Annotated in this window: 59 protein-coding genes and 1 pseudogene (2 of these 60 only partly in view); 34 read left to right on the top strand and 26 right to left on the bottom strand. The window is 68.9% G+C overall.

The window, feature by feature from the left end; translation table 11 throughout:
- From AC5Y4H_RS14555 to AC5Y4H_RS14525, 7 genes are all read left to right on the top strand, one after another.
- Positions 1-747, top strand: partial view of a sugar phosphate isomerase/epimerase family protein gene (locus AC5Y4H_RS14555; protein ID WP_499982794.1) — the 3' portion only. It extends 96 nt beyond the left edge of the window; only the last 747 of its 843 coding nucleotides appear in the window; its start codon lies beyond the left edge, outside the window; the stop codon is at positions 745-747.
- Positions 748-772: 25 nt separating this feature from the next.
- Positions 773-1,624 (top strand): thioesterase family protein, encoded by an 852-nt coding sequence (locus AC5Y4H_RS14550; protein ID WP_499982793.1) that lies wholly within the window; start codon positions 773-775, stop codon positions 1,622-1,624.
- A gap of 27 nt (positions 1,625-1,651) precedes the next feature.
- Positions 1,652-2,524, top strand: a complete 873-nt coding sequence (gene proC, locus AC5Y4H_RS14545; RefSeq protein ID WP_499982792.1) for a pyrroline-5-carboxylate reductase — start codon at positions 1,652-1,654, stop codon at positions 2,522-2,524.
- 138 nt (positions 2,525-2,662) lie between these two features.
- Entirely contained in the window at positions 2,663-2,920 is a 258-nt protein-coding gene (locus AC5Y4H_RS14540) for a cell division/environmental response transcriptional regulator (RefSeq protein ID WP_499982791.1), read from the top strand.
- Between the two features lie 148 nt (positions 2,921-3,068).
- Positions 3,069-3,170: a 30S ribosomal protein bS22 gene (locus tag AC5Y4H_RS14535; RefSeq protein ID WP_003402602.1), complete on the top strand. Its 102-nt coding sequence runs from the start codon at positions 3,069-3,071 to the stop codon at positions 3,168-3,170.
- A gap of 50 nt (positions 3,171-3,220) precedes the next feature.
- Positions 3,221-4,348 carry an SDR family oxidoreductase gene (locus AC5Y4H_RS14530; protein ID WP_499982790.1) on the top strand — a complete coding sequence of 376 codons (1,128 nt, stop codon included), beginning with the start codon at positions 3,221-3,223 and terminating at the stop codon, positions 4,346-4,348.
- Complete coding sequence (locus AC5Y4H_RS14525) at positions 4,330-5,418, top strand: lysophospholipid acyltransferase family protein (protein WP_499982789.1); 1,089 nt, start codon at positions 4,330-4,332, stop codon at positions 5,416-5,418. The genes AC5Y4H_RS14530 and AC5Y4H_RS14525 overlap by 19 nt, the downstream gene beginning before the upstream one ends.
- A 60-nt stretch (positions 5,419-5,478) precedes the next feature.
- Here the strand turns inward: AC5Y4H_RS14525 and AC5Y4H_RS14520 are convergent, their stop codons facing one another.
- The 5 genes from AC5Y4H_RS14520 to AC5Y4H_RS14500 form a co-directional block, all read right to left on the bottom strand.
- Positions 5,479-6,408 carry a cyclopropane mycolic acid synthase family methyltransferase gene (locus AC5Y4H_RS14520; RefSeq protein ID WP_499982787.1) on the bottom strand — a complete coding sequence of 310 codons (930 nt, stop codon included), beginning with the start codon at positions 6,406-6,408 and terminating at the stop codon, positions 5,479-5,481.
- Positions 6,409-6,930 (bottom strand): FAS1-like dehydratase domain-containing protein, encoded by a 522-nt coding sequence (locus AC5Y4H_RS14515; protein ID WP_499982786.1) that lies wholly within the window; start codon positions 6,928-6,930, stop codon positions 6,409-6,411.
- A gap of 43 nt (positions 6,931-6,973) precedes the next feature.
- Positions 6,974-7,882 carry an HAD family hydrolase gene (locus AC5Y4H_RS14510; protein WP_499982783.1) on the bottom strand — a complete coding sequence of 303 codons (909 nt, stop codon included), beginning with the start codon at positions 7,880-7,882 and terminating at the stop codon, positions 6,974-6,976.
- Between the two features lie 146 nt (positions 7,883-8,028).
- Positions 8,029-8,319, bottom strand: a complete 291-nt coding sequence (locus AC5Y4H_RS14505; RefSeq protein WP_499982780.1) for a WXG100 family type VII secretion target — start codon at positions 8,317-8,319, stop codon at positions 8,029-8,031.
- Positions 8,312-8,620 (bottom strand): WXG100 family type VII secretion target, encoded by a 309-nt coding sequence (locus AC5Y4H_RS14500; protein WP_499982779.1) that lies wholly within the window; start codon positions 8,618-8,620, stop codon positions 8,312-8,314. The genes AC5Y4H_RS14505 and AC5Y4H_RS14500 overlap by 8 nt, the downstream gene beginning before the upstream one ends.
- Positions 8,621-8,680: 60 nt before the next feature.
- On the opposite strand from AC5Y4H_RS14500, the gene AC5Y4H_RS14495 reads away from it, so the two are divergent.
- The 7 genes from AC5Y4H_RS14495 (at position 8,681) to AC5Y4H_RS14465 (ending at position 14,938) form a co-directional block, all read left to right on the top strand.
- Entirely contained in the window at positions 8,681-8,950 is a 270-nt protein-coding gene (locus AC5Y4H_RS14495) for a glutaredoxin family protein (RefSeq protein WP_499982778.1), read from the top strand.
- A 125-nt stretch (positions 8,951-9,075) separates the two neighbouring features.
- Positions 9,076-10,446, top strand: a complete 1,371-nt coding sequence (locus AC5Y4H_RS14490) for a glutamyl-tRNA reductase (RefSeq protein WP_499982776.1) — start codon at positions 9,076-9,078, stop codon at positions 10,444-10,446.
- Between the two features lie 13 nt (positions 10,447-10,459).
- A complete protein-coding gene (gene hemC / locus AC5Y4H_RS14485) occupies positions 10,460-11,407 on the top strand; it encodes a hydroxymethylbilane synthase (protein WP_499982855.1) in 948 nt (315 codons plus the stop codon).
- Positions 11,408-11,430: 23 nt separating this feature from the next.
- Positions 11,431-13,089, top strand: coding sequence for a bifunctional uroporphyrinogen-III C-methyltransferase/uroporphyrinogen-III synthase (locus AC5Y4H_RS14480; protein WP_499982774.1), 1,659 nt, complete (start codon positions 11,431-11,433; stop codon positions 13,087-13,089).
- A 49-nt stretch (positions 13,090-13,138) separates the two neighbouring features.
- On the top strand, positions 13,139-14,122 hold the full coding sequence (gene hemB / locus AC5Y4H_RS14475; protein ID WP_499982770.1) for a porphobilinogen synthase: 984 nt from the start codon (positions 13,139-13,141) through the stop codon (positions 14,120-14,122).
- 13 nt (positions 14,123-14,135) lie between these two features.
- Complete coding sequence (gene mce1N, locus AC5Y4H_RS14470) at positions 14,136-14,681, top strand: transport-regulating membrane protein Mce1N (RefSeq protein WP_499982768.1); 546 nt, start codon at positions 14,136-14,138, stop codon at positions 14,679-14,681.
- Complete coding sequence (locus AC5Y4H_RS14465) at positions 14,678-14,938, top strand: hypothetical protein (RefSeq protein ID WP_499982764.1); 261 nt, start codon at positions 14,678-14,680, stop codon at positions 14,936-14,938. The genes mce1N and AC5Y4H_RS14465 overlap by 4 nt, the downstream gene beginning before the upstream one ends.
- Here AC5Y4H_RS14465 and AC5Y4H_RS14460 read toward each other — a convergent pair.
- Positions 14,922-15,362, bottom strand: a complete 441-nt coding sequence (locus AC5Y4H_RS14460; RefSeq protein ID WP_499982762.1) for an STAS domain-containing protein — start codon at positions 15,360-15,362, stop codon at positions 14,922-14,924. The genes AC5Y4H_RS14465 and AC5Y4H_RS14460 overlap by 17 nt on opposite strands.
- A gap of 359 nt (positions 15,363-15,721) precedes the next feature.
- Between AC5Y4H_RS14460 and AC5Y4H_RS14455 the strand changes: the two genes are divergently transcribed.
- Together AC5Y4H_RS14455 and AC5Y4H_RS14450 are read left to right on the top strand one after the other, a co-directional pair.
- Positions 15,722-16,957, top strand: coding sequence for an acyltransferase family protein (locus AC5Y4H_RS14455; RefSeq protein ID WP_499982760.1), 1,236 nt, complete (start codon positions 15,722-15,724; stop codon positions 16,955-16,957).
- A 90-nt stretch (positions 16,958-17,047) separates the two neighbouring features.
- Positions 17,048-17,734, top strand: coding sequence for an Rv0518 family GDSL lipase (locus AC5Y4H_RS14450; RefSeq protein WP_499982755.1), 687 nt, complete (start codon positions 17,048-17,050; stop codon positions 17,732-17,734).
- Positions 17,735-17,990: 256 nt separating this feature from the next.
- Here the strand turns inward: AC5Y4H_RS14450 and AC5Y4H_RS14445 are convergent, their stop codons facing one another.
- Both AC5Y4H_RS14445 and AC5Y4H_RS14440 read right to left on the bottom strand, forming a co-directional pair.
- A complete protein-coding gene (locus tag AC5Y4H_RS14445) occupies positions 17,991-20,156 on the bottom strand; it encodes an acyltransferase family protein (RefSeq protein WP_499982753.1) in 2,166 nt (721 codons plus the stop codon).
- 9 nt (positions 20,157-20,165) lie between these two features.
- Positions 20,166-21,041 carry an alpha/beta hydrolase gene (locus AC5Y4H_RS14440; RefSeq protein ID WP_499982854.1) on the bottom strand — a complete coding sequence of 292 codons (876 nt, stop codon included), beginning with the start codon at positions 21,039-21,041 and terminating at the stop codon, positions 20,166-20,168.
- A gap of 424 nt (positions 21,042-21,465) precedes the next feature.
- Between AC5Y4H_RS14440 and AC5Y4H_RS14435 the strand changes: the two genes are divergently transcribed.
- The 3 genes from AC5Y4H_RS14435 to AC5Y4H_RS14425 are packed head-to-tail and all read left to right on the top strand — an operon-like array spanning position 21,466 to position 25,448.
- Positions 21,466-22,611, top strand: a complete 1,146-nt coding sequence (locus tag AC5Y4H_RS14435) for an LLM class flavin-dependent oxidoreductase (protein WP_499982751.1) — start codon at positions 21,466-21,468, stop codon at positions 22,609-22,611.
- Positions 22,612-22,616: 5 nt separating this feature from the next.
- Positions 22,617-23,975, top strand: coding sequence for an MFS transporter (locus tag AC5Y4H_RS14430; RefSeq protein WP_499982749.1), 1,359 nt, complete (start codon positions 22,617-22,619; stop codon positions 23,973-23,975).
- A 42-nt stretch (positions 23,976-24,017) separates the two neighbouring features.
- Entirely contained in the window at positions 24,018-25,448 is a 1,431-nt protein-coding gene (locus AC5Y4H_RS14425) for an amino acid permease (protein WP_499982747.1), read from the top strand.
- An 84-nt stretch (positions 25,449-25,532) separates the two neighbouring features.
- Here AC5Y4H_RS14425 and AC5Y4H_RS14420 read toward each other — a convergent pair whose 3' ends face one another.
- Genes AC5Y4H_RS14420 through AC5Y4H_RS14410 form a run of 3 tightly spaced genes read right to left on the bottom strand, consistent with a single transcriptional unit; the run spans position 25,533 to position 28,034 of the window.
- Complete coding sequence (locus tag AC5Y4H_RS14420) at positions 25,533-26,564, bottom strand: ketopantoate reductase family protein (RefSeq protein ID WP_499982745.1); 1,032 nt, start codon at positions 26,562-26,564, stop codon at positions 25,533-25,535.
- Positions 26,447-27,634, bottom strand: a complete 1,188-nt coding sequence (locus AC5Y4H_RS14415; protein ID WP_499982743.1) for an enolase C-terminal domain-like protein — start codon at positions 27,632-27,634, stop codon at positions 26,447-26,449. Before AC5Y4H_RS14415 ends, AC5Y4H_RS14420 begins: the two co-directional genes overlap by 118 nt.
- A 4-nt stretch (positions 27,635-27,638) precedes the next feature.
- Complete coding sequence (locus AC5Y4H_RS14410) at positions 27,639-28,034, bottom strand: nitroreductase family deazaflavin-dependent oxidoreductase (RefSeq protein WP_499982738.1); 396 nt, start codon at positions 28,032-28,034, stop codon at positions 27,639-27,641.
- A 73-nt stretch (positions 28,035-28,107) separates the two neighbouring features.
- Between AC5Y4H_RS14410 and AC5Y4H_RS14405 the strand changes: the two genes are divergently transcribed.
- The 8 genes from AC5Y4H_RS14405 to AC5Y4H_RS14370 all read left to right on the top strand — a co-directional run bounded on the left by AC5Y4H_RS14405 (position 28,108) and on the right by AC5Y4H_RS14370 (position 35,962).
- A complete protein-coding gene (locus tag AC5Y4H_RS14405) occupies positions 28,108-28,452 on the top strand; it encodes a hypothetical protein (protein WP_499982736.1) in 345 nt (114 codons plus the stop codon).
- A 72-nt stretch (positions 28,453-28,524) separates the two neighbouring features.
- Complete coding sequence (gene hemL / locus AC5Y4H_RS14400) at positions 28,525-29,874, top strand: glutamate-1-semialdehyde 2,1-aminomutase (protein ID WP_499982735.1); 1,350 nt, start codon at positions 28,525-28,527, stop codon at positions 29,872-29,874.
- Positions 29,874-30,482, top strand: coding sequence for a histidine phosphatase family protein (locus AC5Y4H_RS14395; RefSeq protein WP_499982733.1), 609 nt, complete (start codon positions 29,874-29,876; stop codon positions 30,480-30,482). Before hemL ends, AC5Y4H_RS14395 begins: the two co-directional genes overlap by 1 nt.
- 20 nt (positions 30,483-30,502) lie before the next feature.
- The gene (locus tag AC5Y4H_RS14390; protein ID WP_499982732.1) at positions 30,503-31,120 is read left to right on the top strand and encodes a TlpA disulfide reductase family protein; all 618 of its coding nucleotides are present in this window, start codon (positions 30,503-30,505) and stop codon (positions 31,118-31,120) included.
- A gap of 16 nt (positions 31,121-31,136) precedes the next feature.
- Positions 31,137-31,916: a cytochrome c biogenesis CcdA family protein gene (locus AC5Y4H_RS14385; RefSeq protein ID WP_499982730.1), complete on the top strand. Its 780-nt coding sequence runs from the start codon at positions 31,137-31,139 to the stop codon at positions 31,914-31,916.
- A gap of 62 nt (positions 31,917-31,978) precedes the next feature.
- Entirely contained in the window at positions 31,979-33,601 is a 1,623-nt protein-coding gene (locus AC5Y4H_RS14380) for a cytochrome c biogenesis protein ResB (protein WP_499982851.1), read from the top strand.
- Complete coding sequence (ccsB, locus tag AC5Y4H_RS14375; protein WP_499982728.1) at positions 33,598-34,581, top strand: c-type cytochrome biogenesis protein CcsB; 984 nt, start codon at positions 33,598-33,600, stop codon at positions 34,579-34,581. The genes AC5Y4H_RS14380 and ccsB overlap by 4 nt, the downstream gene beginning before the upstream one ends.
- Positions 34,582-34,645: 64 nt before the next feature.
- Positions 34,646-35,962: a MinD/ParA family ATP-binding protein gene (locus AC5Y4H_RS14370; RefSeq protein WP_499982726.1), complete on the top strand. Its 1,317-nt coding sequence runs from the start codon at positions 34,646-34,648 to the stop codon at positions 35,960-35,962.
- A 34-nt stretch (positions 35,963-35,996) separates the two neighbouring features.
- Here AC5Y4H_RS14370 and AC5Y4H_RS14365 read toward each other — a convergent pair whose 3' ends face one another.
- Complete coding sequence (locus AC5Y4H_RS14365) at positions 35,997-36,149, bottom strand: hypothetical protein (RefSeq protein WP_499982724.1); 153 nt, start codon at positions 36,147-36,149, stop codon at positions 35,997-35,999.
- Positions 36,150-36,195: 46 nt separating this feature from the next.
- On the opposite strand from AC5Y4H_RS14365, the gene AC5Y4H_RS14360 reads away from it, so the two are divergent.
- The gene (locus AC5Y4H_RS14360; RefSeq protein ID WP_499982722.1) at positions 36,196-36,567 is read left to right on the top strand and encodes a DUF4229 domain-containing protein; all 372 of its coding nucleotides are present in this window, start codon (positions 36,196-36,198) and stop codon (positions 36,565-36,567) included.
- Here AC5Y4H_RS14360 and AC5Y4H_RS14355 read toward each other — a convergent pair.
- Positions 36,564-37,571, bottom strand: coding sequence for a beta-ketoacyl-ACP synthase III (locus AC5Y4H_RS14355; RefSeq protein WP_499982718.1), 1,008 nt, complete (start codon positions 37,569-37,571; stop codon positions 36,564-36,566). The two genes, AC5Y4H_RS14360 and AC5Y4H_RS14355, sit on opposite strands and share 4 nt — an antisense overlap.
- Positions 37,572-37,646: 75 nt before the next feature.
- The gene (locus AC5Y4H_RS14350; protein ID WP_499982715.1) at positions 37,647-38,519 is read right to left on the bottom strand and encodes a 1,4-dihydroxy-2-naphthoate polyprenyltransferase; all 873 of its coding nucleotides are present in this window, start codon (positions 38,517-38,519) and stop codon (positions 37,647-37,649) included.
- Positions 38,520-38,602: 83 nt separating this feature from the next.
- Here AC5Y4H_RS14350 and AC5Y4H_RS14345 point away from each other — a divergent pair, with 83 nt between their 5' ends.
- Both AC5Y4H_RS14345 and AC5Y4H_RS14340 read left to right on the top strand, forming a co-directional pair.
- Positions 38,603-39,379 (top strand): S-methyl-5'-thioadenosine phosphorylase, encoded by a 777-nt coding sequence (locus AC5Y4H_RS14345; protein WP_499982713.1) that lies wholly within the window; start codon positions 38,603-38,605, stop codon positions 39,377-39,379.
- Entirely contained in the window at positions 39,376-40,404 is a 1,029-nt protein-coding gene (locus AC5Y4H_RS14340; protein WP_499982710.1) for an NAD-dependent epimerase/dehydratase family protein, read from the top strand. Before AC5Y4H_RS14345 ends, AC5Y4H_RS14340 begins: the two co-directional genes overlap by 4 nt.
- 3 nt (positions 40,405-40,407) lie before the next feature.
- Here AC5Y4H_RS14340 and AC5Y4H_RS14335 read toward each other — a convergent pair whose 3' ends face one another.
- Entirely contained in the window at positions 40,408-42,126 is a 1,719-nt protein-coding gene (locus tag AC5Y4H_RS14335; protein ID WP_499982708.1) for a DUF7937 domain-containing protein, read from the bottom strand.
- A 308-nt stretch (positions 42,127-42,434) separates the two neighbouring features.
- On the opposite strand from AC5Y4H_RS14335, the gene AC5Y4H_RS14330 reads away from it, so the two are divergent.
- The 3 genes from AC5Y4H_RS14330 to AC5Y4H_RS14320 are packed head-to-tail and all read left to right on the top strand — an operon-like array spanning position 42,435 to position 45,519.
- Positions 42,435-44,195: a DUF7159 family protein gene (locus AC5Y4H_RS14330; protein WP_499982706.1), complete on the top strand. Its 1,761-nt coding sequence runs from the start codon at positions 42,435-42,437 to the stop codon at positions 44,193-44,195.
- A 2-nt stretch (positions 44,196-44,197) separates the two neighbouring features.
- Entirely contained in the window at positions 44,198-44,860 is a 663-nt protein-coding gene (locus AC5Y4H_RS14325; RefSeq protein ID WP_499982702.1) for a glycosyltransferase family 2 protein, read from the top strand.
- The gene (locus tag AC5Y4H_RS14320; RefSeq protein WP_499982701.1) at positions 44,857-45,519 is read left to right on the top strand and encodes a TIGR04282 family arsenosugar biosynthesis glycosyltransferase; all 663 of its coding nucleotides are present in this window, start codon (positions 44,857-44,859) and stop codon (positions 45,517-45,519) included. Before AC5Y4H_RS14325 ends, AC5Y4H_RS14320 begins: the two co-directional genes overlap by 4 nt.
- Before the next feature lie 10 nt (positions 45,520-45,529).
- On the opposite strand, the gene AC5Y4H_RS14315 is transcribed toward AC5Y4H_RS14320, so the two are convergent.
- The 10 genes from AC5Y4H_RS14315 to AC5Y4H_RS14270 all read right to left on the bottom strand — a co-directional run bounded on the left by AC5Y4H_RS14315 (position 45,530) and on the right by AC5Y4H_RS14270 (position 53,772).
- Positions 45,530-46,918 carry a hypothetical protein gene (locus AC5Y4H_RS14315; RefSeq protein WP_499982699.1) on the bottom strand — a complete coding sequence of 463 codons (1,389 nt, stop codon included), beginning with the start codon at positions 46,916-46,918 and terminating at the stop codon, positions 45,530-45,532.
- An 11-nt stretch (positions 46,919-46,929) separates the two neighbouring features.
- Positions 46,930-48,021: an o-succinylbenzoate--CoA ligase gene (gene menE, locus AC5Y4H_RS14310; protein WP_499982696.1), complete on the bottom strand. Its 1,092-nt coding sequence runs from the start codon at positions 48,019-48,021 to the stop codon at positions 46,930-46,932.
- 68 nt (positions 48,022-48,089) lie between these two features.
- A complete protein-coding gene (locus AC5Y4H_RS14305; protein WP_499982694.1) occupies positions 48,090-48,383 on the bottom strand; it encodes a DUF3349 domain-containing protein in 294 nt (97 codons plus the stop codon).
- A 53-nt stretch (positions 48,384-48,436) separates the two neighbouring features.
- The gene (locus tag AC5Y4H_RS14300; protein WP_499982691.1) at positions 48,437-48,736 is read right to left on the bottom strand and encodes a hypothetical protein; all 300 of its coding nucleotides are present in this window, start codon (positions 48,734-48,736) and stop codon (positions 48,437-48,439) included.
- Positions 48,736-49,977 carry an inorganic phosphate transporter gene (locus AC5Y4H_RS14295; protein ID WP_499982690.1) on the bottom strand — a complete coding sequence of 414 codons (1,242 nt, stop codon included), beginning with the start codon at positions 49,975-49,977 and terminating at the stop codon, positions 48,736-48,738. Before AC5Y4H_RS14295 ends, AC5Y4H_RS14300 begins: the two co-directional genes overlap by 1 nt.
- 97 nt (positions 49,978-50,074) lie before the next feature.
- Entirely contained in the window at positions 50,075-50,482 is a 408-nt protein-coding gene (locus AC5Y4H_RS14290; protein ID WP_499982688.1) for a VOC family protein, read from the bottom strand.
- 26 nt (positions 50,483-50,508) lie between these two features.
- Positions 50,509-51,405, bottom strand: coding sequence for an SDR family oxidoreductase (locus AC5Y4H_RS14285; RefSeq protein WP_499982687.1), 897 nt, complete (start codon positions 51,403-51,405; stop codon positions 50,509-50,511).
- Positions 51,406-51,444: 39 nt separating this feature from the next.
- Positions 51,445-52,347, bottom strand: a complete 903-nt coding sequence (locus AC5Y4H_RS14280) for a 1,4-dihydroxy-2-naphthoyl-CoA synthase (protein WP_499982686.1) — start codon at positions 52,345-52,347, stop codon at positions 51,445-51,447.
- Positions 52,348-52,360: 13 nt separating this feature from the next.
- Positions 52,361-52,816 carry a nitroreductase family deazaflavin-dependent oxidoreductase gene (locus tag AC5Y4H_RS14275; RefSeq protein WP_499982684.1) on the bottom strand — a complete coding sequence of 152 codons (456 nt, stop codon included), beginning with the start codon at positions 52,814-52,816 and terminating at the stop codon, positions 52,361-52,363.
- 14 nt (positions 52,817-52,830) lie between these two features.
- Positions 52,831-53,772: an aldo/keto reductase gene (locus tag AC5Y4H_RS14270; RefSeq protein ID WP_499982682.1), complete on the bottom strand. Its 942-nt coding sequence runs from the start codon at positions 53,770-53,772 to the stop codon at positions 52,831-52,833.
- Positions 53,773-53,855: 83 nt separating this feature from the next.
- Here AC5Y4H_RS14270 and AC5Y4H_RS14265 point away from each other — a divergent pair, with 83 nt between their 5' ends.
- Positions 53,856-54,395 carry a TetR/AcrR family transcriptional regulator gene (locus AC5Y4H_RS14265; protein ID WP_499982680.1) on the top strand — a complete coding sequence of 180 codons (540 nt, stop codon included), beginning with the start codon at positions 53,856-53,858 and terminating at the stop codon, positions 54,393-54,395.
- A 72-nt stretch (positions 54,396-54,467) separates the two neighbouring features.
- On the opposite strand, the pseudogene fadD8 reads toward AC5Y4H_RS14265, so the two are convergent.
- Positions 54,468-55,009: pseudogene (gene fadD8, locus AC5Y4H_RS14260) on the bottom strand (fatty-acid--CoA ligase FadD8) (it continues 1,142 nt past the right edge of the window).

Genomic DNA, 55,009 nt, shown 5'->3' with positions numbered 1-55,009 from the left:
GGCGTCGAGCTGATGGTGTGGGCCGAGTCGGTCAGCCAGGATGTCGCCGCCGTCAAGAAGCTGTCGCGGCGCTACCGCGTCCCGGTGTTGTCCGTTCACGCGCCCTGCCTGCTCATCTCGCAGCGGGTGTGGGGCGCCAACCCGATACCCAAGCTGGACCGCAGCGTGCGCGCCGCCGAGCAGCTGGGCGCGCAGACCGTGGTTGTGCACCCGCCGTTTCGCTGGCAGCGCCGCTACGCCGAGGGCTTCAGTGAGCAGGTGGCGGAGCTGGAAGCGTCGACTGACGTGATGGTCGCCGTGGAGAACATGTTCCCGTTCCGCGCGGACCGGTTGTTCGGGGCCGGCCAGTCGCTGGAACGGATGCGCAAACGCGGTGGCGGTCCCGGACCCGCGATTTCGGCGTTCGCGCCCTCCTACGACCCGCTCGACGGCGACCACGCGCACTACACGCTGGACCTGTCCCACACCGCGACCGCGGGCACCGACTCGCTGGACATGGCCCAGCGGATGGGGGCGGGGCTGGTGCATCTGCACCTGTGCGACGGCAACGGTCTGCCCGCCGACGAGCATCTGGTGCCCGGGCGCGGCACCCAACCCACCGCCGAGGTGTGCCAGATGCTGTCCGGCAGCCACTTCGCCGGGCACGTCATCCTGGAGGTGTCGACATCCAGCGCCCGTTCCGCCAACGAGCGCGAGGCCATGCTCGCCGAGTCGCTGCAGTTTGCCCGCACGCACCTGCTGCGCTGACCAAGCCAGGAGAAATCCAAAAAACATGAGTGCGCTGTTCACCACCGCAATGACGCTGCGGGAGGTCGGTTCGGGCGTCTTCGAGGGCGAGCTCGACAAGCGCTGGACCATCGGTCCCAAGGTGCACGGCGGTGCGATGCTGGCGCTGTGCGCCAACGCCGCCCGCACCGCCTGCGGTGGGCAGTCCGACGGGCTCGAGCCGGTCCAGCAGCCCGTCGCGGTGTCGGCGAGCTTCCTGTGGGCGCCCGACCCCGGTCCGGTGCAGCTGGTGACCTCGCTGCGCAAGCGGGGCCGCCGGATCAGTGTCGTCGACGTCGAGCTCAACCAGGGCGACCGTACGGCGGTGCACGCCGTGGTCAACCTCGGCGAACCCGAGCACTGGCATCGGGACGGTTCGGAAGGGGTAGCCAGGCCGCTGTTGTCGGCCAACCCGGTGCTGGACCTGATGGCGCCCGAGCCCCCCGCCGACATCGAGCCGATCGGACCGGGGCATCCGCTGGCCGGCCTCGTGCACCTGGGGGAGGGCTGCGACGTGCGGCCGGTGTTGTCGACGATGGCGCCCCGCAGCGACGGGCGCCCGCCGGTGATCCAGATGTGGGCGCGCCCCCGCGGGGTGGCTCCAGACGCGCTGTTCGCGTTGATGTGCGGCGATCTGTCGGCGCCGGTGACCTTCGCCGTGGACCGCACGGGCTGGGCCCCCACAATTCAGCTCACGGCGTTTCTGCGGGGCCTGCCGGCCGATGGCTGGCTGCGCATCGTCGCGACGTGCACCGAGATCGGGCAGGACTGGTTCGACGAAGACCACACCGTCGTCGACAGCCTGGGCCGCCTGGTGGTGCAGGCCCGCCAGTTGGCACTGGTCCCTGCCGCTCGCTAGGGCCCGGTGTCTGCGATGCTGTCCGGCATGGCAAGAATCGCGATCATCGGTGGCGGCAGCATCGGGGAGGCGCTGCTGTCGGGTCTGCTGCGGGCGGGCCGGCAGGTCAAGGACCTGGTGGTGGTCGAGCGGGTTCCCGAGCGTGCCAAGTACCTGGCCGACACCTATTCCGTGTTGATCGGTTCGCTCTCCGAAGCGGTGGAGAACGCGTCATTCGTCGTGGTCGCGGTCAAGCCCGCCGATGTCGAGTCGGTGATGGCGCAGATCGCCCGCGCGGCCGCGGCCGCCGAGAGCGATACCGCCGAGCAGGTCTTCGTCACGGTCGCGGCCGGCGTCACCACCACCTACTTCGAGTCGAAGCTCCCGGCCGGGACGCCGGTGGTGCGGGCGATGCCGAACGCGGCGGCCCTGGTCGGTGCGGGGGTCACGGCCCTGGCCAAGGGGAGGTTCGTCACCGCGGAGCAGCTCGAAGGCGTCTCGGCCCTGTTCGACTCCGTCGGGGGCGTCCTGAGCGTTCCGGAGGGCCAGATGGACGCCGTCACCGCGCTGTCCGGCTCCGGCCCGGCGTATTTCTTCCTGCTGGTCGAGGCCCTGATCGACGCCGGCGTCGCCGCGGGCCTGAGCCGCGAGGTGGCCGCCGACCTGACCGCGCAGACCATGGCCGGCTCGGCCGCCATGTTGCTCGAGCGCATGGACGCCGATCGGCAGGGTGTGGCCGAGGCGCCCGGGCTGCGGGTGGATGCCACGGCCACGCAGTTGCGGGCGACGGTGACCTCGCCCGGCGGCACCACCGCGGCCGGGCTGCGCGAGCTGGAACGAGGGGGCCTGCGAGCGGCCGTCGACGCGGCCGTTCAAGCCGCCAAAATGCGCTCTGAGCAGCTAAGAATTACATCAGAGTAATCCAAGTTTTTTGAATTGATTGTCCCCCACCAGTACCAGTAACCCCATTAGTCCCGCTATTCTCCTCTTGTAAGCACGTGTGGGTGCCAGCGGAGGGGAAGCCGCTGGCATGCGCGTGCCTGACACGATTGGGTTGCGATGACGTCTAGTAACGGGCCATCAGCGCGAGATGCTGCAGGTAAGCCACGGGACGCCGGTCCCGTAGACAGCCAGCAGGGTAGGACGCAGTTTCTCACCGTCGCGGAGGTAGCGGCGTTGATGCGGGTCTCAAAGATGACGGTGTACCGGTTGGTGCACAACGGCGAGCTGCCCGCGGTCCGGGTGGGCCGGTCCTTCCGGGTGCACGCCAAGGCCGTCCACGACATGCTGGAGACGTCCTACTTCGACGCCGGCTGACCTGAAACGGTGCCGTTTGCGGGCGGCCCCCAGGCTTCGCGGGTGCGCGGCGATCGGGCCGATGCCAGTTTGGTGTCAGGTGCGTTCTGCCGGGTAAAGTGTCCGGGTCCAATCTTTTGAAGCAGGTCACGGTCAGATAGCGGAGTTCATGGGTTCAGTAATCAAGAAGCGGCGCAAGCGTATGTCGAAGAAGAAGCACCGCAAGCTGCTGCGTCGCACCCGGGTGCAGCGCAGAAAACTCGGTAAGTAACCCGCTCGCGGCGTAGTGCCGCAGTCTTGCCTGGCCGCTAGGCTGTTCGAGTGGATCCGACGAACGGGGAGAACGCCGGGCCGGGCGACACCGCAGCCAACACCGTGCATTATCCCAAAGTCGTGCTGGTCACCGGCGCGTGCCGGTTTCTGGGCGGCTACCTGACGGCTCGGCTCGCGCAGAACCCGATGATCAACGCGGTCATCGCGGTGGATGCGATAGCGCCGAGCAAGGACATGCTGCGCCGGATGGGGCGCGCCGAGTTCGTCCGAGCCGACATTCGGAATCCGTTCATAGCCAAGGTGATTCGCAACGGCGACGTCGACACGGTGGTGCACGCGGCGGCCGCCTCGTATGCGCCGCGATCCGGCGGCACCGCCGCGTTGAAAGAGATCAACGTGATGGGCGCGATGCAACTGTTCGCGGCCTGCCAGAAGGCGCCCTCGGTGCGCCGGGTCGTGCTCAAGTCGACGTCCGAGGTGTACGGCTCGAGCGCTCACGACCCGGTGATGTTCACCGAGGACAGCACCAGCCGTCGACCGTTCCGCGACGGTTTCGCCAAAGACAGCCTGGACATCGAGGCGTACGCACGTGGATTGGGACGGCGCCGCCCCGACATCGCCGTGACGATCCTGCGGCTGGCCAACATGATCGGCCCGGCGATGGACACCACGCTATCGCGTTATCTAGCTGGGCCTTTGGTGCCGACCATGTTCGGCCGCGACGCACGCCTGCAATTGCTGCACGAGCAGGATGCACTGGGTGCGCTGGAGCGTGCGGCGATGGCCGGCAAGGCCGGCACATTCAACATCGGCGCCGACGGCATCATCATGCTGTCGCAGGCGATCCGGCGGGCCGGCCGGATTCCGTTGCCAGTACCGAGTTTCGGTGTCTGGGCCCTGGATTCGTTACGCCGCGCCAACCGCTACAACGAGATCAGCCGTGATCAGTTCGATTATTTGAGTTACGGCCGAGTCATGGACACCAGCCGGATGCGTTCGGAACTCGGCTACCAGCCGAAATGGTCGACAGCGGAGGCATTCGACGACTACGTTCGCGGCCGCAGCTTAACTCCCATTATCGACCCACTTCGGGTACGCTCCTTGGAAGATCGCGCGATAGCCCTAGCGCAGCGTTGGGGTAGCCGAAATCCAATTCCGTGGGGTGGGGTCAGGTAGGTATCGTGGCGGGCGAAAACAGAGCGAATGTCATTCCGCTGCACACGAATCGGGGTCGGGTGGCAGCGCGTCGGAGAGCCGACCAGCGCGCGGAGTCTTCTCGCCAACATCCCTCCTTACTTTCCGATCCGAACGGTCGGGCATCTGCGGAGCAAATCGCCGCGGTGGTCCGCGAAATCGACGAGCACCGCCGTGCCGCGGGGTCATCGTCGGCCGACGCGCCGCTGAACGACCTGGCACAGCGCGTCGCGGCGGTCGCCGGATTCATTCGCCAGCGGCTCACCGGCGATTACAGCGTCGACGAGTTCGGCTTCGACCCGCACTTCAACAGCGCGATCGTCCGGCCATTGCTGCGGCCGTTCTTCCGATCCTGGTTCCGGGTCGAGGTGAGCGGAATCGAGAACCTGCCGGACGACGGCGCCGCGCTGGTGGTCGCCAACCACGCCGGCGTGTTGCCGTTCGACGGGCTGATGCTGTCGGTGGCGGTGCACGATGAGCACCCCGCGCAGCGCGACATGCGGCTGCTGGCCGCGGACATGGTGTTCGATCTGCCGGTGGTGGGGGAGGCGGCCCGCAAGGCCGGCCACACCATGGCCTGCACGACGGACGCGCACCGGTTGCTCGCCGCCGGCGAGCTCACCGCCGTCTTCCCGGAGGGCTACAAGGGGCTGGGCAAGCGCTTCGAGGACCGTTACCGGCTGCAGCGGTTCGGCCGCGGCGGATTCGTCACGGCGGCGCTGCGGACGAAGGCGCCGATCATTCCCTGCTCGATCATCGGGTCCGAAGAGATCTACCCGATGCTGACCGACGTCAAGCTGTTGGCGCGGCTGTTCGGGCTGCCGTACTTCCCGGTCACGCCGCTGTTCCCGCTGGCCGGGCCCATGGGCTTGGTGCCGCTCCCGTCGAAATGGCACATCGCGTTCGGCGAGCCGATCCACACCGGCGACTACGCAGCCTCCGACGCCGAGGACCCGATGGTCACCTTCGAGCTGACCGACCAGGTGCGCGAGACCATCCAGCAGACTCTGTACCGGTTGCTGGCCGGCCGCCGCAACATCTTCTTCGGCTGAGCCCCGAAAAAGTAAACGCCACCGCGGAAGCCGCGGTGGCGTTTCCTTTCGGGGGCGTGGCTACTTGACCATCGTGAACTGGCAGACGTTCGTGTAGCCATCGCGGAACAAGTCCGAGCAGCCCCGCAGATACTTCAAGTAGATGTCGTAGGTCTCCTGCCCCTTAAGGGCAATCGCCTCTTCCTTGTGCGCCTCGAGGGCATCGCCCCAGGCGGTCAACGTCGGGACGTAATTTTTGCCGATGAAGTGGTGGCGCTCGATCTTGAAACCCGCGTCAGTCGAGTACTTGTCGACCAGGTTCACCTGGGGCAATTTTCCGCCCGGGTAGATCTCCTTCAGGATGAAGCTGATGAACCGCAGCAGGGTCATGTTCACCTGCAGACCCATCGCCTTGCCCTCTTCGGCAGTGGGCACCACGATCGAGTGCAGCAGCATGCGGCCTTCGTCGGGCAGCAAGTCGTAGTACTTCTTGAAAAAGGTGGCGTAGCGCTCGTAGCCGGCGTCACCGGCGCCGTCGGCGAAGTGCTCGAAAGCGCCCAGCGACACGATGCGGTCGATCTGGACGTCGCCGGGGAATTCCTCCCAGCCCTGGATCCGCACCTCCTTGCGGCGCGGGCTGTCCATCTTGTCGAACTCCGCCACACAGTGGGCGTACTGGTTCTCGCTGAGCGTCAGGCCGATGACGTTGACGTCGTACTCGGCCACCGCGTGCCGCATCGTCGAGCCCCAGCCGCTGCCGATGTCCAGCAGTGTCATGCCGGGCTCGAGGTTCAGCTTGTCCAGGGCGAGCTTGCGCTTGGCGTACTGCGCCTCTTCCAGCGTCTTGGTCAGGTTCTGCGGGTCCGGGTTTTCGTCGAAGTAACCGCAGCTGTAGGTCATCGAGGGGTCGAGCCAGAGTTTGAAGAACTCGTTCGATTTGTCGTAGTGCGACCGGACTTTCTCGACCGGCGGCTTCAGTTGCGTGCTTCCCGTGTCCCCCTGTGCGGACATTTACGACGCCCCTAACTTCCCTGCGGATATCGATGCAACTGCTGCGGCGGTCGCCGCAACGTCGGCTTCGTTTGTGGATTCGCCCAACATCGTGACGACACTGGTGACAATCGGGTTGCCCTTGGCGTCGGTCACTTCGCTGCGGATCTCAGCGAGCACTGTGCCATGGGACTCGATCACCGAGTCGAGATACGTGTCGAAGTACAGCCTATCGTGCGCCAGGATCGGCCGGTGGAACTTGAACTTCTGATCGCGGTGGATCACCCTGGCGATGTTGATCGGGATGCTGAACTTGGTGAAGATCTCCAGCTGAACACGGCGCCCGGCGATCGCGAGGAACGTCAGGGGCGCCACCATGTCGGTGTACCCCGCTTTCTCGGATTCGCTCTCGTCGAAGTGCGCCGGGTGGTCGTCTTTGATCGCCGCCGCGAACTCGCGGATCTTCTCGCGGCCGACCTCGAAGTAGTCGGGTGCGCGGTAATGGCTGCCGATGAGCCCTTCGGCTTCCTTGGGGACTGTCATGGCGCTATGCCTCCGCTCGATTTTGTCTGCGCGGCGCAGCCTATCAGCGCGATTGCCGCCGGGAGGCCAGCGCGGCCAACGCACCGCCGGCCGCGCCGAGCGCCAACGCCGACGGCACCCCGATCCGGGCCGCCTTGCGAGCGGTGCGGAAATCGCGGATCTCCCAGTTGCGCTCCCGGGCCAGGGCGCGCAGCCGAGCGTCGGGATTGATCGCGACCGCGGTGCCCACCAGCGACAGCATCGGCACGTCGTTGAAGCTGTCCGAGTAGGCCGTGCAGCGTTTCAGATTGAGGCCCTCGCGGATAGCCAGCGATCGCACGGCGTGCGCCTTGCCGGTGCCGTGCAGGATGTCGCCGACCAGCCTGCCGGTGAAGACGCCGTCGACGGATTCCGCGACCGTGCCCAGCGCGCCGGTCAGGCCGAGGCGTCGCGCGATGGTTGCGGCGAGTTCGTACGGTGTGGCGGTGATCAGCCACACCTGCTGGCCGGCGTCCAGATGCATCTGCGTGAGCTCGCGGGTGCCGGGCCAGATCTTGTCGGCGATGATCTCGTCGTAGATCTCCTCGCCCAGCGCGACCAGCTGTTCGACCGATCGGCCCTCGATGAAGGCGAGCGCCTTGCGCCGGCCGGCGGCGACGTCGTTGCTGTTTTCCGTCCCGAGGATCTGGAACTTGGCCTGCGCGTAGATGAATCCGACCACATCGCGATAGGTGAAGTAGTTGCGCGTGGCCAGCCCGCGGCCGAAATGCACCGCCGACGAGCCCTGCACGAGCGTGTTGTCCACGTCGAAGAACGCTGCGGCGGTCAGGTCGATCGGGGGCTGCGGGCGGTCTTCCGAGGCGGCGGCTTCCCGCATGCCCTCGATCGCGCGCGCGGCGCTGGCGTCCGCGGCCAGCGACTCCGGGTCAACGTAACCGGGTTGGTCCGCGTTGACCGGGTCAAAGGAAGTCATCGTCAAACCTCCTAGATCGCTGTGTTGCCTGGCGACCCAGCGGGTGCCCGATCTGTAACCCTATCGGGCAGATGGCGTGGGGGCGTTGACGTGTCCGGGGCTCGCCGATGAGTTCAGCGGGGTCACCCGCCGGCGGGGTCCTTCGCTCACGACCACATGCCGAGATTCGTCGATATAGCGCCCGTGTAGTTGCCGTGCGCGGTCGTGGCCACCTTCTCCAGTTGCGCGAGCGCTTCGCGCATCATCGCCTCGCCGCGAACCCAGTGCTGATGCGCTTCGGCATGGGCCGACGCGGCGGCGCCCCTCCACGATGCGTTCAAACGGGTTACGCGAGAGTTGATCTCGGCGATCATGTCTTCGGCGTAGCGCTGAAACGTCGCCATCCGCTGCACCGTGTCGGCCAATGCCTGCGGATCGACCCGAAACGCCTCAGCCACCGCGCACCGCCCGTTCCGCCTGCGCGAACCCGACCTCGTTGCCCCGATACGCCGCGTCGGCCCGACCCACCAGGTGCGCCAGCATCGACAACCCCAGTTCCACCTCGCGGGCGCCCTTATGCCACAGCTCCCAGGCGGATCCGTACCCGGTGCCCGCCGCACCCTGCCAGCCACCCAGCAGCTGACCCACCTCCTCGTCGAGCTGGGACAGCTGAGCCGAAAGTTGCTCGGCCGCACCGCTGAGCGAGACGGCGGCGCCCTGCATCGCGACGGGATCGACGCGCAGCGTTTCGTCGGCCATCGTCGGAACATAATGCCTGGTAAATCGCCTGCACAAGTCACCGATGCCACACTGGTGCCCATGACCGAGGACCCCGGCCGGCCGCAGGTGGAGTTGTTGACCCGCGACGGGTGCACCATCTGCCAGCGCGTGCATGCGCGGTTGGTCGAACTGGCCGGCGAGTTGGGCTTCGCGTTGTCGACGACCGACGTCGACGCCGCCGCCGCCGCGGGCAACACCGCGCTGCGGGCCGAGTTCGGCGATCGGCTGCCAGTCATCCTGCTCGAGGGCCGCGAACACAGCTACTGGGAGATCGATGAGCCCCGGCTGCGGGCCGATCTGGGCCGCTGACCCGCTGGGCGCCCGGCTACCGGCCGGCGCGGGGCGATTATTTGGTAGCCCAGCTGATAAACGATTACCTTGGACAGCAGTTCAGGTACTGGAGGAAGCAAGGGAGCTGGCCAGGTGATGCTGCCGTGAGCGTCTTGCTCTTCGGGGTTTCGCACCGCAGTGCGCCGGTCTCCGTCTTGGAACAACTCAGCATCGACGAGTCCGACCAGGGCAAGATCGTCGATCGGGTGCTGCAGTCGCCACTGGTGACCGAGGCGATGGTGCTGTCGACATGCAACCGGGTCGAGGTCTACGCGGTGGTGGACGCGTTCCACGGCGGGTTGGCGGTGATCGGGCAGGTGCTGTCGGAGCAGTCGGGCATGTCGATGGCCGACCTGACCAAATATGCGTACGTCCGGTACAGCGAGGCCGCCGTCGAGCACCTGTTCGCGGTCGCGAGCGGCCTGGATTCCGCGGTGATCGGCGAGCAGCAGGTGCTTGGCCAGGTCCGCCGCGCGTACGCCGACGCCGAGACCAACCGCACCGTCGGGCGGATATTGCACGAGCTGGCGCAGCGGGCGTTGTCGGTGGGCAAGCGGGTGCATTCCGAGACCGCCATCGACGCCGCCGGCGCCTCGGTGGTGTCCGTCGCCCTCAACATGGCCGAGCGCCGCCTGGGCGGACTGTCGGGCAAGACCGCGGTGCTGGTCGGCGCCGGAGCGATGGGTGCGCTGGCCGCAGGACACCTCTCCCGCGCGGGCATCGGGCATGTGCACGTGGTCAACCGTTCGTTGTCCCGGGGACAGCGTCTGGTCCGCAAGATCCGCAACGCCGGTGTGCCGGCCGACGCCGTGGGCTTGGAGCGCCTTGCCGACACCTTGGCGGGTGCCGACGTCGTCGTCAGCTGTACTGGCGCGGTGACGCCGGTAATCTCGCTGGCCGACGTGCACCACGCGCTGGCCGCCGCCCACCGCGACGAGGAGGCGCGCCCTCTGGTGATCTGCGACCTGGGCATGCCGCGCGACGTCGCCCCGGCGGTGGCCGGGCTGCCCGGCGTCTGGGTCGTCGACGTGGACCGCGTGCAGCACGAGCCTTCTGCCCACGCCGCGGCCGCGGACGTGGACGCCGCCCGCACCATCGTCGCCACCGAAGTTGCTGCCTATCTGGCCGGACAACGGATGGCCGAGGTGACACCGACGGTCACGGCGCTGCGGCAGCGCGCCGCCGATGTCGTCGAGGCGGAATTGCTGCGGCTCGACAACCGGCTGCCGGGCCTCGAGAGCGCCCAGCGCGAAGAGGTTGCGCGCACCGTGCGACGAGTGGTGGACAAGCTGCTCCACGCGCCGACCGTGCGGATCAAACAGCTCGCCAGTGCGCCCGGCGGCGACAGCTACGCCGAGGCGCTGCGCGAACTCTTCGAACTCGACCAGACCGCCGTCGATGCCGTGGCTGCGGGCGAATTGCCAGTCATCGCAAACGGATTCGACGCGGGCAGCCCGCAGCAAACCGCCGAGTAGGCGATTGGCGACCGTGATCCGGATAGGCACCCGGGGCAGCCTTTTGGCCACCACCCAGGCCGGCGTCGTCAGAGACGCCTTGATCGCCCTCGGGCATTCCGCGGAGCTGGTGACCATCAGCACCGAAGGTGACCGTTCGTCGGCGCCCATCGAGTCCCTCGGGGTGGGCGTCTTCACCACCGCGCTGCGCGAGGCCATGGAGGAGCGGCGTGTCGACGCCGCGGTGCACTCCCATAAGGACCTGCCGACCGCCGACGACCCCAGGTTTGCTGTGGCGGCCATCCCCGTGCGCAACGACCCGCGTGACGCGGTGGTGGCGCGGGATGGTCTGGTGCTCGCGGAGTTGCCGGCCGGTTCGCTGGTGGGGACCTCATCACCGCGGCGGGCCGCGCAGCTTAGAGCATTGGGTCTCGGTTTGGAAATCCGCCCCCTACGAGGCAACCTAGATACCAGGTTGAACAGGGTAAGCAGTGGTGATCTCGACGCGATCGTGGTAGCCCGGGCGGGACTCGCCCGGATCGGTCGCCTCGACGATGTCACCGAGACGCTAGAGCCGGTGCAGATGTTGCCAGCACCGGCTCAGGGTGCGCTCGCCGTCGAATGCCGTGCCGGTGACAGTCGGCTGGCGGCAGTGCTGGCGGAACTGGACGACGCCGACACGCGCGCGTCGGTCACCGCCGAGCGAGCCCTGCTGGCCGAACTGGAGGCCGGTTGTTCCGCACCGGTGGGCGCGATCGCCGAAGTGGTCGAGTCCATCGATGAGGATGGCCGGGTCTTCGAAGAGCTGTCGCTGCGCGGTTGCGTGGCGGCTCTGGACGGGTCCGACGTGATCCGTGCGTCCGGTATCGGCAGTCCCGATCGGGCACGAGAGCTTGGGCTTTCGGTGGCCGCGGAGCTGTTCGAGCTGGGCGCCCGAGAGCTGATGAGCGAAGCGCGGCAAGACCCGTCGCGAGGAAAATAAATGCGAGTTACGTGGGAGCGACAATGACGACGCGAGGGCGTAAGCCGACACCCGGCCGCATCACGTACGTGGGCTCCGGCCCGGGTGACCCGGGATTACTGACGACCCGGGCCGCCACGGTGCTGGCGAACGCCGCTTTGGTGTTCACCGATCCCGACGTGCCTGAGCCGGTGCTGGCCCTGATCGGCAAAGACCTGCCGCCGGTTTCCGGCCCGGCCCAGGCCGAGGCGCCCGCCCCGAACGGCGACAGCAGTGCCGTCCAGGGCAAGGCGCAGCCCGCGGTGATATCCGGTGGTCCCGATATCCGCCCGGCGCTGGGTGACCCCGCCGAGGTGGCCAAGACGCTGACCGCTGAGGCGAAGACGGGCGCCGACGTGGTGCGGCTGGTGGCCGGTGACCCGCTGACGGTCGACGCGGTCATCACCGAGGTCAACGCCATAGCGCGGAGCCACCTGCACATCGAGATCGTGCCGGGGCTGGCCCCCAGCGATGCCGTCCCCACGTACGCGGGGCTGCCGCTGGGCTCGTCCCATACGGTCGCCGACGTGCGCGGTGACGTGGACTGGGAGGCGCTGGCGGCGGCGCCCGGTCCGCTGATTCTGCAGGCCACGTCGTCGCATCTGCCTGACGCCGCGCGCACCTTGATCGAGCACGAGCTGGCCGAGAACACCCCGTGCGTGGTGACCGCCCACGGCACCACCTGCCAGCAGCGTTCCATCGAGACCACGCTGCACGGCCTGACCGACTCGGCGGTGCTGGGCGGTACCGACCCCGCCGGTCCGTTGACCGGCCCGCTGGTGGTGACCATCGGCAAGACGGTGGCCAGCCGGGCGAAGCTGAACTGGTGGGAGAGCCGTGCGCTGTACGGCTGGACCGTGCTGGTGCCGCGCACCAAGGATCAGGCCGGCGAGATGAGCGAGCGCCTGACCTCCTACGGCGCGCTGCCGATCGAGGTGCCGACCATCGCCGTCGAGCCGCCGCGCAGCCCCGCTCAGATGGAAAGGGCCGTCAAGGGATTGGTCGACGGCCGCTTCCAGTGGGTGGTGTTCACCTCCACCAACGCGGTGCGAGCGGTGTGGGAGAAGTTCGGCGAGTTCGGTTTGGACGCGCGCGCGTTCTCCGGAGTGAAGATCGCGTGTGTGGGCGAGTCGACCGCCGACCGGGTCCGGGCGTTCGGGATCAGCCCCGAACTGGTGCCGGCCGGCGAACAGTCCTCGTTGGGTCTGCTTGACGACTTCCCGCCCTACGACAGCATTTTCGACCCGGTCAACCGCGTCCTGCTGCCGCGGGCCGACATCGCCACCGAGACGCTGGCCGAGGGCCTGCGCGAACGGGGCTGGGAGATCGAGGATGTCACCGCCTACCGGACGGTGCGGGCCGCCCCGCCGCCGGCGGAGACACGGGAAATGATCAAGACCGGTGGATTCGACGCGGTGTGCTTCACGTCCAGCTCCACGGTGCGAAACCTGGTCGGCATCGCGGGCAAGCCGCACGCACGGACGATCATCGCCTGCATCGGTCCCAAGACCGCTGAGACCGCAGCCGAATTCGGTCTGCGGGTGGATGTCCAGCCCGAGACCGCCGCGGTTGGCCCGCTGGTCGACGCGCTGGCCGAACACGCCGCGCGGTTGCGCGCCGAGGGCGCGCTGCCACCGCCGCGCAAAAAGAGCCGCAGGCGCTAGTGGCGATCGCAAGCGCGGAACGCGCGCAGCGGGTCGCCACTCAACGAGCATGAGTGCCTATCCGCGGCAGCGCCCGCGCCGGCTTCGCACAACTCCTGCACTCCGTCGTTTGGTGGCGCAAACATCGTTGGAGCCAAGGCATTTGGTGCTACCGATGTTCGTCGCCGACGGCATCGACGAACCCAGGCCGATCACTTCCATGCCGGGCGTGGTGCAGCACACCCGTGATTCGTTGCGCAGCGCGGCGGCCGCCGCCGTCGCCGCGGGGGTCGGCGGGCTGATGCTGTTCGGCGTGCCCCGCGATGAGGACAAGGATCCGGTCGGGTCGGTTGGGACCGACCCCGATGGCATCCTCAATGTCGCGCTGCGGGACCTGGCCAAGGACCTCGGCGAGGCCACCGTGCTGATGGCCGACACCTGCCTGGACGAGTTCACCGACCACGGGCACTGCGGCGTCCTCGACGCCCGCGGCCGCGTCGACAACGACGCCACCGTGGCCCGGTATGTGGAACTCGCTGTGGCGCAAGCTGAGTCGGGTGCTCACGTGGTGGGGCCGAGCGGCATGATGGACGGACAGGTGGGTGCGATCCGCGACGGATTGGACGCCGCGGGCTTCACCGATGTGGCGATTCTGGCCTATGCCGCCAAGTTCGCCTCGGTGTTCTATGGCCCGTTTCGTGAGGCGGTCAGCTCCAGCCTCTCCGGCGACCGGCGCACCTATCAGCAGGAGGCGGGCAACGCCCGGGAGGCGCTCCGCGAGATCGAGCTCGATCTCGACGAGGGTGCCGACATCGTGATGGTCAAGCCGGCGATGAGTTATCTCGACGTGGTCGCGGCCGCCGCCGACGTTTCGCCCGTTCCCGTGGCCGCCTATCAGGTGTCGGGGGAGTACGCGATGATTTGCGCTGCGGCCGCGAATAATTGGATCGATGAGCGCGCCGCGGCGCTGGAGTCACTGATCAGCATCCGGCGCGCCGGAGCCGACATCGTTCTCACATATTGGGCCGCCGATGCGGCAGGGTGGCTCTCGTGAGAGGGGCCTTGCGATGACCACCGACAGCGACGCCGCACCCAAGCCGTTGTTCTATGAACCCGGCGCCAGCTGGTGGTGGTTGGCGTGCGGCCCGGCCGCCGCGGTGGCCATGGTCCTGATCGAAATCTGGAGCGGTGCCCCGGTATCGCTGGTGGTGCCCGCGATCTTCCTGGTGCTCGTCTCGACGTTCCTGGGGATACAGGTGAAGGCCGCACGGATCCACGTCTCGGTCGAGCTCACCGAAGACGCACTGCGCCAGGGCACCGAAACGATCCTGGTCCGCGAGATCGTCAAGGTGTATCCCGAGCCGGACAACCACGAAGCGTCCGAGAAAGACGTGGCGCGGTGGCAGTCGGCCCGGGCGCTGGGCGAACTGGTCGGAGTGCCGCGCGGACGCGTCGGGATCGGTCTCAAACTGACCAACCACCGCACGGCCCAGGCCTGGGCGCGTCGTCATCGTCAGCTGCGGGCGGCGCTCACTCCACTGGTGCAGGAGCGGGTGGAGCCCACCCGGTCGATCGACGGGGACCGCGACGACGACGCGGGGACCGCTCAATGAACCCCCGCAACCGCGCGATGCTCGAGCTGGGCCTGGCCTGCGTCGCGCTCATCTGCTCGGGACTGAGCTGGTGGCACTCGCATCACATGGTGACCGTGGCGCCCATCGCCAACGGGGAGCCCTCCACCACGTCGCTGACTTACGACCCGCAGCTGCTACTGCTGACGCTGGTGCTGTTGACGGGCGCCGGGGTGCTGGCGGTTATCGGGGCCGCCAGGCTGCGCCGCGCGCGCCAGCGAGCTACAACGGCTTCCTGACCAGTGGCAACGCCATCCGGCGGCGGAGCGCGATGGCTTCCGCCCGATCCTGCAGGGCCTCGTGAACCGAGCGCATGATCGGAAAATTGGCGTCATGACCGGTGTCATCGAGCACCTGAGTCACCGCTGAGCTGGCCACCAGGGTCCAATCCACCCCCGCGGCGCGACAATCGGCGTCGAACGCGTACAGCAGCGAGATGCCGGTCTCAGCAAATCCGCTGACGTCGGCCACGTCGAGCACCACAGGGTTTTCCCCGAGGGTGAAACGCGCAATGTGATCGCTGATGCGGTCGACATTCACATCGTTTATTTCGCCGCGAATGTGCACGACCGTCGCGAGGTGGCGGTGGTGCGCCCGGACTTGCGCGCCCTCGCACTCAAACACGCAGTTGTCGTGGCCAGTCTGGCTGCCTGCGATCGTCATGCAGACCCCTCACTCTCCGTGGCGCTCGCGCCATCCTCGGCGGGGCTTGGACGCTCGCCAAAGAACGTTTACGACGCTATGCGCCAAGCATAAGGAGACCGGAAGCCGTGTCTAACGCTTTGCTAAGAAACATTTGCGTACCCACTGGAATCATGCGGTGAGCAAACGCCTTGCCGGAATATCGACCCAGGGGAATACCCCGGAACCCCGTGTGCCACACCACGACCGTCCCCGCATGCCGGTGATTGCGCTGCTACGCTGCCAGGGCTGCCGGTTGCTGGTCGGGGCCTTCAATTGGCGAGATTCCCACTCGGTCGGGTAGCAGAACGCAACAGCGAGATTCGGACGGGAAGTGCAGCGTGCGCGGCGGAGAGATCAGGGGCGAGATTACGGCCCTGACGGGACTCCGTATCGTCGCCGCGGTTTGGGTGGTGCTGTTCCACTTCCGCCCCATGCTCGGCGATGTGTCGACCGATTTCCGCGACGCCCTCGCGCCTGTGCTCAATTGCGGCGCCCAGGGCGTCGACCTCTTCTTCATCCTCAGCGGGTTCGTGCTGACGTACAACTATCTCGACCGCATGGGCCGCTCCTGGTCGACCCGCGCGACCCTGCATTTCCTGTGGCTGCGACTGGCCCGGGTGTGGCCGGTGTACCTGGTCACCTTGCACATCGCCGCCCTGTGGGTGATCTTCACCTTGCACGTCGGCCATGTGCCGTCGCCGGACGCCGCGCAGCTCACCGCGATCAGCTACGTGCGCCAAGTCCTCTTGGTGCAGTTGTGGTTCGTGCCGTTCTTCGACGACTCGAGTTGGGACGGTCCGGCCTGGTCGATCAGCGCGGAATGGCTGGCCTACGTGCTTTTCGCTGTCCTGGTGCTGGTTCTGTTGCGGATGAAACAGGCGACCAGGGCGCGCAGCCTGATGGTCCTGGCATTCGCGGCATCGCTGCCGCCGGTGCTGATGTTGCTCACCAGCGGCCACTTCTACACACCGTGGAGCTGGCTGCCGCGAATCGTCACCCAGTTCACGGCGGGCGCACTGGCCTGTGCCGCGGTACGCAGGCTGCGGCTCAGCGATCGTGGCCGCCGCGTCGCCGGATACGTCTCCCTGCTTCTCCTGGCCGCCGTGGTTGGCGTGCTGTATTGGTTTGGTGCGCACCCGATATCGGGAGTGGTGGAGAACGACAGCGGCGGCGTCGTCGACGTGTTGTTCGTTCCGCTGGTGATTTCGCTTGCCATCGGGCTCGGCAGCCTGCCCAGGGCCCTCTCGGCCCGGGTGATGGTGTACGGGGGCAAGATCTCCTTCTGCCTGTACATGGTGCATGAGTTGGTGCACACCGCCTGGGGCTGGGCAGTCGAGCAATTCGAGCTCAATACCCTGGATAACCCGTGGAAATGGAACGTCATCGGCCTGCTCGCGATTGCCCTGGCCGCCTCGGTACTGCTGTACCACGGCGTCGAGGAGCCCGCCCGCCGATGGATGCGCAAGATGGTCGATGTCAGAGCCGTCAACGCGGCAAGCGATCCCGGCGAGTCGACCAGTAAGCTGCATCCGATCGACCGTCCGCTGGAAGCGGTTTCGGTCCGCGCGGTGTGATCGGCGCCTCAGCGGCCGGCCGCGCTTCACAGGGAATACTTGGTGAGGACGCGGCGGCACCCGGCGATGCCGTTCACAGTGGAGGTGAGAGTGACTCGTCTGGCCACCTTTCTCATTGGGTTGAGTTTTCTGGCGGGCGTGGGCATCGCATGCCCGGCGCAGGTACGCAGCTACGAGACGCTGACGCTCGACTTCCGGCTGAATCACGTGGCAGTGGTCGGAGATTCGTACACCACGGGAACCGATGAGGGCGGTCTGGGATCGAGATCGTGGACGTCGCGCGCCTTTCAGGTGCTCGGTTCCCGCGGTTCGCGGATCTCGGGCAGCGTGGCCGCGGAAGGCAAAGCCGGTTACGCCACGCCGGGCGACCACGGCAGTGTCTTCGAGGACCTGACGCCCAGGGCGGTCGAGCCCGACGACGCGCTCGTGGTGTTCTTCGGCTCCCGCAACGACCAGGGCGTCGATCCCGGGACGCTGACCGTAAAGACCAACGCCGCTTTGGCTCTGGCGCGCCGGCTGGCGCCTGCGGCGCGGCTGCTGGTGATCGGACCGCCGTGGCCGACCGCCGAGGTGCCGCCGTCGATGTTCTTGATCCGCGACATCCTCGGCGGGGCGGCCGGGGCGGCCGGGGCGACGTTCATCGACCCGATCGCCGAACACTGGTTCGTCGGCCGACCCGACCTGATCGGTGCCGATGGGGTGCATCCGAACGACGCGGGGCACCAGTACATGGCGGACAAGATCGCGCCCCTGATTCGTTCGCAGCTGTCGACCTGATTGAGGGCGGGCGGTTTGGCGGCCGAGCCGAAATCGCTACGGCGCAGCGAGTTTGGCGTGGACATGCGCCGTCAGTCGTTCGCGTGCCGTTCGTAGTCCCAGCGCTCCAAGCGGTCTTGCACGTGGAGGAACCCGATTCCTGCGAAGGGCGCGGCTACTGCGACGCAGACCAGCAATAGCGGTGACATGACCCTAAAACCTCCAAAAGTCCTTCCCTGATCTGACGTTGGTCAGCCATGAGAAGTTCATTGACTACTCACCCGCCTGCCAGGGCGCGGTCCGCGAGCGCACCCATCAGCGGTGCCACCAACTGTGCGTATTCGGTTGTCACATGGTTGTCGTCGCGGAAAACCAGGGTGTTGCCGACGATGATCGGGCAGCGGTCGGGGGTACAGAACATGTCGGTCAAGTCGGCGTAGTGGCCGCCGCTGCGGACCGCTGCAGCCTGCTCAGCGGCAATCCCGTCGCCGTCCACGGCGTCGGATTTCGCTGGCGTACAGGCGCTTACGTCGTCTAGGTGGGCGGACAGGCACGTCGGCGCGGACGAATGCGGGTCGGGAGCGGGTCCCAACACGAGGACGGTCGCGCCCGTGCCGCGCAACTGCGCCACGGTGCGTCCCAAAGTGTCGATCCATGCCGGGTCGTAGGAGGTGAAGCCGAAGTCTGCGCCATAGCGCCGGCTCATGTCCAGCACGATCAGGCGTGGGTGTTCGGCGTTCATCCGGCCCATGATCTGCCCGCGCCACTGTTCGCATTCGGTGTATTCGCGGCCCAGATACGGGCTCACGATGTGCAGGTCTTGCAGAGGGCAGGTCACCTTGGCCAACGTTTCGAGTCGCCAATGCCGCTGCCCGGCAAGCTGCTCGAAGGCGGGGTTCCACATGGCGGCGTGCGAGTCGCCGATCAGCGCGACCGTGGTCGGCGAGCCGGTGTCGCCCGTCGCGCACTCGCTTTGTCCGACATCGCGCCAGGAGCGCACGCAGCCGTTGACGAACACGGTGGCCTTGTCCGCGGGCGCCTTGGCCAACGGCGGGTCCAGGTTCGACGGGACCGCTCGCAGGCCGACGGCCGTTGCGAGCGCATCGCGGGCTTGATCGAACGCCTGACGAACCGACGCTTCCTGGGGAGTGGCGGCCGGGACGCTGGCCGGCGGCGCCGCAATGATGTTCGCGCGTGGGGCCGCCACGCCGTGGCCCACCGGCGCGGGGATCACGTTGAGCAGCAGCATGCATGCGCACGCGGTGGCGGCACTGGCGCCGCCCGCCACGACCAGGCTGACTCTCGCCGACCGGCGCAGCGCCGCGGCGAAGCGGCCGGGGTTCTCCACCAGATGCAGCGTGATGACGGCGAGCCCGGCGGAGACGGCCGTCGCGCTCAACCTGGCCGGCAGCCCCGCAGGTTCCCCGAGCAGTGCCGGCATCAGCAGCAGCACCGGCCAGTGCCACAGGTACCACGAGTAGGAGATCCGGCCGATGGCGCGCATCGCCGGGCGGCACAGCAGGCGACCGGGCCCCAGGCCGCCGGTGACGGCGCCCCCGCCGATGATGAGCGCGGTGCCCAGCACCGGCAGCAGCGCCTCGGTGCCGGGATACGGGGTGTGGGAGTCGAGTTGGGTGCCGGTCAGCAGGATCAGCGCCAGGCCGCCCCACCCGGCGATCGACGCGGTCCGCGCCGACAGTCGGCGCCATTGCTGCAGCGACAGGGCAACCAGGCCACCGGCAGCCAACTCCCAGGCGCGGGTGGGCAGCGAGAAGAACGCCCACGACGGCGAGGTCCGGGTCCACAGCGCGCCCGCCGTCAACGACGCCGCTGCGATCACCGCAAGGAGCACCGCATACGGGGTCGCACGCGTCACCGCCCCGCGGAGTGACGGGATGCGCCGGACCGCCCACGCGACGGCGATGATCAACACCGGCCACACCAGGTAGAACTGCTCTTCCACCCCCAACGACCAGTAGTGCTGGAAGGGCGACGGGGCGTCGGAAGTCAGGTAGTCGGTGCCACGCGCCGCAAACCGGTAGTTGCCGACATACAAGGCGCTGGCGACGCCGTCCAGGAACACGCTGCGCGCCTGCAGCGGGGGCAGTACCGCGGCCGCACCGATCGCGGTGATGGTGCCGACGATGGCCGCGGCCGGCAGCAGCCGCCGGGCGCGCGCGCCGTAAAACCGGCCCAGCGCAACGGTATTCGTGGTGCTTGCCTCGTCAAAGAGCATCCCGGTGATCAGGAAGCCGGAGATGACGAAGAAGACGTCCACCCCGATGTAGCCGCCGGTGATCCCCGGGATGCCCGCGTGATAGAGCACGACCGCGATCACCGCGACGGCGCGTAGCCCCTCGATGTCGGGCCGGAATCTCCTTCGGGTAGTTCGCCGTGTAGCCGAGTGTGGGCTGCCGGCGACCGATTCCTCCCGAAGTGTCATCTGCGTGAGCTAGGTCGCCATCCAGGCCAGCTCGCCGGGCAGCTGGCTGCGCCAGTAGGCGATATCGTGTCCGCCGAGGGAGAAACTGCCCGCCGGCTGGGTCTTCAACTGATAGACGAATTGCTTTGTCGCGAAGTAGAAGCGGTCGAAGTTGCCGCAGTCCACGCGCAGCGGAATCGAATTCAGCGCGGGCAGCCCCAGCACGCTGTTCTGCACAAAGTCATCGTTGCTGTCGAACGCCCCGGGCGCACTCAGCGGGTACGAGGTGTACAACGCCGGGCTGATCGCGCAGATGCCGGCCGTCCGTGCCGGCCCCAGCTTGGCGCCCAGCCGAAGCGCACCGTATCCACCCATCGACCATCCCATGAAGCCGACCCGGGAGGTGTCGAAACCCATGGTGGACAGCATCGGCAGTAGCTCGTCGAGCACCATCGCACCGGAGTCCTCGCCGGAAGTCCGTTTGTGCCAATAGGTGTTGCCGCCGTCGACGCCGACGACCGCGAACGGCGGCTTGCCTTCCTTGGCCAGCTGGGCCAGCCCGTCCGGGACGCCCATGTCGATCATCTGGTTGGCATCGCCGTCCATGCCGTGCAGCGCGATCACCGGGCGCAGCGAGCCGGTCTGGCCCGGCGGCATGGCGATCACGTAGTTGGTCTTGATGCCCCCGCGGGCCGCCGACACGAACGATCCGGTGAGCCTGGTCGGCAGGGTTTTGCCCGCCGCCGACGGCTCGAACGGAGCGGGAGCCTGCGGCAGTGTCGCGGCGCGCGACGCGGCCGGAGCCAGCAGCGATCCGAAGCTGAGCACGCCGGCGGCTCCGAGGCTGGCACCGGCGCCCATCCGGAGCACCGCTCGGCGTGTGAGGTCAGGCATGATCGCAATAATGCCGCGCTGAGCGGGGATTACCCGCCGAGCCACGCCGTATTGGAAGCATTGTGTGATCTGGCGTGATCTTTCGGTCACGAAGCGGTGACCCTGTGGCCCGCTGACCCGTCAGTCCGGCGCGCTGTCGGTGCCGAGGTGCACCATCGCAGCAGAGGGTGGTAGTCATGGTAGCGCCGATCCCGCCGGTTGCCGCCGCCGAAAACATTGCGATCGTATTGCCTTCTGGGACAGCGTGAGACGCGGTCGCGCCCCCCGGTCCGGCCGGGGCCTCGATGTCGCGCCTCGAGGCCGGCGGCCTCGGGCTGCCGCGGTGCCGACGGTGTCGCACCGGGGATGCAATCTCGCAGGTTGCAACCCTCGCTCCGCGACGCCGTCTTGAGCAGGATGAAGCCTTCAGTACACGGGAGCGAAAGAGGATTGTGAGTTGAGTCTCGCGTTTCATTGGTTTTTGCCGACCTACGGCGATTCGCGGAATCTGGTCGCGGGCGGGCACGGCACCGCGATGTCCGGTGACCGGCCGGCAACACTGAAGTACCTGCACCAGATCTGCACGGCCGCCGAGGACAACGGTTTCGGAGCGGTCCTGACGCCCACTGGATTGTGGTGTGAGGACGCGTGGCTGACGACGGCGATGCTGGTCGAATCGACCGAGACCTTGAAGTTTTTGGTCGCGTTCCGTCCCGGGATGCTGAGCCCGACCCTGGCCGCGCAGATGGCCGGCACCTTCCAGCGGCACTCCGAGGGGCGGCTCCTGCTCAACGTCGTCACGGGCGGCGAGCCGCACGAGCAACGGGCTTATGGAGACTTCCTGGACAAGGAGGCGCGATACGCCCGCACCGCCGAGTTTTTGCATGTGGTACGGCGGTTGTGGACTTCCAAGGAGCCCGTAACCTTTGCCGGAGAACACATTCAGGTCGACGGCGCACAGCTGAACAACCCGCCCGACCCGGTACCGGCGGTGTTCTTCGGCGGCTCATCGGCGTCGGCGGGACCGGTGGCGGCCAAGCACTCCGATGTGTATCTCACCTGGGGTGAACCGCTGACCGCGGTGGCCAAGAAGCTGGACTGGATTCGCGGGCTGGCCGTTGATGCCGGCCGGATCCTGCAGTATGGCTTGCGGATTCACGTCATCAGCCGCGATACGGCCGCCGAGGCGTGGGCCGAGGCCGACCGCTTGCTGGCCGCGATCGACCCGGCGGACGTCGAACGGGTGCAGGCCAGCCTGGCACGCAGCGAATCCGAAGGCCAGCGCCGCATGCTGGACCTGCACGGCGGCGACAGCAGCAAGTTGCTGGTCGCGCCCAACCTCTGGGCCGGGGTGGGGTTGGTTCGCGGGGGAGCGGGCACCGCGCTGGTCGGGTCGCACGCCGAAGTCGCCGAGCGGCTGGCCGAATACGCCAAGTTGGGCATCAGCCACTTCATCCTGTCGGGATATCCACATCTGGAGGAGGCCTATTGGTTTGGTGAGGGCGTCCTGCCGCGGCTCGAACGGATGGGATTGTGGCGGCACCCTAGCCGCCAGTCCCACCCGGCGGCGGCGACGCCGTTCGCGGTCGCCTCGGCGCACTGACGGCCATGGCGGCAACCTTGCCGGCGTCCGCATCCGGCGCCGCGATCGCCACAGCGGCGCCCGGCGCAGTTGTTGAATCCGCCCAGCAGCAGCGACGGCGGCTGCGCGTTGTCGTCGCGGCGAGCCTGCTTGGCACGACGGTCGAGTGGTACGACTTCTTCCTGTACGCCACCGCGGCCGGCCTGGTGTTCAACAGGTTGTTCTTTCCCAACGAGAGCTCTTTGGTGGGAACACTATTGGCGTTCGCGACCTTCGCCGTCGGGTTCGTCATGCGGCCCATCGGGGGCCTGGTGTTCGGCCATATCGGCGACCGGATCGGTCGCAAGCGCAGCCTCGCGTTGACCATGCTCATCATGGGCGGCGCGACGGCACTGATCGGGGCGTTGCCGACCGCGGCGCAGATCGGGGCGTGGGCGCCGGTGCTGCTGCTGGTCTTGCGCGTGCTGCAGGGTTTCGCGCTCGGCGGTGAGTGGGGCGGGGCGGTGCTGCTGGCCGTCGAACACAGTCCCGGCGACCGGCGCGGCCGCTTCGGGGCGATTCCGCAGATCGGCTTGGCGCTCGGATTAGCCTTGGGCACCGGCATTTTCGCCTACCTGCAAGTCGTTCTGGGGCCGGCGCGGTTTCTTTCCTACGGCTGGCGCATCGGATTCCTGTTGAGCCTGCTGCTCGTCGTGATCGGCATCGTGGTCCGGTTGCGGGTGGACGAGACACCGGCGTTCCGCGAATTGCAAGACCTGCAAGCCGCATCCACCGTGCCGATCCGCGACATCGTCCGCGAGCCGCGTTCCCGGCGTAACACCGTGCTGGGCCTGCTGTCGCGGTGGGCCGAGGGCTCGGCGTTCAACACCTGGGGTGTCTTCGCCATCAGCTATGCGACCGGTGCCTTGGGACTGAACCGGGTGTCGGTCTTGGTGGTGGTGACGATTGCCGCCCTGGTGATGGCGGTGCTGCTGCCGATATCGGGACTGCTGACCGAGCGCTTCGGTGCGCGGCGGGTGTACCTGGCCGGCATCGCCTGCTACGGCCTGGCGGCCTTTCCGGCGTTCGCCCTGTTCGGCACCAAGAATCTGGTCTGGTTCGGGCTGGCGATGATCATCGTGTTCGGCGCGGTGCATGCGCTGTTCTACGGCGCGCAGGGCACGCTCTACTCCGCGCTGTACCCCACGAACACGCGCTACACCGGGCTGTCGTTCGTCTACCAGGTCTCGGGTATCTACGCCTCCGGGGTCACCCCGATGATCCTGACCGCGCTCATCGCGGCGCTCGGCGGGGCGCCGTGGCTGGCGTGTGGCTATCTGGTTGTGACAGCGGTGATCAGCGTGGCCGCCACCGCGCTGATTCGCGATCGCGACCTGTACCTGTAAGTCGTTGTTGCTGTAGGCCACGAAGCCCGATAGCGTCCGGGCATGCGGCGCACGCAACGCCAGGTGAGTTCCGGTTCTGCGGGGGAGGGCCCCCGCGTGCCGGACGGCGATGTCAATCCGCGACTGCGCCAAGGGTTGTCGCAGCGGCAGCTCAGCATGATCGCCCTCGGCGGCGTGATAGGCGCCGGGCTGTTCGTCGGGTCTGGCGTGGTGATCAAAGGCACCGGCCCGGCCGCGTTCCTCACCTACGCCCTTTGCGGGCTGCTCATCGTCCTGGTGATGCGGATGCTGGGTGAGATGGCGGCCGCGAACCCGTCGACCGGGTCGTTCGCCGACTACGCGGCCAAGGCCCTGGGCGGCTGGGCGGGATTCTCGGTCGCGTGGCTGTATTGGTATTTCTGGGTGATCGTGGTGGGCTTCGAGGCGGTCGCCGGCGGGAAGGTGCTCAACTACTGGTTCCATGCTCCGCTGTGGCTGCTATCGCTGTGCCTGATGGTGTTGATGACCGCGACCAACCTGTTCTCGGTGTCGTCGTTCGGCGAATTCGAATTCTGGTTCGCCGGAATCAAAGTCGCGACGATCGTGATCTTCCTGGTGGTGGGGGCGGCGTACGTTGTCGGGTTGGTGCCCGGGCATCACGGAGGTCTGGCCAACCTGCACGCACACGGCGGGTTCTTTCCCCACGGGGTCGGCGCGGTGTTCGCCGCCATCGTGGTGGTGATTTTTTCCATGGTGGGCGCCGAGATCGTCACCGTCGCCGCCGCGGAGAGTCGCGACCCCGAGCTCGCGGTCCAAAAGGCGACCCGATCAGTCGTGGCGCGCATCGGGATCTTCTTCGTCGGTTCGGTCTTTTTGCTCGTGGTCCTGTTGCCCTGGGACTCGGTGGAACTCGGTGCCTCGCCGTACGTGGCCGCGCTCAAACACATGGGGCTGCCCGGCGCGGACCAGGTGATGAACGCCGTCGTGCTGACCGCGGTGCTGTCCTGCCTGAACTCCGGTCTCTATACGGCCTCGCGCATGATGTTCGTGCTCGCCGAGCGGGGCGAGGCCCCGAAGCGGTTGGTCAGGCTCAGCGGGCGCGGCGTTCCCCATTTCGCGATCTTGTGTTCGTCGGCGGTCGGGTTCGGTTGCGTCGTCATGGCGCGCGTGGCGCCCAACACGGTGTTTCTCTTCCTGCTCAACTCCTCGGGCGCCATCATCCTGTTCGTCTACTGGCTGATCGCGTGCTCGCAGATCATCCTGCGCCGCCGGACACCCGCGGAAAAGCTGACGGTGAAGATGTGGTTCTACCCGGTGCTGTCCATCCTCACGCTGACCGGAATCACCGCCGTGCTGGTGCAAATGGCGTTCGACCACACCGCACGCAGCCAGCTGTGGCTCAGCCTGCTGTCCTGGGCGGTGGTGATCGGCGCGTACTTTCTGGCGCGATTCCGCGGCCGGGTTTCAGGACTGAGTTCGTCGCAAATGCGCTAGCGGATGTGCCAGCGGGCGCGCGGCAAGGTCGAGCCCTGAGCCGAAAACCGCGGATTGCCCTGCGGCACGGATCTTTCGGCCCAGTCAGCTCCAGCGCCGCTCGATCGACTTGATCAGCGCGGTCAGGGTCGCGTTCACCGGCGCCGCGACGCCCACCCGCGCGCCCTGGCGGGGGACCGCGCCGTTGATGACGTCGATCTCGCTGACCCGGTGCGCCTCGTGGTCCAGCAGCGCCGACGGCTTGGCGTCGGGCATCTGCGCGCCGAAGGCGCGAACGTGCTCGACCGCATCGGTGACGGCGACCGCGATGCCCGACGCCCGCGCGACGGTCCACGCCTCCGTCGCGGCCGCCTGGCTGACCGGCCCCATCTCCGGATCGTCCATCACCTGCCCGACGGTCATGCCGGTCAGCGCGCACGGTGCGCTGTACGCGGCGTTGCAGATGAGCTTCTCCCACTGCATGGCGGCGATGTCGGTGACCGCGGCCGCATCGAATCCGGCGGCCGTCCACACGCGCGCGATCGATTCGACCGTCGACAGCGGCAGCGACGAGTAGGCGCCGAACCGCATCGCCTTCATGGCGTTGTGCCGTACGTGCCCGGGGGCCACGGTCGCCGCGCCGAATCCGCTGGCAATGCCGACAGCGACCCGCTCGCTGCCGACGATGCCCGCGACCGCCTCCGCCGATCCCAATCCGTTCTGGATGGTCAGGACCGGCGTGGCTGGACCGAGCATCGAAAGTGCTTGTTGCGCACCGGTTGTCACGTCGGCCGCCTTCACGGCGAGCACAATCAGATCCATCGCCTCGTCCGGGGCGGTGGTGCTCGCCCGCAACGGCACCACCCGGTCGTAGCCCGGGCCGGTGACCCGCAGCCCGTGTTGGGCGATCTGATCGATGGCCGCCTGGTAGCGGTCGACGGCCAGCACATCGTTACCCGTGGCGGCCAGCCTGGCCGCGTAGATGGAACCCATGGCACCGCAACCGATCACGGCGATCTTCATCCGCGCTGTCTCCCGTCCGTCATGTCGGCGATCAGTTCGCCCAGGCCGGCCTTCTGCTCGAGCCCGAAGCCCGCGGCGTCGGTCGGCGAGATCCGGCCCGCCGACAGCGCGCACGCGTCGGGGTAGCCGCCGAACGGCGCGAAGACGCCGGGATAAGCCTCACATCCGCCCAGGCCGAGCCCGGCCGCCACGTGCAGGTTGATCAGATGACCGCCGTGGGGGAATGCGAAACGGCGGTCGAATCCGCTCGACTCCAAGACCTCGAGCATCCGGATGTATTCGGTCAACCCGTAGCTCAGGCCCGGATCCATCTGGAAGACATCATGATTCGGCCGCATTCCGCCGTAGCACAGCAGGTTGGTCACGTCCGGCACCGAGAACAAATTCTCCCCGGTGGCCACCGCACCGCCGTAAGACTCCGTCACGGCCCGGTTCAGCGCGTAATCGAGCGGATCGCCCGGCTCTTCGTACCAGCGCAGGCCGTAGCGGGCCAACGCGCTCGCCCATCGGGTGGCCTCGGTCCGGTCGAAGCGGCCGTTCGCATCGACGCCGACCCGGCCGGCCTCGCCGACGATGTCGACGACGGCCTCGATGCGCGTGAGGTCCTCGCCCAGCGCGGCGCCGCCGATCTTCATCTTCACCGCCTCATAGCCCGCGTCGACGTATCCCCGCATTTCCGCGCGCAGCCGATCGACTCCGCCGTCGGCGTAGTAGTAGCCGCCGGCGGCGTACACCGGCACCGACGGTGCCGGGTCCCGTCCGGCGTGGCGGGCGATGGTCGCGCAGGCCGGCTCGTCGCGCAGTTTCGCGTTCAGGTCCCAGCACGCCAGTTCCAGCGCGGCTGCGGCCGCGGCCCGGTCGCCGTGACCGCCGGGCTTCTCGTTGGTGAGCGCGCACCCCAAAACCGCCGCGGGATCGAGGTATCCGGACGCATCCAGCAGCGCGTCGGGGGAGGCGGCCAGCAGCCGCGGGATCATCCGGTCGCGCAGGATCCCGCTCTGGGCGAACCGGCCGATCGAATCGAAAGCCACGCCCGCTACGGGCCGCCCGTGCCGGGTCGCGTCGGTGACCACGGCGACCAGCGAGACTGTGTGCTGGGAGAAGTCGACCACCGCATTGGCGGGTCCGCCGCGTGGTCCGCGGTCGAGGGCGACCGCCCGCTCGACGATCGCCGCGATCCGCATGTTGTCAGGAAGTCTTGGTAAGCAGTACCGCTTGTTCGAACGGCAGCCGCGCGAAGACCGGTCGCGTCCCGCGAGCCAGGTGCGCCGCCGCCTCGGCCTTGGTGACCACCCGCGGATCGGCGATGCCGACGGTCTTGCCCTTGCTGCGCAGCCGGCCGCCTCCGGCCGCCTTCAGGTTCTTCAGCCAATCCCGGTCCGGGCCATAGGTCAGCAGGATGGCCACCCCGGGTTTGCCATCGACTTCGGCGTTGAACACGTTCACCGGCGTTCGGTACGGCTTGCCCGAGCGCCGCCCGACATGCTCGACGATCCCGAACGGCGGGAGCCAACCGGCCCACATCCGCTGAATCGGGTTGGTGACGTGACGGTTGAACCGGGCAAGTCCTTCTGGGAGTCGCATACCGCTATCCAACTCGCAGGCGCGGGGCGAGGACAACCCGGCTTCGGCGCGACAATGGGGCTACTGTCGTCTCATGGGACAGGCAGCGGGTGACGAAGCCGCCCGGCGCGCCGAGGAATTGCTGCGCAGGGCCGAAGAACTGTCCGCGGGCCAGGCCATTACCGAAGCCGACGTGAAGCGCGCGGCCGAGCACGCCGAGCATTCTCACGAGCGCGACCAGGCGGCACATCAACGCGGGGTGCAGCGTCACTACGAAGCAGGTGTCGCGCATGAGCGCGCCGCCGAAGTGGAGGAACTCGCGGTCGCCGAGGGCCTCGGCGATGTCGCCGCGCACCGTCGTGCGGCGGACAAAGAACACGAGGCGGCGCGCCGCCACTTCATCGCGGCGCAGGAAACCGACCAGCAGGGCGGCGAGTAACCTTGCCGCTCGCAGCACGTACTGCTACACCCTGTAGTTGAATGGCCCGCGAGGGCTGGGACACTGGTCGTCATGGGAAGCAGTGATCAGGCGACCGCGCACGCCACCGGGGTCCCCCGGGCCACGGCGGCGTCGGCCCGGTTGTTCGAGGACGCCTGCGCGGTGATTCCCGGCGGGGTGAACTCCCCGGTCCGCGCGTTCAGCGCGGTGGGCGGGACGCCGCCGTTCATCACGGAGGCGCGCGGGTGCCACCTGACCGACGCCGACGGCAACCGCTACGTGGATTTGGTCTGCTCGTGGGGCCCGATGATCCTGGGTCATGCGCACCCCGCCGTCGTCGAGGCCGTCGCCAAGGCCGCCGCGTCGGGCCTGTCGTTCGGGGCGCCCACGCCGGCCGAGAGCGAGCTGGCCGCCGAGATGATCGGCCGGGTCGCGCCGGTCGAGCGGATCCGGCTGGTCAACTCCGGCACCGAGGCCACCATGAGCGCGGTCCGGCTCGCCCGCGGCTTCACCGGCCGGGCCAAGGTCATCAAGTTCTCCGGCTGCTACCACGGCCACGTCGATGCGCTGCTGGCCGACGCGGGTTCCGGGGTGGCGACGCTGGGCCTGCCGTCCTCGCCGGGAGTCACCGGCGCGACGGCCGCCGACACAATCGTGTTGCCCTACAATGACATCGACGCCGTGGAACAGAGCTTCGCCCGGTTCGGCGAACAGATCGCGACGGTGATCACCGAGGCCAGCCCGGGCAACATGGGGGTGGTCCCGCCCGCTCCCGGCTACAACGCGGCGCTGCGAGCGATCACCGCCGAGCACGGCGCGCTGCTGATCATCGACGAGGTGATGACCGGCTTCCGGGTCAGCCGAAGTGGTTGGTACGGAATCGATCCCGTGGAGGCCGACCTGTTCACCTTCGGCAAGGTGATGAGCGGCGGCCTGCCGGCCGCCGCGTTCGGTGGCCGGGCCGACGTGATGGAGCGGCTGGCGCCGCTGGGCCCGGTGTATCAGGCCGGCACGCTGTCGGGTAATCCGGTGGCGATGGCCGCCGGGCTCGCGACCCTGCGCAACGCCGACGCCACCGCCTACGCCACTTTGGACGCCAACGCCGATCGCCTGGCCGGGCTGTTCTCCGACGCGCTCACGAATGCCGGTGTGGCGCACCAGATTCCGCGGGCCGGCAATATGCTCAGCGTGTTCTTCTCCGAAACCCCGGTGAAGGATTTCGCGTCCGCCCGGGCCACCCAGACGTGGCGCTATCCGCCGTTCTTCCATGCGCTGCTGGGCGCCGGCGTCTACCCGCCGTGCAGCGCCTTCGAGGCGTGGTTCGTCTCGACCGCGCTGGACGACGCCGCGTTCGACCGGATCGCGGACGCCCTGCCCGCCGCGGCCGGCGCCGCCGCACGAGCCGAGGAGGGGAAGTCCTGATGGCCGAACAGACCCGGGTGCACGTCGTGCGGCACGGCGAGGTGTACAACCCGAGCGGCATCCTGTACGGGCGGCTGCCGGACTTTCATCTCTCCGACAACGGCCGCGCGCAAGCCGCCGCGGTGGCCGATGCGCTGGCGCACCGCGACATCGTCGCCGTGATCGCGTCGCCACTGGAACGGGCCCAGGAGACCGCCGAGCCCATCGCCGCCAGGCACGGCCTGGCCGTGGACACCGACCCGGATCTGATCGAATCGGCCAACTTCTTCCAGGGCAAACGGGTCAGCCCGGGCGACGGCGCCTGGCGCGACCCGCGGGTGTGGTGGCAGCTGCGCAACCCGTTCCGGCCGTCCTGGGGTGAGCCGTACGCCGAGATCGCGGCCCGGATGCAGACGGCGGTGGATAAGGCCCGCGCCCGCGGCGCGGGCCACGAGGTGGTGTGCGTCAGCCACCAACTGCCGGTGTGGACGCTGCGGCTGCACGTGATTGGCCGGCGGCTGTGGCACGACCCGCGGCGGCGACAGTGCGGGCTCGCGTCGGTGACAACCCTGGTCTACGACGGCGACCGGCTGGTGGACGTCGAGTACAGCGAACCGGCGGCGCATTGATCACCGCGCGACGGCAGGCGATGGCCGGGGCCGTACTGGCGGCGCTGCTCCCCGGCCTGGTTGCCGGCTGCTCGTCGGGGCACGACGCCGTCGCGCAGGGCGGCACCTTCGAATTCGTCTCGCCCGGCGGCAAGACCGACATCTACTACGACCCGCCGTCCAGCCGCGGCCGCCCCGGCCGCCTGGCCGGGCCCGACCTGGCCGACCCCGCGCACACGCTGTCGCTGGACGACCCGATCTTCGCCGGCCGGGTCGTGGTCATCAACATCTGGGGACAGTGGTGCGGGCCGTGCCGGGCCGAGGTCACCCAGCTGCAGCAGGTGTATGACGCTACGCGCGGCGCGGGCGTCTCCTTCCTCGGCATTGACGTCCGGGACGCCAACCGGCAGGCGGCGCTGGACTTCGTCAACGACCGCCAGGTCACGTTCCCGTCCATCTACGACCCGGCGATGCGCAGCCTGATCGCCTTCGGCGGCAAATACCCGACCACCGTGATCCCGTCCACGCTGGTCCTGGACCGCCAGCACCGTGTGGCGGCGGTCTTCCTGCGCGAATTGCTGGCGACCGACCTGCAGCCCGTGGTGCAGCGACTGGCCGCCGAGGCATCGCCGACTCCAGTCGGCAAGGCGGCGCCGTGACGGGCTCGAGACGGCGATGACCGGATTCACCCAGATCGCCGCCGCCGGACCGCTCCTGGTGGCGCTCGGTGCGTGCCTGCTGGCGGGATTGGTGTCGTTCGCCTCGCCGTGCGTGGTGCCGCTGGTGCCCGGCTACCTGTCGTACCTGGCCGCGGTCGTGGGCGTCGACGAGCGACCTCCCGAGGGCGCGGTCAAGGCCCCGCCGGGTGCACGCTGGCGCGTCGCGGGATCGGCGGCGTTGTTTGTCGCCGGGTTCACCACCGTGTTCGTGCTCGGCACCGTCGCCGTCCTCGGCATGACGACCACGCTGATCACCAACCAGCTGCTGCTGCAGCGGGCCGGGGGTGTGCTGACCATCGTCATGGGCCTGGTGTTCGTGGGCCTCATCCCGGCCCTGCAGCGTCAGGCCCGGTTCAGTCCGCGGCAGCTGACCACGGTCGCCGGGGCGCCGGTGCTGGGCGCGGTGTTCGCTTTGGGCTGGACGCCGTGCCTGGGTCCGACGCTGGCCGGCGTGATCACCGTCGCCTCGGCCACCGACGGCGCGAGCGTGGCCCGCGGAATCGTGTTGGTAATCGCCTACTGCCTGGGCCTGGGCATCCCGTTCGTGCTGCTGGCGTTCGGGTCGGCGGGCGCGGTCGGGGGCCTGGGGTGGCTGCGCCGGCACACCCGGGCCATCCAGATCTTCGGCGGCGTCCTGCTGATCACTGTCGGCGCGCTGCTGGTCACCGGGGTCTGGAACGACTTCATCTCGTGGCTGCGCGACGCGTTCGTGTCCGACGTGAGGCTGCCGATTTGAGCGCCCCTCTGATCACCCAAGGGCTCGCCGCGGCTCGCAACACCTGGCGCGCGCTGACCTCGATGGGCACCGCGCTGGTGCTGTTGTTCCTGCTCGCGCTCGGCGCGATCCCGGGGGCGTTGCTGCCGCAGCGCAGCCTCAACGCCGGCAAGGTCGACGACTACCTCAGGGCCCACCCGGTCATCGGGCCGTGGCTGGATCGCCTGCAGGCCTTCAACGTGTTCTCCAGCTTCTGGTTCACCGCCGTCTACGTGCTGCTGTTCGTATCGCTGGTGGGCTGCCTCACCCCGCGGATGATCGAGCACGTCCGCAGCCTGCGGGCCACCCCGGTGGCCGCGCCGCGCAACCTGGCCCGGCTGCCCAAGTACGCCAGTCACCGGGTCCAGGCCGGCACCGACGAGCTGAACGCCCTGGCGAACACGCTGGCCGCACGGCTGAGCGGGTGGCGCACCGCCATCCGGCACCGGGACACCGCCGCGTCCGCCGATGCCGAAGTGGTGGAGGTGTCCGCCGAGAAGGGCTACCTGCGCGAGTTCGGCAACATCGTCTTCCACTTCTCGCTGCTGGGCCTGCTGGTCGCGGTGGCCGTCGGCAAGCTGTTCGGCTACGAAGGCAACGTCATCGTCATCGCCGACGGCGGCCCCGGCTTCTGCTCGGCCTCGCCGGCCGCGTTCGACTCGTTCCGGGCCGGCAACACGGTCGACGGCACCTCGCTGCACCCGCTGTGCATCCGTGTCGACGACTTCGTGGCGCACTATCTGCCGTCGGGGCAGGCCACGTCGTTCGCGGCGAACATCGACTACCAGTCCGGCACGGATCTGACCGCGAACACCTGGCGGCACTACCAGCTGGAGGTCAACCACCCGTTGCGCCTCGGTGGTGACCGCGTCTACCTGCAGGGACACGGCTACGCGCCAACCTTCAGCGTCACCTACCCGGACGGGCAGATCCGCACCGCGACGGTGCAGTGGCGGCCCGACAACCCGCAGACCCTGCTGTCGTCGGGTGTGGTGCGCATCGATCCGCCCGCCGGCAGCTACCCCAGCCCCGCGGACCGCCGCAACCACGAGATCGCCATCCAGGGCCTGCTGGCCCCGACCGAGCAGCTGGAGGGCACGCTGCTGTCGTCGCGGTTCCCGGCGCTGGACGCCCCGGCGGTCGCCGTCGACATCTATCGCGGCGACACCGGGCTGGACACCGGGCGCCCCCAGTCGCTGTTCACCCTGGATCCCCGACTGATCGAGCAGCACCGGTTGACCAAGGAGAAGCGGGTCAACCTCCGTGCCGGCCAATCGGTCCGGATCGACCAGGGCCCGGCGGCCGGCACCGTGATCCGCTTCGACGGCGCCGTCCCGTTCGTCAACCTGCAGGTCTCGCACGACCCGGGCCAGACCTGGGTGCTGGTCTTCGCGATCACGATGATGGGCGGTCTCGTGGTGTCGCTGCTGGTGCGCCGCCGGCGGGTGTGGGTCCGTCTGACAACCGACGCCGGCGGGTCGCCCGGTACGGTGAACGTCGAACTGGGCGGCCTCGCGCGCACCGACAACTCCGGTTGGGGCGACGAGTTCGAGCGACTGTCCGAGCGGCTGGTCTCCGGCTTCGCTCGCCCCGAGCCACCCACCGCGTCCGACGGCGACGCGACACCCGCAGCGTCCAAGAGGAGTTCTGAGGTGGACGTCAAATGAATACGGTGCACGTCAACGTCGAGCTGGCGCGCTACTCGGACTGGGCATTCACGTCGGCGGTGGTCGCACTGGTGATCGCGCTGCTGTTGCTCGCCTTCGAGCTGGCCTACGCCGGCGGGCGTCGCGCCGACCAGCGCGCGAGGGTGCTGGCCGGCGCCGTCAGCGCCGATTCCGTCACCCCCGGCGTGGTGGACGAGGCGCCCCAACGCCCGATCGACGAGCGCGTCGGCCGGGCCGGGCTGTCCGTGGTGTACCTGGGTATCGGACTGCTGCTGGCCTGCCTCGTGCTGCGCGGCCTGGCCACCCTGCGGGTGCCCTGGGGCAACATGTACGAGTTCATCAACCTGACCTGCCTGTGCGGGTTGATCGCCGGGGCGGTCGTGCTGCGCCGCCCGCAGTACCGTCCGCTGTGGGTGTTTTTGCTGCTACCGGTGTTGATCCTGCTCACCGTGTCCGGTCGCTGGCTCTACACCAATGCCGCGCCGGTGATGCCCGCCCTGCAGTCGTACTGGCTGCCGATCCACGTGTCGGTGGTCAGCCTGGGATCCGGGGTGTTCCTGGTCGCCGGCATCGCCAGCATCCTGTTCCTGCTGCGGACGTCGCCGCTGGCGGACCCCGACCGCGCCGCGCGCACCGCGCTGAGCCGACTGATACAGCGGTTCCCGGACGCCCAGACTCTGGACCGCATCGCCTATCGGACGACGATTTTCGCATTTCCGGTGTTCGGTTTCGGCGTGATTTTCGGTGCGATCTGGGCCGAGGAAGCCTGGGGCAGATATTGGGGCTGGGACCCCAAAGAAACTGTGTCCTTTGTCGCCTGGGTGATTTACGCCGCGTATCTGCACGCCAGGTCGACGGCGGGATGGCGCGACCGGAAAGCCGCCTGGATCAATGTCGCGGGGTTTGTGGCCATGGTCTTCAACTTGTTCTTCGTTAACCTGGTCACTGTGGGCCTGCATTCTTATGCGGGCGTCGGGTAGACGGTGGTTAACCGGCCCAAACAACGCACAACACGCTGAATAAAGCACAGCAAAGGGGAGTGCAGTGACCGAGCATCCAACGTCGGGCGTGGGGGCGCCCGAGCAACCGACCACGCAGATACCCCCACAGACAGCGTCTGCGGCCGCCGCGCACGAGGGCGCCGAAGCCGAGGCCGAGTCCGGTGGCTCGGGTGCCGACGCCCCGACCCGCGCCTTCGCCGGTTTCCGCACCGAACGTCGTGTTCCCGGCCCGGAACGCCAGCAGGCGGCACCGCCCACGGCGCCCAGGCCGAGCGGGATGCCACTCTGGGACTCGACGCCGGTGACCGGCATCCCGCGCGTCGATCCGACGGCGTATGGCGCCTATTACACCGGCCCGGACGCGCCGCCCACGCAGATCCACGGGGAGCCGCAGCGCCCCGAGCACCTGCCGCACACGCCGTATCCGGAACTGTCCACGGGCATGCTGCTGCGGCCGGTCGCGCCACCACCGTCGGACGGTTGGCGGCGGCTGCTGTTCAAGCTGTCCGGCGGGCTGATCAATCTGGGCGAGAGCCCGCGGGCCACGCGCTACAACAACCTGGTCGCCCAGGTGAACCGGCCGCTGCGCGGTTCCTACCGGGTGGCCTTCCTGTCGTTGAAGGGCGGCGTCGGCAAGACCACGATCGCCGCGACGCTGGGCGCCACCTTCGCCTCCATCCGCGGTGACCGGGTGGTCGCCGTGGACGCCAACCCCGACCGAGGCACGTTGAGCCAGAAGATCCCGCTGGAGACGGCCGCGACCGTGCGCCAGCTGCTGCACGACGCGGGAACCATCGAGCGCTACAGCGACGTGCGCCGCTACACGTCCAAGGGGCCGAGCGGCCTGGAGGTGTTGGCATCCGAGACGGATCCGGGCATCTCGGACGCGTTCGGTGCCGACGACTATGTGCGGGTCCTGGACATCCTGGAACGGTTCTACGGGCTGGTGCTCACCGACTGCGGTCCCGGACTGCTGCACTCCGTCATGAGCTCGGTGCTGGAGAAGGCCGACGCCCTCGTCGTGGTCAGTTCGGCGTCCATCGACGGCGCGCGCAGCGCCTCGGCGACGCTGGACTGGCTGGACGCCCACGGCCACGAGGACCTGGTTCGCAATTCCATCGCGGTCATCAACGGGGTCAAGCCGCGCCCGGGCAAGGTCGACATGAACAAGGTGATCGACCACTTCTCCCGGCGCTGCCGCGCGGTACAACTGGTGCCCTTCGATCCGCACCTGGAAGAGGGCGCCGAGATTGAACTGGACCGGTTGCGGCGCGGGACGCGCGAAGCGCTCACCGAGCTGGCCGCCATCGTCGCCGACGGGTTCCCCGGCGACCCGCACAACCCGGGAGTGCTCGGATAGCGCCAGCGGGGCGCCGCCACCGAGCTAGGGCGGGTTACTTGTCGCCGTGACCCAACCGCCGCAGGAAATCCGGGTCGTCGTCGGGCCCGATGACGCGCGTCTTCGGCCGGTGGGTCTGCGACCGCGCGGCGCGCCAGCCGACATAGATCAGCGTCCCCAAAATCACGACGAGCAGCAGGTAGAGCACGCAACACCTCCTTGGGGCGAATATACCCGCGTCGTAGGCTCACCCTGTGTCACAAGAAGCTAGCGATGACAGCGCCGGTCAGGGCGAAGGCGCGGCGCAGGACCGAAGCCGCGTCGCCCTCCACGTGGGGGCGTACCTGACGGCGCGGGTGCTGCTGGCGGTCGTGCTCACCGGCGTGATCTACGGCGTCGCGCGCCTGGCGGGCATCAGCCAGTTCCCGATCGTTGTCGCGGTGCTGTTCGCCCTGATCATTGCGATGCCCCTGGGCATGCTGGTGTTCGCCCCGCTGCGCCGCCGCGCCACCGCCGCGCTCGCGATCGCCGGGGAACGGCGGCGCCGGGAGCGTGAACTGCTGCAGGCCCGGCTGCACGACGACACCACGCCGGACCAGGGCGGCCAGGAATCAGGACGCGGCTAAGCGCTCGGCAGCCGCACGACCTGCGCGGCATAGCTCAGGCCGGCGCCGTAACCGAGCAGCAGGGCCAAATCGCCCGCCTTGGCGGCTCCGGTCCCCAGCACTTCGGCCATCGCCAGTGGGATGGACGCCGCCGAGGTGTTCCCGGTGTGCTCGATGTCGTTGGCGACGACCGCATCCGGGCGCAGCTCAAGGCCTTTGGCCAGCACTTCGTTGATCCGGCCGTTGGCCTGATGCGGCAGGAAGACGTCGATCTCGTCGGGGCGGACGCCCGCCGCGTCCATGGCCTGGCGGCCGACCTTGCCCATCTCGAATGCCGCCCACCGGAACACCGCGCTGCCCTCGAGCCGCAGGAAGGGCCGCGGTCCCGTCGGGCGGTCCATGTAGTCGATCCAGTCGATGTCCTGGCGGATGGCCGTGGCCTGTGCACCGTCGCTGCCCCAGACGGTCGGGCCGACGCCCTGCTCCGGCGTCTCGCCCACCACCACCCCGGCGGCGCCGTCGGCGAAGATGAAGCAGTTGGTGCGGTCCTGCATGTCCACGGTCGGCGACAGTTTCTCCGAACCCAGCACCAGCACCTTGGCGGCGGTGCCGCCCCGGATCATGTCGGCCGCGACACCGAGCGCGTAGCCGAAGCCGGCACACCCGGCCGAGACGTCGAACGCGGGCACGCCGGTGGCGCCCAAGGCCGTCGCCACCGATGGGGCACAGGCGGGCGTCTGCAGGAAATGCGTGCTGGTAGCGACGATCACGCAGTCGATGTCGTCCGCGGTGAGCGAGGCTTTGGCGATCGCCTCCTGCCCGGCGGCGGTCGCCATCGACGCCGCGGATTCGTCGCGGGCGGCGAACCGGCGCGTCTTGATGCCGGTTCGCGAATAGATCCATTCGTCGGACGAGTCGATGTTCTCGCAGAGCTCGTCGTTGGTGACCACTCGCTCCGGCCGGTACGACCCGACGCTGAGTAGGCCGATGTTCGTGGGCCCGCTAGTCGCGGCAATCTGCTTCATCGCGGTCCTTCGCTATCGCCCCAGCAGACGCAAACGTACTCCACCGGGCGCTTTGTTTGCACTATAGGTACCGGCTCAGCCGGCCAGCGCCAGCGCCGCGGCCACCGCGATCGCCCATACCACCATCGCCAGCCCCGTATCGCGCAGCACCGGGATGAGCTCCGGACCGCCGCGGCCGGACCGCACCGGGGACGCCGCGCGCAGGGCGAGCGGTGTGGCCACCAATCCGGCGGCGCACCAGGGTGTCGCCAACATGAGCGCCAGGGTCAACACCCCGGCGGTCGCCAGCAGCGCCTGGTACAGGATCCGGGTGCGGGCATCACCGAGCCGTACCGCCAGGGTGATCTTTCCCGAGCGCGCATCGGTGGGGATGTCCCGCAGGTTGTTGGCCACCAGCACCGAGGAGGACAGCGCACCGATCGACACGGCCAGGAGCAGGCCCACCCAGTCCACGCGCAGCGCCTGGGTGTACTGGGTGCCCAGCACGGCGACGAGCCCGAAGAACAGGAACACCGCGATCTCGCCAAAACCGGCGTACCCGTACGGTTTCGACCCGCCGGTGTACAGCCACGCCCCGGCGATGCAGGCCGCCCCCACCGCGATCAGCCATGGCGCGCTGAACAGCGCCAGCGCGAGCCCGGCGAGCGCGCCGACGGTCAGGCTGGCGATCGCGGCGGCCAGCACCGCCCGCGGCGCCGCCAGCCGCGAGCCGACGAGGCGCACCGGGCCCGCCCGGACGTCGTCGGTGCCCCGGATGCCATCGGAGTAGTCGTTGGCGTAGTTGACGCCGATGATCATCGCGAGCGCAACCGCCAGCGCCAGCAGCGCCTTCCACCACACCACGGAATGCAGCCATGCCGCGGCACCGGTTCCCGCGACGACGGGCGCCACCGCATTGGGCAACGTTCGCGGCCGCGCACCGGATATCCACTGCCCGAAATTAGCCACACGAACATCCTGCCAGGACGCGAGCGGTCAATCCCCGGCCCCGCACCCGCGGTCGCTTCGGCCTCATGCACCACAATGGTCGGATGCTCGGAGTCATCGGCGGCAGCGGCTTCTACACCTTTTTCGGATCCGACTCCCGCGAGGTCACCGTCGACACTCCGTACGGGGACCCCAGCGCCCCGGTCACCGTCGGCGCCATCGGAGGCCACGAGGTGGCCTTCCTGCCGCGTCATGGCGCCGAACACGAATTCTCCGCGCACACCGTGCCATACCGGGCGAACATGTGGGCCCTGCGCAAGCTCGGCGTGCGGCGGGTGCTCGCGCCCTGCGCGGTGGGCAGCCTCAAACCCGAACTCGGCCCGGGCGCCGTCGTGGTGCCCGACCAGCTGGTGGACCGCACCCGCGGCCGCGCCGACACCTATTTCGACTCTGGCGGGATTCACGTCGACTTCGCCGACCCGTACTGCCCGACGCTGCGCGACGCGGTGACCGTCCTGCCCGACGTGACCGACGGCGGCACCATCGTGGTGATCCAGGGCCCGCGCTTTTCCACCCGCGCCGAAAGCCAGTGGTTCGCCTCGGCCGGTTTCTCGCTGGTCAACATGACCGGCTATCCGGAGGCCGTGCTGGCTCGTGAGCTCGAAATCTGTTACGCGGCAGTAGCGTTGGTTACCGATCTCGATGCCGGTGTCAGCGCCGGCGAGGGCGTCAAGACCGTCGACGTGTTCGCCGAATTCGCGAAGAACATCGAAATGTTCAAGACCCTGATCCGCCAGGCCATCGGCCGGGTGGCCGCCGACCGCACCTGCACGCATTGCCTGCCGCACACCGGCGTCACCCTGCCCATCGAGCTGCCGTGAGGGTGCTGCTGACCGGGGCGGCCGGCTTCATCGGCACGCGGGTACACGCCGCGTTACGGGTCGCGGGTCACGAGGTGGTCGCCGTCGACGCGTTGCTGCCCGCCGCGCACGGCCCAAATCCCGTGCTGCCACAGGGATGTCACCGCGTCGATGTGCGCGACGCCGACGCACTGGCCCCGCTGCTGGCCGGCGTGGACATGGTGTGCCATCAGGCGGCGATGGTGGGGGCGGGTGTGGACGCCGCCGATGCCCCGGACTACGGCGGCCACAACGATCTGGCCACCACGGTCCTGTTGGCGCAGATGTTCGCCGCCGGGGTGCGGCACCTGGTGCTGGCGTCGTCGATGGTGGTGTACGGGCAGGGCAGCTATCAGTGCGGGCGGCACGGAGCCGTGGATCCGCTGCCGCGGAGCCGGGCCGACCTCGACGCCGGGATCTTCGAGCACCGCTGCCCGGTCGGCGGGGAGGAACTGCACTGGCGCCTCGTCGACGAGGACGCCTGCCTGCGACCACGAAGCCTCTACGCCGCCAGTAAGACCGCGCAGGAGCATTACGCCCTGGCGTGGTCGGAGGCCACGGGTGGCTCGGTGGTGGCACTGCGCTACCACAACGTCTACGGCCCCGGCATGCCGCGCGACACCCCCTACTCCGGCGTGGCGGCGATCTTCCGCTCGGCGCTGGAAAAGGGCGAACCCCCAAAGGTTTTCGAGGACGGCGGGCAGATGCGTGACTTCGTCCACGTCGACGATGTGGCGGCCGCCAACCTCGCGGCGGCACAGCGGCGCGAGGGTTTCACGGCGGTCAATGTCTGCTCGGGACAACCCGTTTCGATCCTGGAAGTTGCTCGCGCATTGTGCGACGCGCGCGGCGGCACGCTGTCGCCGGTGGTCACCGGGCAGTACCGCAGCGGCGACGTGCGCCACATCGTCGCCGACCCGTCGAGGGCCGCCGAGGTGCTCGGCTTCCGTGCGGCCGTGACACCGGGTGAGGGGCTGCGCGAATTCGCGTTCGCGCCCCTTCGCTGAGGTTCAGCCCTGCGGGGGCCGGTAAATCTGCGGCTTCTGCACGGGTATCTGACGCGTTCCGGAGTCGTCGCCGCGAAAGATCCGGGGGGCGTTGGCCAGCGGCGGTATCTCCGAGGTCGCCGGTTCGTGGTCCGCGCCGGGAACGCCGGCGGGGATGCGGGTGGTCGCCGCGGCCGACGGCGCGGCGCCCTGGCCCACCGGGACACGGGTGGTCGGCGCCGCCGCATTAGCGGCGGCCGCGCGCCGTCGGGCCGCGCGATTGGCCCGCCGCCGACCGCTCAGCTGCCCGGCGATGATCGCCGCCACCAGGATGCCCAGGGCCAGGCCGCACAGCGTCACGTCGAAAACGCTGGTGATCTGCTGAGCCAGGTTGTTGCCGTAGACCGGGTGCAGCGCAGGGGAATTGGGCGAATCCGCGAAGCGCGGCGCCAGCACGACACCGACGACCACGCGGGCGACGCTCAGGGTGGCGACGAGGCCGCACAGCGACGTGACCATTCTCGCCGAGAGGGTGGCCAGCCTGCGGCGCAGCCAGATCGCCAGGACCGCGGTCGCCAGGTCGAAAGCGGCCAGCACGATGCTGTCGTACCGGGAGAACGGGTAGTTCAGGATCACGCCGACAACCAGGTCGGTGATCCGCATCGCTACCGACCCCACACACCAAACGGCGATGAGCAGCAAGCCATTCCGGGCCGTCGCTCGCCACGCGGACTCCTCCGTCGGCAAGGCGTTCCGGCGACCGAACAGCGCCCGCGGCGCGAACAACGCCGCGCCGGCCGCCCACGCCAGGTAGCCCTCGAATCCGACGCCGGCGGTGGAGGTGTTCTGCGCGATGCCGTGGAACGCGTCGATGTCGCGACCGGCCGGCAGGAACCACACGACGATCCCGGCGGCCAGCGTCGACGCGCCGAGCGCGACCGTGCTCAGCCGGCTCTCCCGCGCGCTGCGCAACAACCACCTGGAGGCAACCAGCACCGCGACCAGCGCCACCACGCCGTACACCACCGCGGTCGCGATCACGGCGATGTTCTGCTTGCCGAATTGGTCTGCGCCGCCGGTGCTTTGCAGCGCGTACCGCACCCGCCAGTACAGGTTGAAGCCGAAGCTGAGCACCGCCGCCAGCATCGACACCGAGCCGATGATCCGCGCCGACCTGTGCCACCCGGTGGACTCGTCCCCCGCCGGAACGGGTCCCGTGAGTGCGCCGGTGGGCACCGCCTGGGCGCTCAACAACGAGCCGGCGACCCCGACCCATGCCCCCGGCCCCACACCGCCCGGCACGTTGACGGTGCCACCGAATCGGACGGTCTCGTACGCGTCGAACACGACGAAGGCGAGCACCAGCAGCAGGTAGGGGACGTTGAGCGCCAAGCGGAGCCGGGCGGCCCGCGCGGGGTTGAAATGCGCGCCGCCCGACCGCCAGGAACCGGCGACCCCCACGGCGGCGACGGCCAGCACCGTCACCGCGATCAGCACCACGAAGAGGATGGCGCTGCTGTCCGGGATTCCGAGTCCGAAGTAGAGGTTCCACGGCAAGAACACCGCGAGGATCAGCAATGCCACCGCGGTCAGGTCGCCGACGTGCCGGTACCGCTTCGTTCCCGCGTCGCCCGGCGCGGCACCGCCCGTGGCGTGCGGGCGGATGATGCGCGGCGCCGGCGCCTGCTGGGTCTGACTGCGGATGGGGCCGGTAGGCGCGTCGTCGCTGCTCTGGTTCACCATGCCTCCCGGGATGCGAGGACCGATATTGTTGGCGCAGTTTCCAGTATTCGGCGAGGGATTACCCCGCCGGGCCAAATGCACCGCTCGCTTGCGAACATATTCTCCGTTCGGATGCTCCTGGCAGTGGCTCAGGCCGGCTGCTGGGCGGAGATGATCCTGCGGCAATCGTCCTATCGTTCGAAAAGCTGGTTACGCTGCGCTAGTAGACGAAGCTTGTCGCCTGAATGATTGATACTCCAACGGTATCGCAAGTGTAATGATGCCGGGACATTGCTGGTTGCGGGGTAGCCAGCCGAAGGAGAGCCGGGATGGACGTCGTTTTGGGGGTTGCGGTCACCGGACCCGTCGCGCGCTTGGCCCTGGTCGGGTCGGGCGCGCAGGGGACCGACGTGATCGACCAATCCGTCGTCGACCTCGCGGACAATCCGATCGAGACGCTGACCGAGACCGTGGTCGGCACGAATCGGCTGCTGGCCGGCGAGAACCATCACCTGGTCGGTACCCGGCTGTGCTGGACCGATCATCCCGCCGCCGACCAGCTGCGGCGGGCGCTGGAGGATTCCGGCGTCCACAACGTCGCGGTGCTCTCGGAGTCGCAGGCGGTGGCCGCGCTGATGCGCGCGGCCGGCCGGCCCGGCGCCGCGCTGGTGATGGACGACGCGACCGCGACGCTGTCGATGGTGGGCTCGGGCGACGGCGATCCGGACGCGCCGCCGACCGTGCTCGCGCGCCAGCAGCTGGGGGGTACATCGGGCGGCGATGCGACGGCCGCGTTCCACACGATGATGGCGAACCTGGGCGAGCACCCCGCTGCCCCGCAGGACGTGTATCTGCTCGGTGCGTCGCCCGATCTGAACCGAGTGGCCGACGAGCTTCGCGACGGGTCGACCATGCGGGTGCAGGTCGCCGAGGACCCCACCTTTGCGCTCGCCCGCGGCGCCGCGATAGCCGCCGCAACGGCGGCGGCCCTGCAGGCGGGCGGCGCGACGGCCATGGTGCCCGCGGCAGGCCTGGCCGCCGATGAGACGGCGATGGCGTCGGCGTTCGGGGACGCCACCACGGCGGTGCCTTCGACGGGGCCGATCGGGGACGAGACGACGGTCGTGCCGGCATCGGAGTTCGCGGACCCGAACGCCGATGACCACCAGTTGGCGTATTCGATGGCCGACGAGGGCGAGCAGTACCCGGGTGAATTCGATGAGTATGACCCCGAATTCGACGACTACGAGTACGGCGACGCCGGCGAGGACGAGCCGACGAAGCTGTCGCGGCGATCGCTGGTGATCGGCAACGCCGTCATCGCGTTCGCGGTCGTCGGATTGGCGTCGCTGGCCACCGCGATCGCGGTCGCCGTTGAGCCGACCGCCAGCCAGAAACCGGTGGTGGGGGTCCAGAACGGCACCCCGGGCAAGTTCATGCCGATCCTGCCGAGCCAGCAACTGGCGCCGTTGCCGCCGCCCCCGCCGGATGCGCCCAACGCCGGATTCCAGGGCGGCACCGTCGAGGCCCCCAGCTATGTCCCGGCCCCACAGCAGGTCGCCCCCCCGTCGGGAGGCGGAGTGCCGAACGGCCCCGCTCCCGAGGCGCCGGTCAACCCCGGTGTCGTGCCGAATCCCGATCCGGGTTGGGCACCTCGACCCAATCCCATTGTGCCGGTTCCTATTCCGATTCCCATCCCGATCCCGGGGTGGGGGCCGAACTACCCGCCCTTCCACCCCCCTTACACGTCGCCGACGATCACGCCCTACACGCCGCCGACCACCACGTACTCGCCTCCCACGACGACATACTCGCCTCCGACGACGACGTATTCGCCTCCGACGACAACGTATTCGCCGCCGACGACCACGTACTCGCCTCCGACGACGACGTATTCGCCTCCGACGTCGACGTATTCGCCGCCGAGCACCAAGGCAACGACCCAGGCGCCGCCCCCGAGCACGTATTCGCCGCCGAGCACCCAGGCCACCCAGGCGCCGATCCCGACGCACACCCAGCAGACGGTGCCACCGCCGGTGCACTCGCAGCCGGTGTTCCCGCAGCAGCCTTTCCCCCACCACGGATTCTGAGGGTGCCCGACACCGATGGCCTGGTCACGGTGGTCCTGCCCTGCCTTAACGAAGAGGAGTCGCTGTCCGCGGTGCTGACCGCCCTTCCCGAGGGCTACCGGGCGCTGGTGGTGGACAACAACAGCACCGACGACACCGCCGGGGTCGCAAGCCGGCATGGCGCCAGAGTCGTCGCCGAACCGCGGCCCGGGTATGGGTCGGCCGTCCACGCGGGTGTGCTCGCCGCGACGACCCCGATCGTGGCGGTGATCGACGCCGACGGCTCGATGGATGGCGCCGATCTACCACGGCTGGTCGCCGAGCTCGAGCGCGGTGCCGACTTGGTGACCGGCCGGCGCCGGCCGGTTCCCGGCCTGCATTGGCCGTGGGTGGCCAGGGTGGGCACCGTGGTCATGAGCTGGCGACTGCGCACCCGCCACGGCCTGCCGGTGCACGACATCGCGCCGATGCGGGTCGCCCGGCGCGAGGCGCTGCTGCAGCTGGGCGTCGTCGACCGGCGATCGGGTTATCCGCTGGAATTGCTGGTGCGTGCGGCGGCCGCCGGCTGGCGCGTCGTCGAGCTCGACGTCAGCTACGGCCCCAGGACGGGCGGCAAGTCGAAGGTCAGCGGTTCGCTGCGGGGCAGCATCACCGCGATCCTGGACTTCTGGAAGGTGATTTCGTGAGCGATCTTCCTGTCACCCTGCTGGTGGTCGCGAAGGCGCCCGAGCCGGGCCGCGCCAAGACGCGGCTCGCGGCGACCGTCGGCGACCGGGTGGCCGCCGAAATCGCCGCCGCCGCACTGCTTGACACGCTCGATGCGGTGGCCGCCGCGCCGGTGGCGGCTCGGGTGGTGGCGCTGACCGGCGACCTGGACGCCGCGGCGAGCGCTCCGGAAATCCGGCAGCGGCTAGCGTCGTTCACTGTGACCCCCCAGCGCGGTGAGGACTTCGCGGCCCGGCTCGCCAATGCGCACGCCGATGCGGCCGCCGGGTTTCCGGTGCTGCAGATCGGGATGGACACCCCCCAGGTGAGCGCCGATCTGTTGATCGGTTGCGCGCGCCGGCTGCTCGAGGCGCCGGCCGTGCTCGGGCCGGCCAGTGATGGCGGCTGGTGGGTGCTCGGCGTGACGGAGCCCGCCATGGCGCAGTGCCTGCGCGCCGTGCCGATGTCCGTGCCCGATACCGGAGATCTGACCTTGAAGGCGTTGCGCGACAACGGTATTGACGCGGTCACCATCGAGGCGCTGGCCGACGTGGACTTTGTCGACGACGTCGCGGTGGTGCGTGACGCCTGCGCACCGACCAGCCGGTTCGCGCGCGTCACACGCGCCGCCGGTCTCTAAGAAGTGGTCCCTACCAGTGCGTCAGGATGATCGTGTTGAGCGCCAGCGCCCCGACGGCGTTGAGCGCCAACCAGATCCGGTGTGACCGCGCGGGCAGCAGAGCGGCCGCGGCGGTGAGCCAGATGGTGAACGGCAGCCAGATGCGTTCCACCTCGGCCTTGCTGAGCATGCTCAGGTCCGCGAAGACGATGGCGGCCAGCACGCTCAGCAGCAGCAAATGGAAGCCGGAGCGGCGACGGATGGCGGGCCAGTCGAACACCCTGCTGATTCCGGCGACCCCACCCAACCCGATCGCGCACACGACCGACGCCAGGTTGGCCCAGCTCCAATATTGGAAGGGGCGGTCCTTGGCGATGCCTTGCCAATAGCGTTGCTGCACCAGGGTGTAACCATCGAACCAGTAGAACCCCGCGACGGCGAAGGCCACCGCCACGGCGATCGCGGCCAAAGCCGCCGGGCCCAGGGCCCGCAGGATCGCTCGCCAGTCCGCTAACCGGCCGCCCGGCGGCTGCCGGGCGGAGGCCAGCACGGCCAGCGCCGGCAGCCCCATCAGCATCAGGCCGTAGTTGCAGAACACACCCCAGCCCAGCAGCAGGCCCGCGCCCGCGGCCGTCAGTGCGGGGAAGCGGACCGGGCGGTGCACCGCGACGGCCAACAGCGCGATGCCCCACGCCGCCACCCCGGCGAAGTACCCGTCTGCGGAGACGGCCACCCAGATCGCCGTCGGCGCCAGGGCGACAAACGGGGCGGCGCGCCGCGCGACCTGTTCGTCGGCCAGCGCGTGCACGGCGACCACCACCGCGGCCGCCGCGCTCGAGCCGGCCAGCAGGCACAGCAGTCCGGCCCAGGCGCCGCCGTGCAGGCCGAGCCGGTCCAGCCAGACGAACGTCAGCAGCGCGCCGGGCGGATGCCCCGACACGTGCGTCGTCCACGAGTTGGGCTGGTAGTCGACGATTCGGCTGGCAAAGGTGCGCAGCGTCGCGCCGATGTCGGTGATGCCCGGCACCTGCCACAGGTATTCGTCCCGGGTGGTCAGCCGGCCGGCGAAGCCGCGCTGCCAACCGTCGATCATCGCCAGCGCGAACGCCCATCCGCACGCGGTGGCCCAGGTGCCCAGCGTCAGGGTTCGCCACGAAAGACGTTGCGCCAGAATGGGTCCCCACGCCACGACGGCGATCGCGATGGTGATCGCGGGCCCGGTTCCCCAGCCGGCGTGGATCAACCATTCGCCGAAAATCGGCGCTGAGCCGGCGTGGGTAGTGAACTTCTCGGCGCCGACATCGAGTCGCGGGCGCACCCCGAGGTTCATCCGCGGCAGCACGAACGCCGCCGCCACCAGCACCACCCCGACCGTGACCGCCACCGCTTCCCGCGCGGCCCCCCATCGAGCGATCCTCACGAACGAACAGCCTATTGATGGCTCGGGCCGGCGAACCGGCGCATCAACGCCGTCCGGTCGACCTTGCCGATGCCGCGCCGGGGCAGCGCGTCGACGACGTGCAGCTCGCGCGGTGCGGCGGTGGCGTCCAGGGCGCGTGTCACGTGCGCGCGCAGCGCGTCCAGGGCGGGAGCGGCGGACCCGTCTCGCACGACGATCGCGGCAACCACCCGCTGGCCCAGCCGGTCGTCGGTCACTCCGAACACCGCGCAATCGGCTATGGCGGGATGACTGCACAGCGCCGCCTCGACCGGCTGCGGCAGCACCGTCAACCCGCCCGTGCTGATCGCGTCGTCGGCGCGGCCCAGGACGGTCAGCACGCCCGCGTCGCTGATCGCGCCGAGATCGTTGGTCGCAAACCAGCCCGGCTCGGCGAACGGATCCGGGTCAACCGGGTTGCGGTAACCCTTGGCCAGCGTCGCGCCGCCGATGACGACGCGCCCGTCGACCGTGCGCAGCCGCACCCCGTCCAGCGGAACACCGTCGTACACGCACCCTCCGGCGGTCTCGCTCATCCCGTAGGTGCGGACAACGGCGATGCCCGCCGCCGCCGCTTCATCGAGAACCGGCCGCGGCGCGGGTCCGCCGCCGAGCAGAACGGCGTCCAGTTCGGCGAGGGCTGCCGCCGCCGAAGGATCGCGGAGAGCCTTGGCCAACTGCGCGGCGACCAGTGAGGTGTATCGCCGTCCCGGCTCCAAAGCCCTTACGGCACGGGGTAACTCGGTGACGTCGAACCCCGCGGAGACGTCCATCTCGACCGGTACCGAGCCGGCGAGCACGCTGCGCACCAACACCTGAACCCCCGCGATGTGGTGGGGCGGCAACGCGAGCAGCCAGCTGCCCGGCCCGCCGAGACGGTCATGCGCGGCCGTCGCGCTGGCGGTCAGGGCGGCGGCGGTCAGCAACGCGCCCTTGGGAACTCCCGTGGTTCCCGACGTCGCCGCGACCAGCGCCACGTCGTCGTCGATGGCTTCCCCGACGCGCAAACCCGCCCGCAGCGCATCCGACTCACGATCGTCACCCGCCGGCAGGGCGACAAGTGCGGGGTCGCGGCCGTCCAGCACGCGTTCGAGTGCGGGTAACAGCGACGAGGCCGCCGAGCCCGGCGGAACGTTCAGCGCGCGCAGTGCGGCTATGCGGGGTCCTCGGCGTCGTCGAACGGCCAGCCCTGGGCGGCCAACCGCACGCGCACCCGCTCGACATCGGCGGGCGACGGCAACTCATCGGTGATCTGGGTGATCAGCACGCCGATGTCGACGTCGTCGAACTCGCCACGCCGGACCAGCTCACAGGCGACCGCCTTGGCCTCGTCGTTGGACAGCCGCCGGGCCAGCAACGCGAGCACCGGGAAGGTGTCGGTGGGTGGCACGCCCTCCGGGTATCCCGCGCGCAGCCACGAGACGATCGAATTCAGAAATCCGTTCACGCTCCAACACCCCCCGGTGTTTGACCTAGCAAATCCGTGGGCATCAACCGATGCTACTTCGCTTTGGCTCCGAGGAACGGGTAGCCGGTGTGATGCGCGATGAAGTCGCGCGAGATGTATGCCAGTGCGAAGGCGATTGCCACGATCACCACGGCATAGATTGCCCACGCGATTGCCAGCAGCGCCGGGTTCTTCTGAGGCGAGCCGCCATCGGTGCTGACCTGTCCGGCGCCGATCGCGTGGAAGCGGAGCCCCAGGGCGAACAACCCCGGCAAGGCGGCGCCGGCCAGCATGGCGAAGACCAGGATCTTGAGGGAGGCCTGGTAGTTGAACCAGTCGCTGAAGTGACTCATCACGCGTTCGCCTTCATGGTGGGGTCGTCGGAGTCGAATCGGGGAGTGGCGCCATTGCCGAGTGTGGGGCCGACGTCCGAGGGCGGGTGCTGATCGTCGGACTCCTCGAGCCCGCTGGTCAGGTCGCCCTTCCATTCGGCGTTGACGTTGTGGTGGTCGACCTTGACCCTGCGGGACCGGATGTAGATGGTGGCCGACACCGCGATCAGCAGCGCGAAGCCCACGATGGCGCCCGGGTAGCCGCCGATCAGGTGCACGATCCAGTAGGTGACCGCGCCGACCAGCCCGGACAGCGGCAACGTGACCAGCCACGCGACGCCCATGCGACCGGCGACGCCCCACCGGACCTCGCCGCCGGGTTTGCCCAGCCCGCTGCCCAGTACCGAGCCGGTGCAGACCTGGGTCGTCGACAGCGCGTATCCGAAGTGGGCGGACAGCAGAATCACTGCGGCAGAGGAGGATTCGGCCGCCATGCCCTGTGGCGACTGGATCTCGACCAGCCCCTTGCCCAGGGTGCGGATGATCCGCCAGCCGCCCAGGTAGGTGCCGAGCGCCATCGACAGCGCGCAACTGACGATGACCCACAGTGGGGGCATGGAGGCGGTCTTGCTGACCGAGCCGTAGGACATCAGCGCCAGGAAGATGATGCCCATCGTCTTCTGCGCGTCGTTGGTGCCGTGCGCCAGCGAGACCAGCGATGCCGAGCCCCACTGGCCGTACCGGAAGCCGGCTTCGGTGCGCTTGGTCGGGATGCCGCGGGTGATCCGGTATACCAGCCAGGTCGCCACCGCGCCGACGACGATGGCCAGGATCGCCGACACGACGGCCGGGATGATCGCCTTGGACACCACGCCCTTCCAGATCACCCCGTGCGCGCCGACGGCGGCGATGGTGGCGCCGACGATGCCGCCGATCAGGGCGTGTGACGAACTCGACGGGATACCGAGGAGCCAGGTCAGCAGGTTCCACACAATGCCGCCGACGAGGCCGGCGAAAACCAGCTCCAGCGTCACGATATGGCCGTCGATCAGGCCCTTGGCGATCGTCGCGGCGACGGCGGTGGACATGAACGCGCCGACGAGGTTCAGCACCGCGGATAGCGCGACCGCTGCTTTGGGCTTGAGCGCACCGCTGGCGATCGAGGTTGCCATCGCGTTGCCCGTGTCATGGAAGCCGTTGGTGAAATCGAAAGCCAGTGCCGTGATTACGACAATGATCAAGAGGAACAATTGGATGTTCACAGCGCCTGATTCTGGTGGTAGGAGGTTTCCATTGTCGAATGCTGCGGCAGCCGAATCGCGGGTATACCTTGAACCGTCGCCAGATGTTACCTCTCAGTTAACCGGCGTTTCCCTGCCGTTCACCCCGGGTGTCACGCCGTAGCGGGTGCTCCGGCGGCACCTCGACGAAAATGAGCATGAGGCCATCCGGGTCGGTCACGTGCATCTCCTTCAAGCCCCATGGCTCCTGGCGAGCTTCGCGCGCGATCGGCACTCCACGGCCCGACAATTCGGCCTGGGTGGCCTCGATGTCGCGGACCTGTAGCCACAGGGCACCCGGGAAGGCGGGCTGGGAGGCGTCGGGCGCGCCGTGACCGGCGAGCTCCAGCAACGACTGGCCCGCGAAAAAGACTGTGCCAGCGCCGTAGTCGCGCCAAATCGCCAGCCCGATCTCGTCGCGGTAGAAGGCTAGCGACCGCTGATAGTCCGAGGGCCGCAGCAGCATCCGGCTGGCCAGGATCTCCATGAAATCGTGTCTACCACGTGGCCGGGTCAGCCATCGCTGCTGCGATTGGGCTGGATGCTCTGGCGCGACATGACGGCGTTGACCCAGCGCGGGCCCAAGATGTCCAGCGCCCGGCCGGCGATCGCGATCCGCGGTGCGATGCGCACGGGACGGGTGCGGGCCGCGGTGAGCATCCACTCGCCGGCCTCCTCGGAGGTCAGCGCGGCCACCCCCTCGTAGGCTTTCGTGGGCGCGATCATCGGGGTGGCCACCAACGGGTAGTACAGCGTCGTCGAATGGACGCCCTTGCTGCCCCATTCGGTTTCGATGACCCGGCTCACCGTCGACAGCGCGGCCTTGGAGGCGTTGTACACCGAGAACAGCGGCGAGGCCTCCGACATCACTCCCCATGTCGAAACGTTGATGATGTGGCCGTCGCCACGTTCGAGCATGCCCGGTGCCAGCCCCCGGACCAGCCGCAGCGGCGCGTAGTAGTTGAGCACCATGGTCCGCTCGACGTCGTGCCAGCGTTCCAGCGATTCGGCCAGCGGCCGGCGGATGGAACGGCCGGCATTGTTGATCAGGATGTCGACCCCGCCGAGCCGCTTTTCGACGTCGGCGACCAGCTCATCGCACGCGTCCATGTCGGACACGTCGCACGCGATCGCCACGGCCTCACCGCCCGCGGCGGTGATCCGCTCGGCCAGCGCGTCCAGCAGCTCCCGGCGGCGGGCGACGACGACCACCGTGGCGCCCGCCTTGGCAAACTGTTCGGCCGCGGCCTCGCCGATCCCCGACGAAGCCCCGGTGAGCAGGATGCGCTTGCCGGCCAGCTCGATCGGCTTGATGAGCGGCCGGTTGACCAGTACCTGCGGCGCCAGGGGCGGTCGCATGATCGTCAGGGAGATCTGGTCGGCGATCCGGCGAAGGGGACTCTTGGTCACGTGACGCGAGTCTAGGCGGTGCCCAATGCGCGCCCGCGGCTAGAAGTAGCGCGGGAACCGGCTCCAGTCCGGATCCCGCTTTTCCAGGAAGGCGTCGCGGCCCTCGACGGCCTCATCGGTCATGTACGCCAGCCGGGTAGCCTCGCCCGCGAACAGCTGCTGGCCCACCAGGCCGTCGTCGAGCAGGTTGAACGCGAACTTCAGCATGCGTTGCGCCTGCGGAGATTTGGCGTTGATCTCGCGCGCCCATCCGATGGCCTCCGACTCCAGCTCCGCATGGTCGACGACGGCGTTGACCGCGCCCATCTGGTGCATCTGCTCGGCGGTGTAGGGGCGGCCGAGGAAAAAGATCTCGCGGGCGAACTTCTGGCCGACCTGGCGGGCCAGGTACGCGCTGCCGTAGCCGCCGTCGAAGCTGCCGACGTCGGCGTCGGTCTGCTTGAAGCGGGCGTGTTCGCGGCTGGCCAGGGTGAGGTCGCAGACCACGTGCAGGCTGTGGCCCCCGCCGGCGGCCCACCCGTTGACCAGGCAGATGACCACCTTGGGCATGAACCGAATCAGCCGCTGGACCTCGAGGATGTGTAACCGGCCGGCGCGGGCGGTGTCGACGGTGTCGGCGGTATCGCCGCTCGCGTACTGGTAGCCGCTGCGCCCGCGGATGCGCTGATCGCCGCCCGAGCAGAACGCCCAGCCGCCGTCCCTGGGCGATGGTCCGTTGCCGGTCAGCAGCACCACGCCGACGTCGGGGGATATCCGGGCGTGGTCGAGCACCCGGTAGAGCTCGTCGACGGTGTGCGGCCGAAACGCGTTGCGCACTTCGGGACGGTCGAATGCCACCCGCACCGTGGCGTCATCGACGTGCCGGTGATAGGTGATGTCGGTCAGGTCGGCGAACCCGTCGACGGGACGCCATGCCTGCGCATCAAAGGGGTTGTCAGTCAATCTATTTGAACTCCTATGCCGGGTCCAGCCGGAACACCGGGCACACGCCGGCCAGCGCCTCGAACTCCTCGGGGCGTCCGTCCTTGACCAACCCGGAGCGTTTCATGAAGCCGACGCCGGTGGGTACCTCAGTGGGGAAAGCCCGCAAGAACGGCCGCGCCGCCTCGGCGGACAGCTCGACCATCCGTACCCGCTCGGAGTCGCGGCCGCGAGCCAGCGTCACGTAGTCGGCGGCGCGGACGTTCCGGATCCAGTCCGCGCCCGGGAATCCGCCCACCACATACCGTTTGCCGTCCACGGTCATCGGCGTCACCGGGGTGGACCTGGGCGTTCCGGACTTACGGCCCGGCACGGTCAACACCACCGGGCTTTCACCGCCGAAACTCAAGCCGAGCCGCGTCATCCGGATGAAGACCTTGTTCGCCGGCTTCAGCCACCAGGGCGGCTTCAGCCGATCGGGCGTACCCATGTCTGACACAGTAGTCAGCCCTGCGGCGCCTCCAGGAAGGGTTCGACGCCGTGCGCCGAGGGATCGGCGCCGGGCGTGGCGACGGCGTCCAGTCGGGCGAGAGCGTCGGCGCTCAAATTGACGTCGGCCGCGCCGTTGTTCTCTTCGAGGTGGGCGATCGACCGGGTGCCGGGGATCAGCAATGTGTTCGGCGTGTGGGCCAACAGCCAGGCGAGCCCGACCTGGGCGCCGGTGACGCCCAGCTCGCCGGCGATGCCGGCCACCACCGGATTGTCGGCGACCTTCGGGAAGCCCGGGAACACCGAGCCGAGCGGGAAATACGGCACCCACGCGATGCCCTCGGCCTTGCACAACTCGAGCGTCGCCTCCTGGGAGCGGTCCAGCAGGCTGTAGGCGTTCTGCACACAGACGATCCCGGCCGGCAGCGCGCGCCGCACCACCTCGAGTGGCACGGCGCTGATTCCGATGCCGCCGATCTTGCCCTCGTCGCGCAGCGCGATCATCTCGGCGAGCTGGTCATCGAGCTCGACGATCTGGTCGCCCTCGGCGGCCAGGCCCGGTCCGAGGTCGAGGCGGCGCAGGTTGACCACCGGAACTTGGTCCAGGCCAAGTTGCCGCAGATCGTCTTCGACGGCGGCGCGCAGTTCGGCCGGCTTTTGGGCGGCGGCCAACGGAACGGGTTGCTCGCCCGTGTAGCGCGCACCCACCTTGCTGACGATGACGAGGTCGTCCGGGTACGGCGCCAGTGCCGCGCGGATCCGGCGGTTCACCTCGCCGGGCCCGTAGAACGACGCGGTGTCGATGTGGTTGACGCCGAGTTCGACGGCGCGACGCAACACCTTGGCCGCGTCGTCGGCGGTCGGCGCCTCGAACAGCTGCATGGCGCCGTAGCCCATCCGGGCGACCGTCCTGGCGCCGATGCTGCCGCGACCGCCGGGCTGTGGGTTTTCGGTCATGATGCTCCCTGGCTGACATACTGGAGAAAATGCGGAGGACCCTCCGCTTAGGTCAGCGTAGCAGAAACGGAGGATCCTCCGCTTTGGTCGGAAGATCGGATGCGCGTCGCAATCGTGAGCGGCTGCTGCAGGCGGCGACCGCGGCTTTCACCGCGCAGGGCGGATCGGTGTCGCTCGAGTCCATCGCCCGCGACGCCGGGGTGGGCATCGGCACGCTGTACCGTCATTTCCCCAACCGCGAGGCGCTCGTCGAGGCGATTTACCGCGCCGAGCTTGCCGAGGTGGCCGCGACGGCCGGGCAGCTGCTCGAGCGGCACCCGCCGAAGCGGGCCCTGCGGCGGTGGATGGACCGCTACGCGAGCTTCGTCGCCGCCAAGCGCGGAATGGCCGAGTCCTTGCAGTCGATCTTCGCCTCGGGCGCTCTCGAGCCCAGCCAGACCCGCGACAGCATCGTCGGCGCCGTCGAGATGTTGTTGCGGGCGGGCGCGGCCGACGCGACGCTGCGCGCCGACGTGCAGGCCGACGACGTGGTGTCCAGCCTCATCGGCATTTTTCTGGCCAGCGGTTCACCGGAGCAGACCGGCCGCATGCTGGACCTGTTGGTGGCGGGCATCGCCGGCTAGTTGCGGGCGAACGCCCGGCCGGCCGGGCGCTGGGACGCGGGTGCCCGGCCAGGCGGGCGCTCGGCACCCAAATCAGCCCACGGAGCGGGCCGCGCCTTCCCAGAACTGGGCGCGCACGGCCTTCTTGTCCGGCTTGCCCAGCCCGGTCAACGGCAGCGAGTCCGCGAGCACCACGCGCTTGGGCGACTGGACCGAGCCCTTGCGGTCCTTGACCGCGGCCTGGATCTCCGCGGTCATCTTCTCGATGGCCGCGTCGTCGTGTGGCGCGTCGGCGCGCAGTACGACCACGGCGGTGACGGCCTCGCCCCACTTCTCGTCCGGCGCGCCGACCACGCACACCTGGGCGATGGCCGGATGCTCGGCCACGACGTCCTCGACCTCGCGCGGGAACACGTTGAAGCCGCCGGTGACGATCATGTCCTTGACCCGGTCGACGATGAAGTAGAAGCCGTCCTCGTCCTCGCGGGCCATGTCGCCGGTGTGCAGCCAGCCGTCCTTGAACGTCTCGGCCGTCGCCTCGGGCAGGTTCCAGTAACCGCCCGCCAACAGCGGTCCGCTGACACAGATTTCGCCCGGCTCGCCCTGCGGGACCGGCTTGCCGTCCTCGCCGAGCA

The sequence above is a fragment of the Mycobacterium sp. NGS58 genome, from assembly GCF_059812385.1.
Note: the sequence above shows the minus strand (reverse complement) of the source record. Positions and strands in the feature narration are given on the sequence as shown.

What these genes read in the sequence shown, in the direction of transcription:
- AC5Y4H_RS14550 (WP_499982793.1), top strand. Translation starts at nt 773, where the DNA reads ATGAGTGCGCTGTTCACCACCGCAATGACGCTGCGGGAGGTCGGTTCG.
- AC5Y4H_RS14510 (WP_499982783.1), bottom strand. Translation starts at nt 7,882, where the DNA reads ATGACTTCCTTTGACCCGGTCAACGCGGACCAACCCGGTTACGTTGAC.
- AC5Y4H_RS14395 (WP_499982733.1), top strand. Translation starts at nt 29,874, where the DNA reads ATGGCCGAACAGACCCGGGTGCACGTCGTGCGGCACGGCGAGGTGTAC.
- AC5Y4H_RS14345 (WP_499982713.1), top strand. Translation starts at nt 38,603, where the DNA reads ATGCTCGGAGTCATCGGCGGCAGCGGCTTCTACACCTTTTTCGGATCC.
- hemB (WP_499982770.1), top strand. Translation starts at nt 13,139, where the DNA reads ATGAGTGCCTATCCGCGGCAGCGCCCGCGCCGGCTTCGCACAACTCCT.
- AC5Y4H_RS14540 (WP_499982791.1), top strand. Translation starts at nt 2,663, where the DNA reads ATGACGTCTAGTAACGGGCCATCAGCGCGAGATGCTGCAGGTAAGCCA.
- hemL (WP_499982735.1), top strand. Translation starts at nt 28,525, where the DNA reads ATGGGAAGCAGTGATCAGGCGACCGCGCACGCCACCGGGGTCCCCCGG.
- AC5Y4H_RS14390 (WP_499982732.1), top strand. Translation starts at nt 30,503, where the DNA reads ATGGCCGGGGCCGTACTGGCGGCGCTGCTCCCCGGCCTGGTTGCCGGC.
- AC5Y4H_RS14460 (WP_499982762.1), bottom strand. Translation starts at nt 15,362, where the DNA reads ATGACGATCGCAGGCAGCCAGACTGGCCACGACAACTGCGTGTTTGAG.
- ccsB (WP_499982728.1), top strand. Translation starts at nt 33,598, where the DNA reads ATGAATACGGTGCACGTCAACGTCGAGCTGGCGCGCTACTCGGACTGG.
- AC5Y4H_RS14445 (WP_499982753.1), bottom strand. Translation starts at nt 20,156, where the DNA reads ATGACACTTCGGGAGGAATCGGTCGCCGGCAGCCCACACTCGGCTACA.
- AC5Y4H_RS14480 (WP_499982774.1), top strand. Translation starts at nt 11,431, where the DNA reads ATGACGACGCGAGGGCGTAAGCCGACACCCGGCCGCATCACGTACGTG.
- AC5Y4H_RS14355 (WP_499982718.1), bottom strand. Translation starts at nt 37,571, where the DNA reads ATGAAGCAGATTGCCGCGACTAGCGGGCCCACGAACATCGGCCTACTC.
- AC5Y4H_RS14275 (WP_499982684.1), bottom strand. Translation starts at nt 52,816, where the DNA reads ATGGGTACGCCCGATCGGCTGAAGCCGCCCTGGTGGCTGAAGCCGGCG.
- AC5Y4H_RS14300 (WP_499982691.1), bottom strand. Translation starts at nt 48,736, where the DNA reads ATGAGTCACTTCAGCGACTGGTTCAACTACCAGGCCTCCCTCAAGATC.
- proC (WP_499982792.1), top strand. Translation starts at nt 1,652, where the DNA reads ATGGCAAGAATCGCGATCATCGGTGGCGGCAGCATCGGGGAGGCGCTG.
- AC5Y4H_RS14430 (WP_499982749.1), top strand. Translation starts at nt 22,617, where the DNA reads ATGGCGGCAACCTTGCCGGCGTCCGCATCCGGCGCCGCGATCGCCACA.
- AC5Y4H_RS14380 (WP_499982851.1), top strand. Translation starts at nt 31,979, where the DNA reads ATGGGCACCGCGCTGGTGCTGTTGTTCCTGCTCGCGCTCGGCGCGATC.
- AC5Y4H_RS14515 (WP_499982786.1), bottom strand. Translation starts at nt 6,930, where the DNA reads ATGACAGTCCCCAAGGAAGCCGAAGGGCTCATCGGCAGCCATTACCGC.
- AC5Y4H_RS14290 (WP_499982688.1), bottom strand. Translation starts at nt 50,482, where the DNA reads ATGGAGATCCTGGCCAGCCGGATGCTGCTGCGGCCCTCGGACTATCAG.
- AC5Y4H_RS14270 (WP_499982682.1), bottom strand. Translation starts at nt 53,772, where the DNA reads ATGACCGAAAACCCACAGCCCGGCGGTCGCGGCAGCATCGGCGCCAGG.
- AC5Y4H_RS14520 (WP_499982787.1), bottom strand. Translation starts at nt 6,408, where the DNA reads ATGTCCGCACAGGGGGACACGGGAAGCACGCAACTGAAGCCGCCGGTC.
- mce1N (WP_499982768.1), top strand. Translation starts at nt 14,136, where the DNA reads ATGACCACCGACAGCGACGCCGCACCCAAGCCGTTGTTCTATGAACCC.
- AC5Y4H_RS14535 (WP_003402602.1), top strand. Translation starts at nt 3,069, where the DNA reads ATGGGTTCAGTAATCAAGAAGCGGCGCAAGCGTATGTCGAAGAAGAAG.
- AC5Y4H_RS14425 (WP_499982747.1), top strand. Translation starts at nt 24,018, where the DNA reads ATGCGGCGCACGCAACGCCAGGTGAGTTCCGGTTCTGCGGGGGAGGGC.
- AC5Y4H_RS14495 (WP_499982778.1), top strand. Translation starts at nt 8,681, where the DNA reads ATGACCGAGGACCCCGGCCGGCCGCAGGTGGAGTTGTTGACCCGCGAC.
- AC5Y4H_RS14415 (WP_499982743.1), bottom strand. Translation starts at nt 27,634, where the DNA reads ATGCGGATCGCGGCGATCGTCGAGCGGGCGGTCGCCCTCGACCGCGGA.
- AC5Y4H_RS14410 (WP_499982738.1), bottom strand. Translation starts at nt 28,034, where the DNA reads ATGCGACTCCCAGAAGGACTTGCCCGGTTCAACCGTCACGTCACCAAC.
- AC5Y4H_RS14500 (WP_499982779.1), bottom strand. Translation starts at nt 8,620, where the DNA reads ATGGCCGACGAAACGCTGCGCGTCGATCCCGTCGCGATGCAGGGCGCC.
- AC5Y4H_RS14465 (WP_499982764.1), top strand. Translation starts at nt 14,678, where the DNA reads ATGAACCCCCGCAACCGCGCGATGCTCGAGCTGGGCCTGGCCTGCGTC.
- AC5Y4H_RS14335 (WP_499982708.1), bottom strand. Translation starts at nt 42,126, where the DNA reads ATGGTGAACCAGAGCAGCGACGACGCGCCTACCGGCCCCATCCGCAGT.
- AC5Y4H_RS14385 (WP_499982730.1), top strand. Translation starts at nt 31,137, where the DNA reads ATGACCGGATTCACCCAGATCGCCGCCGCCGGACCGCTCCTGGTGGCG.
- AC5Y4H_RS14330 (WP_499982706.1), top strand. Translation starts at nt 42,435, where the DNA reads ATGGACGTCGTTTTGGGGGTTGCGGTCACCGGACCCGTCGCGCGCTTG.
- AC5Y4H_RS14405 (WP_499982736.1), top strand. Translation starts at nt 28,108, where the DNA reads ATGGGACAGGCAGCGGGTGACGAAGCCGCCCGGCGCGCCGAGGAATTG.